The sequence below is a fragment of the Streptomyces sp. R302 genome (genome assembly GCF_012927245.1).
Classification (GTDB): domain Bacteria; phylum Actinomycetota; class Actinomycetes; order Streptomycetales; family Streptomycetaceae; genus Streptomyces.
Genome location: NZ_JABBGE010000010.1, coordinates 223,709 through 269,498, shown reverse-complemented (window position 1 = coordinate 269,498; position 45,790 = coordinate 223,709). Strand labels below are relative to the sequence as shown.

Annotated in this window: 43 protein-coding genes, 1 pseudogene and 1 riboswitch (1 of these 45 only partly in view); of the genes and pseudogenes, 26 read left to right on the top strand and 18 right to left on the bottom strand. The window is 73.0% G+C overall.

Annotation, left to right across the window (positions count from 1 at the left end):
- The 7 genes from HHL19_RS29710 to ehuA form a co-directional block, all read left to right on the top strand.
- Nucleotides 1-395, top strand: a 395-nt coding sequence (locus HHL19_RS29710; RefSeq protein WP_169093449.1) for an aminotransferase class III-fold pyridoxal phosphate-dependent enzyme, incomplete at its 5' end; no start/stop codon positions are given.
- Between the two features lie 26 nt (nt 396-421).
- Nucleotides 422-832 carry an ectoine synthase gene (locus HHL19_RS29705; protein ID WP_169093448.1) on the top strand — a complete coding sequence of 137 codons (411 nt, stop codon included), beginning with the start codon at nt 422-424 and terminating at the stop codon, nt 830-832.
- Nucleotides 833-884: 52 nt separating this feature from the next.
- Complete coding sequence (gene thpD, locus HHL19_RS29700; RefSeq protein ID WP_169093447.1) at nt 885-1,784, top strand: ectoine hydroxylase; 900 nt, start codon at nt 885-887, stop codon at nt 1,782-1,784.
- Between the two features lie 41 nt (nt 1,785-1,825).
- A complete protein-coding gene (gene ehuB / locus HHL19_RS29695) occupies nt 1,826-2,716 on the top strand; it encodes an ectoine/hydroxyectoine ABC transporter substrate-binding protein EhuB (RefSeq protein ID WP_169093446.1) in 891 nt (296 codons plus the stop codon).
- A gap of 11 nt (nt 2,717-2,727) precedes the next feature.
- Nucleotides 2,728-3,405, top strand: a complete 678-nt coding sequence (ehuC, locus tag HHL19_RS29690) for an ectoine/hydroxyectoine ABC transporter permease subunit EhuC (RefSeq protein ID WP_169093472.1) — start codon at nt 2,728-2,730, stop codon at nt 3,403-3,405.
- Nucleotides 3,405-4,049 (top strand): ectoine/hydroxyectoine ABC transporter permease subunit EhuD, encoded by a 645-nt coding sequence (ehuD, locus tag HHL19_RS29685; protein ID WP_169093445.1) that lies wholly within the window; start codon nt 3,405-3,407, stop codon nt 4,047-4,049. The genes ehuC and ehuD overlap by 1 nt, the downstream gene beginning before the upstream one ends.
- Complete coding sequence (ehuA, locus tag HHL19_RS29680; protein ID WP_169093444.1) at nt 4,039-4,833, top strand: ectoine/hydroxyectoine ABC transporter ATP-binding protein EhuA; 795 nt, start codon at nt 4,039-4,041, stop codon at nt 4,831-4,833. Before ehuD ends, ehuA begins: the two co-directional genes overlap by 11 nt.
- On the opposite strand, the gene HHL19_RS29675 is transcribed toward ehuA, so the two are convergent.
- Together HHL19_RS29675 and HHL19_RS29670 are read right to left on the bottom strand one after the other, a co-directional pair.
- Entirely contained in the window at nt 4,826-5,629 is an 804-nt protein-coding gene (locus HHL19_RS29675) for a hypothetical protein (protein WP_169093443.1), read from the bottom strand. The two genes, ehuA and HHL19_RS29675, sit on opposite strands and share 8 nt — an antisense overlap.
- A 161-nt stretch (nt 5,630-5,790) precedes the next feature.
- Nucleotides 5,791-7,368: an NAD(P)/FAD-dependent oxidoreductase gene (locus tag HHL19_RS29670; RefSeq protein WP_169093442.1), complete on the bottom strand. Its 1,578-nt coding sequence runs from the start codon at nt 7,366-7,368 to the stop codon at nt 5,791-5,793.
- Between the two features lie 414 nt (nt 7,369-7,782).
- Here HHL19_RS29670 and HHL19_RS29660 point away from each other — a divergent pair, with 414 nt between their 5' ends.
- Together HHL19_RS29660 and HHL19_RS29655 are read left to right on the top strand one after the other, a co-directional pair.
- Nucleotides 7,783-9,009 (top strand): DUF6777 domain-containing protein, encoded by a 1,227-nt coding sequence (locus tag HHL19_RS29660; protein WP_169093441.1) that lies wholly within the window; start codon nt 7,783-7,785, stop codon nt 9,007-9,009.
- A gap of 112 nt (nt 9,010-9,121) precedes the next feature.
- Nucleotides 9,122-9,625, top strand: coding sequence for an FBP domain-containing protein (locus HHL19_RS29655; RefSeq protein ID WP_169093440.1), 504 nt, complete (start codon nt 9,122-9,124; stop codon nt 9,623-9,625).
- Between the two features lie 48 nt (nt 9,626-9,673).
- Here the strand turns inward: HHL19_RS29655 and HHL19_RS29650 are convergent, their stop codons facing one another.
- Nucleotides 9,674-10,858, bottom strand: coding sequence for an acyl-CoA dehydrogenase family protein (locus HHL19_RS29650; RefSeq protein WP_169093439.1), 1,185 nt, complete (start codon nt 10,856-10,858; stop codon nt 9,674-9,676).
- Nucleotides 10,859-11,073: 215 nt separating this feature from the next.
- On the opposite strand from HHL19_RS29650, the gene HHL19_RS29645 reads away from it, so the two are divergent.
- From HHL19_RS29645 to HHL19_RS37830, 3 genes and pseudogenes are all read left to right on the top strand, one after another.
- Entirely contained in the window at nt 11,074-12,276 is a 1,203-nt protein-coding gene (locus HHL19_RS29645) for a CoA transferase (protein WP_169093438.1), read from the top strand.
- A gap of 54 nt (nt 12,277-12,330) precedes the next feature.
- Nucleotides 12,331-13,002: a GntR family transcriptional regulator gene (locus HHL19_RS29640; protein ID WP_169093437.1), complete on the top strand. Its 672-nt coding sequence runs from the start codon at nt 12,331-12,333 to the stop codon at nt 13,000-13,002.
- 15 nt (nt 13,003-13,017) lie between these two features.
- Nucleotides 13,018-13,439, top strand: a pseudogene (locus HHL19_RS37830) (hypothetical protein).
- On the opposite strand, the gene HHL19_RS29635 reads toward HHL19_RS37830, so the two are convergent.
- Both HHL19_RS29635 and HHL19_RS29630 read right to left on the bottom strand, forming a co-directional pair.
- Nucleotides 13,396-14,433, bottom strand: a complete 1,038-nt coding sequence (locus tag HHL19_RS29635) for a hypothetical protein (protein WP_169093436.1) — start codon at nt 14,431-14,433, stop codon at nt 13,396-13,398. The pseudogene HHL19_RS37830 and the gene HHL19_RS29635 sit on opposite strands and share 44 nt — an antisense overlap.
- Nucleotides 14,434-14,494: 61 nt before the next feature.
- Nucleotides 14,495-15,025 (bottom strand): ATP-binding protein, encoded by a 531-nt coding sequence (locus HHL19_RS29630; RefSeq protein ID WP_240981942.1) that lies wholly within the window; start codon nt 15,023-15,025, stop codon nt 14,495-14,497.
- 161 nt (nt 15,026-15,186) lie between these two features.
- Here HHL19_RS29630 and HHL19_RS29625 point away from each other — a divergent pair, with 161 nt between their 5' ends.
- From HHL19_RS29625 to HHL19_RS29615, 3 genes are all read left to right on the top strand, one after another.
- On the top strand, nt 15,187-16,053 hold the full coding sequence (locus HHL19_RS29625) for a helix-turn-helix transcriptional regulator (protein ID WP_169093435.1): 867 nt from the start codon (nt 15,187-15,189) through the stop codon (nt 16,051-16,053).
- On the top strand, nt 16,050-16,238 hold the full coding sequence (locus tag HHL19_RS29620) for a DUF397 domain-containing protein (RefSeq protein ID WP_169093434.1): 189 nt from the start codon (nt 16,050-16,052) through the stop codon (nt 16,236-16,238). Before HHL19_RS29625 ends, HHL19_RS29620 begins: the two co-directional genes overlap by 4 nt.
- A gap of 86 nt (nt 16,239-16,324) precedes the next feature.
- The gene (locus tag HHL19_RS29615; protein ID WP_169093433.1) at nt 16,325-16,513 is read left to right on the top strand and encodes a DUF397 domain-containing protein; all 189 of its coding nucleotides are present in this window, start codon (nt 16,325-16,327) and stop codon (nt 16,511-16,513) included.
- A gap of 48 nt (nt 16,514-16,561) precedes the next feature.
- Here HHL19_RS29615 and HHL19_RS29610 read toward each other — a convergent pair whose 3' ends face one another.
- Both HHL19_RS29610 and HHL19_RS29605 read right to left on the bottom strand, forming a co-directional pair.
- Complete coding sequence (locus HHL19_RS29610) at nt 16,562-18,208, bottom strand: hypothetical protein (protein WP_240981941.1); 1,647 nt, start codon at nt 18,206-18,208, stop codon at nt 16,562-16,564.
- Nucleotides 18,209-18,227: 19 nt separating this feature from the next.
- Complete coding sequence (locus HHL19_RS29605) at nt 18,228-18,971, bottom strand: DUF4352 domain-containing protein (RefSeq protein WP_169093432.1); 744 nt, start codon at nt 18,969-18,971, stop codon at nt 18,228-18,230.
- A 163-nt stretch (nt 18,972-19,134) separates the two neighbouring features.
- Between HHL19_RS29605 and HHL19_RS29600 the strand changes: the two genes are divergently transcribed.
- Nucleotides 19,135-19,728, top strand: a complete 594-nt coding sequence (locus HHL19_RS29600) for a TetR/AcrR family transcriptional regulator (RefSeq protein ID WP_169093431.1) — start codon at nt 19,135-19,137, stop codon at nt 19,726-19,728.
- 154 nt (nt 19,729-19,882) lie between these two features.
- A complete protein-coding gene (locus HHL19_RS29595; protein WP_240981940.1) occupies nt 19,883-21,958 on the top strand; it encodes a discoidin domain-containing protein in 2,076 nt (691 codons plus the stop codon).
- Nucleotides 21,959-22,057: 99 nt separating this feature from the next.
- Here the strand turns inward: HHL19_RS29595 and HHL19_RS29590 are convergent, their stop codons facing one another.
- Nucleotides 22,058-23,347, bottom strand: a complete 1,290-nt coding sequence (locus HHL19_RS29590) for a YncE family protein (protein WP_169093430.1) — start codon at nt 23,345-23,347, stop codon at nt 22,058-22,060.
- 189 nt (nt 23,348-23,536) lie between these two features.
- Between HHL19_RS29590 and HHL19_RS29585 the strand changes: the two genes are divergently transcribed.
- On the top strand, nt 23,537-24,133 hold the full coding sequence (locus HHL19_RS29585; RefSeq protein ID WP_169093429.1) for a CBS domain-containing protein: 597 nt from the start codon (nt 23,537-23,539) through the stop codon (nt 24,131-24,133).
- 147 nt (nt 24,134-24,280) lie between these two features.
- Here the strand turns inward: HHL19_RS29585 and HHL19_RS29580 are convergent, their stop codons facing one another.
- Nucleotides 24,281-24,580, bottom strand: a complete 300-nt coding sequence (locus HHL19_RS29580; protein ID WP_169093428.1) for a DUF1876 domain-containing protein — start codon at nt 24,578-24,580, stop codon at nt 24,281-24,283.
- 206 nt (nt 24,581-24,786) lie between these two features.
- On the opposite strand from HHL19_RS29580, the gene HHL19_RS29575 reads away from it, so the two are divergent.
- Entirely contained in the window at nt 24,787-25,071 is a 285-nt protein-coding gene (locus HHL19_RS29575; protein ID WP_169093427.1) for a hypothetical protein, read from the top strand.
- A gap of 477 nt (nt 25,072-25,548) precedes the next feature.
- On the opposite strand, the gene HHL19_RS29570 is transcribed toward HHL19_RS29575, so the two are convergent.
- The 3 genes from HHL19_RS29570 to HHL19_RS29560 form a co-directional block, all read right to left on the bottom strand.
- Nucleotides 25,549-26,190 (bottom strand): hypothetical protein, encoded by a 642-nt coding sequence (locus HHL19_RS29570; RefSeq protein WP_169093426.1) that lies wholly within the window; start codon nt 26,188-26,190, stop codon nt 25,549-25,551.
- A gap of 68 nt (nt 26,191-26,258) precedes the next feature.
- On the bottom strand, nt 26,259-26,678 hold the full coding sequence (locus HHL19_RS29565; protein WP_169093425.1) for a (2Fe-2S) ferredoxin domain-containing protein: 420 nt from the start codon (nt 26,676-26,678) through the stop codon (nt 26,259-26,261).
- Complete coding sequence (locus HHL19_RS29560; RefSeq protein WP_169093424.1) at nt 26,678-28,723, bottom strand: heavy metal translocating P-type ATPase; 2,046 nt, start codon at nt 28,721-28,723, stop codon at nt 26,678-26,680. Before HHL19_RS29560 ends, HHL19_RS29565 begins: the two co-directional genes overlap by 1 nt.
- A gap of 95 nt (nt 28,724-28,818) precedes the next feature.
- Here HHL19_RS29560 and HHL19_RS29555 point away from each other — a divergent pair, with 95 nt between their 5' ends.
- The 7 genes from HHL19_RS29555 (at nt 28,819) to HHL19_RS36895 (ending at nt 36,808) form a co-directional block, all read left to right on the top strand.
- Nucleotides 28,819-29,202 carry a metalloregulator ArsR/SmtB family transcription factor gene (locus HHL19_RS29555; protein WP_169093423.1) on the top strand — a complete coding sequence of 128 codons (384 nt, stop codon included), beginning with the start codon at nt 28,819-28,821 and terminating at the stop codon, nt 29,200-29,202.
- 88 nt (nt 29,203-29,290) lie between these two features.
- A riboswitch (cobalamin riboswitch) is annotated at nt 29,291-29,416 on the top strand.
- Between the two features lie 90 nt (nt 29,417-29,506).
- Complete coding sequence (locus tag HHL19_RS29550) at nt 29,507-30,568, top strand: ABC transporter substrate-binding protein (protein WP_169093422.1); 1,062 nt, start codon at nt 29,507-29,509, stop codon at nt 30,566-30,568.
- 92 nt (nt 30,569-30,660) lie between these two features.
- A complete protein-coding gene (locus HHL19_RS29545) occupies nt 30,661-31,662 on the top strand; it encodes an iron chelate uptake ABC transporter family permease subunit (RefSeq protein WP_206325904.1) in 1,002 nt (333 codons plus the stop codon).
- On the top strand, nt 31,659-32,483 hold the full coding sequence (locus tag HHL19_RS29540) for an ABC transporter ATP-binding protein (protein WP_169093420.1): 825 nt from the start codon (nt 31,659-31,661) through the stop codon (nt 32,481-32,483). The genes HHL19_RS29545 and HHL19_RS29540 overlap by 4 nt, the downstream gene beginning before the upstream one ends.
- An 844-nt stretch (nt 32,484-33,327) precedes the next feature.
- Nucleotides 33,328-33,900, top strand: coding sequence for an antibiotic biosynthesis monooxygenase (locus HHL19_RS29535; RefSeq protein ID WP_169093419.1), 573 nt, complete (start codon nt 33,328-33,330; stop codon nt 33,898-33,900).
- A 118-nt stretch (nt 33,901-34,018) separates the two neighbouring features.
- Entirely contained in the window at nt 34,019-35,122 is a 1,104-nt protein-coding gene (locus HHL19_RS29530; protein ID WP_240981965.1) for a BTAD domain-containing putative transcriptional regulator, read from the top strand.
- 129 nt (nt 35,123-35,251) lie between these two features.
- Nucleotides 35,252-36,808 carry a M23 family peptidase gene (locus tag HHL19_RS36895; protein WP_206325909.1) on the top strand — a complete coding sequence of 519 codons (1,557 nt, stop codon included), beginning with the start codon at nt 35,252-35,254 and terminating at the stop codon, nt 36,806-36,808.
- Nucleotides 36,809-36,942: 134 nt separating this feature from the next.
- Here the strand turns inward: HHL19_RS36895 and HHL19_RS29520 are convergent, their stop codons facing one another.
- The 6 genes from HHL19_RS29520 to HHL19_RS29495 form a co-directional block, all read right to left on the bottom strand.
- Nucleotides 36,943-38,019, bottom strand: coding sequence for an alpha/beta hydrolase-fold protein (locus HHL19_RS29520; RefSeq protein ID WP_169093417.1), 1,077 nt, complete (start codon nt 38,017-38,019; stop codon nt 36,943-36,945).
- On the bottom strand, nt 38,016-40,505 hold the full coding sequence (locus HHL19_RS29515; protein ID WP_169093416.1) for a penicillin acylase family protein: 2,490 nt from the start codon (nt 40,503-40,505) through the stop codon (nt 38,016-38,018). The genes HHL19_RS29520 and HHL19_RS29515 overlap by 4 nt, the downstream gene beginning before the upstream one ends.
- A 94-nt stretch (nt 40,506-40,599) precedes the next feature.
- Entirely contained in the window at nt 40,600-42,009 is a 1,410-nt protein-coding gene (locus tag HHL19_RS29510) for a serine/threonine-protein kinase (protein WP_169093415.1), read from the bottom strand.
- Nucleotides 42,006-42,806 (bottom strand): serine/threonine protein kinase, encoded by an 801-nt coding sequence (locus tag HHL19_RS29505; RefSeq protein WP_206325895.1) that lies wholly within the window; start codon nt 42,804-42,806, stop codon nt 42,006-42,008. The genes HHL19_RS29510 and HHL19_RS29505 overlap by 4 nt, the downstream gene beginning before the upstream one ends.
- A 510-nt stretch (nt 42,807-43,316) precedes the next feature.
- The gene (locus HHL19_RS29500; RefSeq protein ID WP_169093414.1) at nt 43,317-45,362 is read right to left on the bottom strand and encodes a family 43 glycosylhydrolase; all 2,046 of its coding nucleotides are present in this window, start codon (nt 45,360-45,362) and stop codon (nt 43,317-43,319) included.
- 1 nt (nt 45,363) lies between these two features.
- Nucleotides 45,364-45,790: the 3' portion of a hypothetical protein gene (locus HHL19_RS29495; protein ID WP_346768581.1), read on the bottom strand. It continues 1,076 nt past the right edge of the window; only the last 427 of its 1,503 coding nucleotides appear in the window; the start codon falls outside the window, past its right edge; it ends in the stop codon at nt 45,364-45,366.

Genomic DNA, 45,790 nt, shown 5'->3' with positions numbered 1-45,790 from the left:
ACGAACTCGACGTATGGCAGCCCGGCGAACACAACGGCACCTTCCGCGGCAACAACCCCGCCTTCGTCACCGCCACCGCCGCCCTCGACACCTACTGGCGCGACTCCACCCTCCGCGACCGCACCCTGCGGCGGGCCGCCACCGTCGAGGCGGCGCTCGGCGAGCTCGGGCCGGTGGCCGTGCCGCGCGGCCGGGGGCTCGTGTGGGGCCTGGAGTTCGAGGACGGGGAGCGGGCCCGCGCGGTGTGCCGGCGCGCCTTCGAACTGGGCCTGCTCATCGAGACGTCGGGTCCGCGCGACGAGGTCGTCAAGCTGCTGCCGCCGCTGACCGTCAGCGACGACGAGCTCGACGAGGGCCTCGGCATCCTCGCCCGCGCCGTCCGCCACACCGCCTGAGACCCCCGAGAGAAGGACAACTCCCCATGATCGTCCGCACCTTCGCCGAGCTGGAGAACACCGAGCGGCACGTGAGGTCCGCCTCCGGCACCTGGGAGAGCAAGCGCATCGTCCTCGCCCGCGAGCGCGTCGGCTTCTCCCTCCACGAGACCGTCCTGTACGCCGGGACCGAGACCGCCATGTGGTACGCGAACCACGTCGAGGCGGTCGTCTGCACCGCCGGCGAGGCCGAACTGACCGACCACGAGACCGGGACGACGTACACGATCACCCCCGGCACGATGTACCTCCTCGACGGCCACGAGCGGCACAGCCTCCGGGTCAAGGAGGACTTCCGCTGCCTGTGCGTCTTCAACCCGCCGGTGACCGGCCGCGAGGACCACGACGAGAACGGCGTCTACCCGCTGCTGACCGAGCCCGAGGCGGGCGACGCCTGACCCCCCGATCGACCGCCCCTCCCCCGTACGTACGAGAAAGGCCCGCACCGCGATGACCACCGCCCCCGCCCGCCCCGTCGACCCGTACCCCACCCGCGGCACCGAGGAAGCCCTCGTCTACCGCAAGGAACCCGTCGTCTGGTCCGAGGAGGGCACGCCCGGCCCGTTCTGGCCGCGCGAACTCGAGGACTACGAGCGCAACGGCTTCTTCGCCGTCGACGCCCTCGTCACCCCCGAAGAGGTCACCGAACTCCGCGCGGAACTCGACCGCCTGGTCACCGACCCCGAACTCCGCAACGACGAACGGGCCATCGTCGAACCCCGCTCCCAGGAAATCCGCTCCGTCTTCGAAGTCCACCGGATCAGCGAGGTCTTCGCCCGCCTCGCCACCGACCCCCGACTCGTCGACCGCGCCCGACAGATCCTCGGCTCCGACGTCTACATCCACCAATCACGGATCAACGTCAAGCCCGGCTTCGGCGCCAGCGGCTTCTACTGGCACTCCGACTTCGAGACCTGGCACGCCGAAGACGGACTCCCCCTGATGCGCACCGTCTCGGTGTCGATCGCACTGACCCCGAACTTCACCACCAACGGCAGCCTCATGATCATGCCCGGCTCCCACCGCACCTTCCTCGGCTGCGCCGGCGAGACCCCCAAGGACAACTACAAGCGATCCCTGCAGATGCAGGACGCCGGCACCCCCTCACGCAAGGCACTCACCACCTTCGCCGAAGCCTGCGGAATCGAACACTTCACCGGCGACGCCGGATCCGCCGTCTGGTTCGACTGCAACGCCATGCACGGCTCCGGCGACAACATCACCCCCTTCCCCCGCAGCAACGTCTTCCTCGTCTTCAACAGCGTCGAAAACGCACCCGAACTGCCCTTCGCCGCCCCCGTCCGCCGACCCTCCTACATCGCCGCCCGGGACACCACGCCGATCGGCTGACCCTCCTTCCTGCCCCGCCCCCCCCCTGCGAAAGGACGCACATGACCACGCACCTCTCCCGCAGACACCTGCTCGGCGCCCTCGCCGTGCCCGGCCTGCTGGCCGCCTGCTCGCGCACGGAGGCCGGCACGGGCGCGCCCGGCGGGGACGCGGACCTGCTGGAGAAGCTGCGGAAGCAGGGCCACGTCCGGGTCGGCTTCGCCGGCGAGGCACCGTACGGCTTCCAGGACGGCGGCGAACTCGCCGGCGAGGCACCCACCCTCCACCGGGAGATCTTCACCGCCCTCGGCATACCCGAACTCAAGCCCACCCTCACCGAGTTCGGCGCCCTCATCCCCGGACTGCTCGCCGGACGATTCGACGTCGTCAGCGCCGGCATGGCCATCACCCCCGAACGCTGCGCCAAAGTCGCCTTCTCCGAGCCGGAGTTCGTCTCCCCCACCGCGCTCATGGTCCGCAAGGGCAACCCGAAGGGCCTGAGCGACCTCGCCTCCTGCGCGGCGAAGAACGCCCGTGTCGGCGTCCTGACGGCCGCCGTGGAGAGCGGGTACGCGAAGGCGGCGGGCGTCGGGGACGGGGCCCTGGTGTCGCTCGCCAAGCAGCAGGACGGCCTCGACGCCCTGCTCGCAGGCCGGATCGACGCCTTCGCCCTCACCGGCATCTCGCTGCGCTGGCTCGCCCGCACCAACGAGGGCAAGGCCGTGGAGGTCCTGGAGCCGTTCGTACCGGTCGTCGACGGGGTGCGGCAGTACAGCCCCGGCGGGGCGGTCTTCCGGCAGGGCGCGGTCTCGCTGCGGGAGGCGTTCGACCGCGAGCTGGCCCGGATCACCGGCGACCCGGCCCGCTACGTGAAGCTGATCGGGAAGTACGGCTTCACCGAGCGCGAAGTACCGCCGAGCACCCTGCGCACCGCGGAGCTGTGCGCGGGATGACCGAATCCGGCATGGCCGTGTTCCTGTCCGAGCTGGGCCGGGCCCTCCCGGCGATCGGACAGGGACTGCTGGTCACCCTGGAGGCCACGGCGCTCGGCGCGGCCCTCGCGCTGCTCGTCGCCTTCGCCCTGGGCCTCGCCTCCCGCTCCCGCTTCCTCGTCGTGCGCGGCGCCACCCGCGTCACCGTCGAGTTCCTGCGCGGCACTTCGCTGTACGTCCAGCTGTTCTGGCTCTTCTTCGCGCTGCCGATGCTCGGCTTCCGGCTGGAGCCGATGGCCTGCGGGGTGCTCGCCTTCGGCCTCAACTACGGGGCGTACGGGGCGGAGGTGGTGCGCGGCGCGATCGCGGCCGTGCCCGCCGCGCAGACCGAGGCGGCGATCGCCCTGGGCATGGGGCCGGGCCTGCGGCTGCGGCGGATCGTGCTGCCGCAGGCGTACCCGCTGATGGTGCCGCCCTTCAAGAACCTCCTGATCCAGCTCCTGAAGGCGACCCCGCTGCTGTCCCTGGTGACGGTCGCCGACCTGACCTTCACGATCGACCAGCTGCGGTCGGCGACGGGCGGCACGGCCGCCGCGTATCTGCTGCTGCTCCTGCTGTACTTCGCGCTCGCCGCGCTCCTGGGGGCCGGGATGGACGCCCTGGAGCGGCGTGCGAAAGCGCGCCTCGGCGTCACGGGCGGTGGTGCCTGATGGGAGGCATGTGGGACATGGAGGCGGCGCGGGCAGCGCTGCCCGTCGTCCTGTCCGGTTTCGGGGTCACCCTGCTGGCGACCGTGCTCGGCTTCGCCGTCGCGGTCGTCGCCGGGCTCGCCATCGCGCTGCTCCAGCGCTCGGGCGGCCGGTGGCTCGCCCTCGCCGTGGGCGCGCCGGCCGCGTTCGTGCGCTCGACGCCGGTGATGGTGCAGCTCTTCGCGGCCTGGGTGCTGGTGCCTGGCCTGGACCCGCTCACGCTGGGCGTCCTGGTCCTGGGCCTGCATTACGCCACGTACCTGTCCGAGGTGTACCGCGCCGGCATCGACGCCGTACCGAAGGGGCAGTGGGAGGCCTGTACGGCGCTGTCGCTGCCGCGCCGGCGGGTGTGGCGGGCGGTGGTGCTGCCTCAGGCCGTACGGAAGGTGCTTCCGGCGCTCGGCAACTACGCGGTCTCCATGTTCAAGGAGACGCCGTTCCTGTCGGTCATCACGGTGAACGAGATGGTGCACGAGGCGAGCACCTTCGGCAGCACCCACTTCGCCTATCTGGAGAGCTTCACCCTGGCCGCCGCCGTCTTCCTGCTGGCGAGCTGGCCGACGTCCCTGCTCGTGCGCCGACTGGAGGCCCGCCTTGCCCCGTGAGTACGCTCCCGCCGGAGCGGAGAAGGTCCGGTTCGACCGGGTGACGAAGCGATTCGGGGACGTCACGGTCCTCGACGGACTGGACCTGACGGTCGCGCCCGGCGAGCGGGTGACCCTGATCGGCCCGAGCGGCTCGGGGAAGACGACCATCCTGCGGCTGCTGATGACGCTGGAACGGGTCACGGAAGGCGTCGTCCACGTCGACGGCGAACCGTTCTCGCACATGCCGTCCGGCCCCGGTGGCGCGCTCGTCCCGGCGGACGAGCGCTACCTCGCCCCGCGCCGCCGCCGCATCGGCATGGTGTTCCAGCAGTTCAACCTCTTCCCGCACATGAGCGTCCTGGCGAACGTCATGGAGGCGCCCCGGCACGTCCTGGGTCTCGACGGCGACGAGGCCGCCGCCCGCGCCCGGGACCTCCTCGGCCTCGTCGGCCTCGCCGACAAGGAGGACGCCCACCCGACCAGGCTCTCCGGCGGCCAGCAGCAGCGCGTCGCCATCGCCCGCGCGCTCGCGATGCGCCCGGAGCTGCTGTTGCTGGACGAGGTGACCTCGGCCCTCGACCCCGAGCTGGTGGCGGAGGTCCTGGACGTCCTGCGGGACGTCGCCGACAGCACCGACATCACCATGCTCTGCGTCACGCACGAGATGGGCTTCGCCCGCGACATCTCGGACCGCGTCCTGATGTTCGACGGCGGTCACGTCGTCGAGTCGGGCCCGCCGGAGGGCCTGTTCGACGCGCCGGAGCACGAGCGGACGCGGGCCTTCCTGCGGTCGATCATGTGACGCGGCCCCGCCTCCGGGTCTGCGGGCGGTCGACCCGGAGGGCGAAGACCGTGGCCTGGACGGCGATCAGCGCCGTGACGCCCGCCGTGACGAGGACCGTCGTCCAGCCGTCCCAGATCTTCCCGACGACGATGCCCAGGAGGAACGGGACGCCCAGGATGCCGCCGAGCTTCGCGAAGCCGAAGCCGACCTTCGCCTGCACGGGCCGGCCGCTCGCGATACCGCGGGCGCGCCGCTCACCGCCGTACGCGCCGGTGAAGGCGACCGCGGCCAGCCAGGCGCAGGCGGCGGCGAGCCCGACGAGGGGCCCCACCTCGCTGTCCGGCCGCGCGTCGACGTCCTCGCTGCGGCCGGCATGGTGGGCGGAGACGCGCAGGTCCCGCCAGAGGGTGACCGTCACCTCGTCCCCGGGCCCGAGGACCTCCGACAGCTCGCCCCTCGTGCTCAGCTCCAGCGGCCGGTCCAGCGGGGCCGCCACCGGGGGACGCAGGCTCACCCGCAGGAACCGGGCCTTCCCGGAGGTCACCTTCTCGACGGACTCCACCGTGCCCCGTACCGTGCGCAGACAGTCCGCGTCGGCGGCCGTCGCCCGCTCCCCGGCCGCGCAGGGCACGGCGTCGAGGTAGGCCCGTTCGGCGTCGATCCGTTCGGGAAGCATCGCGCCGAGGCCCACCGCGCCGCCCAGGGCCAGTAGCCCGAGCAGTACGCAGAGCAGTCCCCACCCACGATGGCCCCGGGCGATCCTGCGCCGGTTCGTCTCCGGGAATCCCGTGTTCTCCGTGGTGTTCGTCGCCATCCGTGTCGCCCTCCCTAGCGACGCCCGGGCCCGCCTCCCGCGGTCCCGGACCGACCATATTGAGCCACGGAACGGCGATCACCTGGCATGTACGGCTCCAGCAGCCTGGCGCCCCCGTGGGTACCGGCCTCCGGCAACGTGGCGCCGTTCGGCACGGCCCGTCAGCGGCCCAGCGCCGCCATCGCCGCGTTGTGGCCGGGGATGCCGCTCACTCCGCCGCCGCGTACCGCGCCCGCGCCGCACAGCAGCACGTTCGGGTGGGCGGTCTCCACGCCCCAGCGTCCCGTCGTGCCGTCCGCGTACGGGAAGGACAGGTCGCGGTGGAAGATGTGGCCGCCCGGGAGGCGGAGGTCGCGCTCCAGGTCCCTCGGGGTCTTGGCCTCGATGCAGGGCCTCCCGTCCTCGTCGACGGCGAGGCAGTCGGCGATCGGCTCGTCCAGGTGGGCGTCGAGTTCGGCGAGGGTGGCCTTGAGGAGGGCGTCGCGGGTGGCGTCGTGGGCGGTGTCGGTGGCTGCGTCGGCGGGGAAGAGCCGGGCGGGGGTGTGGAGGCCGAAGAGGGTCAGGGTCTGGTAGCCCCGGTCGGCGAGCGCGGGGCCGAGGACCGACGGGTCGGTCAGGGAGTGGCAGTAGATCTCGGAGGGCGGCGCCTCGGGCAGCCGGCCGGCCGCGGCCTGGGCGTAGGCGGCCTCCAGCTGGCCGTAGCCCTCGGCGATGTGGAAGGTCCCGGCGAAGGCCTGGAGCGGGTCGACCGTGCGGTCGCGCAGCCGCGGCAGGCGGCGCAGCAGCATGTTGACCTTGAGCTGGGCGCCTTCCGCCGGGGCGGGCGGCGCCTCGCCGAGGAGGCCGGCGAGGGCCTGCGGCGAGGCGTTCACGAGCACCTGGCGGGCGGCGACCGTCCCCTCGCCGTCCCGGGTGCGGAAGGCGACCTCCGCCGTCTCGCCGTCCGTGTCGATCCGGATCGCCTCATGGCCGGTGACGAGCTCCGCGCCCGCGCTGCGGGCCGCGTCGACGAGCGCGTCGGTCAGGGCGCCCATGCCGCCGACGGGGACGTCCCAGTCGCCGGTGCCGCCGCCGATGACGTGGTAGAGGAAGCAGCGGTTCTGCGCCAGCGACGGATCGTGGGCGCCGGCGAAGGTGCCGATGAGGGCGTCGGTCAGGACGACCCCGCGGACCAGGTCGTCGGCGAAGTGCTCCTCGATCGCGGCGCCGATCGGCTCCTCGAACAGCATCCGCCAGGTGGCGTCGTCGTCGACCGCCGCCCGTAGTTCGGCCCGGGTCGGCAGCGGTCCGGTCAGCGTGGGGAAGATCCGCCCGGCCGCCCGTCGGATCCGGCCGTAGAACGCCTCCCACGCCTCGTACTCGCGCTCCGAACCCGTCAGGGCCGAGAAGGAGTCGCGGGTACGGTCCCCGCCGACCAGCAGCCCGGTGGGCCGCCCGCCGCGCACCACCGGCGTGTACGAGGAGACCGTCCGCTTCCGTACGGCGAAGCGCAGCCCGAGCTCGCGGACGATGGTGTCGGGCAGCAGGGACACCAGGTAGGAGTAGCGGGAGAGGCGGGCGTCGACCCCGGCGAACGGGCGGGTGGAGATCGCCGCGCCGCCCGTGCGCCCGAGCCGCTCCAGGACGAGGACGGAGCGGCCCGCGCGGGCGAGATAGGCGGCGGCGACGAGGCCGTTGTGGCCACCGCCGACGACCACGGCGTCGTACACGTCCCGGGAGAACTCCTGAGCTGCGCGCATGCCCCTTCGTAGCACGGGCCCGCGGCGGCGACCAGAGGCCGTGCCCGCAGGTTCGCGCGGGACGGTCCGGGTCCGCGGTCCGGCACGGGTGCGGGTGCGGAGTGGGTGCTCGGCGCTCAGAATGGCGCCGAACGGAAGAAAGGGAAAAACGTGACTTCCCAACCGCCGCCGCCGTCCGGCCCTCCGTCGGCCCCTCCCTCCGGTCCGCCCACGGGCCCGCCCTCGGGGCCGCTCTCCGGCGCGGCCACCCGCCCCGGCGTCGCCGGTCCCCCGGCCCCGCCCGCACCGCCCGGCGACGGCTCCGGTGGCGGCGGGGGCGGTGGCGGTGGCGGCGGGGGTGCAGGCGGTGGGGGCGGGGGTGGCGCCGAGCCGGGTGGTGGGAAGGGCGGCGGGGGTACGCCGTGGTGGCGGTCCGTGCCGAAGGTCGCCTCGCTGACGGCCGTCGTCGTCGCGGCCGCCGCGCTGACCGTGCTGCTCGTCGGCCGGTCGGACGACAAGGGCGACACGGCCGGCTCCGGCGGCGGGGAGGTCTTCCTGCAGAACACCTCCGCCTCCGGCCCCGACCCGTTCACCGCCTCGACCGCCCGCACGGACAGTTCGTCCGGCGCGGCCTCGCTGCCCCCGCGTACCGGCACGGCGGAGAGCGCCACCCCGCAGGTCTCGGGCTCCACGGCCGGCCTGTACGGCGGTACGCAGAAGGTGGCGAGCTGCAACGTGGAGCAGCAGGTGCGCTATCTGGCCGCGGAGCCCGACAAGAACACGGCCTTCGCCTCGGTGCTCGGGCTCCAGGCGAACGAGGTCCCCGGCTACCTGCGTTCCCTGACGCCGCTCCAGCTCCGGGTGGACACCCGGGTGACGAACCACGGCTACAAGGACGGCGCCGCCACCACGTACCAGGCGGTCCTCCAGGCGGGGACCGCGGTCCTCGTCGACAGCCGGGGCGTGCCGAGGGTGCGCTGCGCCTGCGGGAACCCGCTGACCGAGCCGGTGGCCCAGCAGCGGCCGAAGACGACCGGCACGCCGTGGCAGGGGTACAACTCCTCGCAGGTCGTGGTCGTGGCGCCGTCGGTGACGGTGGTGAACGTGTTCGTGGTGTACGACCCCGAGCGGGACTCCTGGTTCGCGCGGAAGCACGGCGACACCGGGCGGCACGACAAGCCGACCCCGCCGCCGCCCAAGCCCACGCCGACGACCACCTCCCCGTCTCCGTCGACGTCGTCCACGTCGCCGACCTCGCCGACGCCGTGCGTGACGGTGACCGGCGACGAGACGCCGACGCCGCAGGACGGCGTGACGCCGTCGCCGTGCCCGTCGACGCTCTCGCCGACGCAGACGACGCCCACCCCGTCGACGCCCGCCCCTTCGACCGACACCACGTCGCCGTCGTCCGAGACGCCGTCGGATTCCCCCTCGGACTCGCCGTCCGACAGTCCCGACACCTCTCCGAACGGCGGTACGACGGACGACACGGCGACCTCGACCACCACGACCACCACGACCACGGGTGGCACCGCCACGACGACGGACGGGACCGACGGGCCGTCGTCGTCCTCGGCCTCCACTGCCTCGTCGGCCTCCTCGGCCTCCTCGGCCTCGCCGCCGGAGGGCCGGTTCGGCAGGCTGCCGGAATGGGTGGCCTGAGCGGTGGATCCAAAATTCTGGATCCACCATTTGGATCCGATAGCCGAGATCCAAGATCCAGCACCCAATATCCAGATGCCGGCCCGACGGGTATCCGTGTACGGTCCAACGAGTGGAACCGTTGACTGAGAAAGAGATCCGTTCGTCGTTCGTGAACGCGACGAAGGGTGACGCCGCGCGGCTGAAGCTGCCGCTGGACTTCGCCGAGACGCCCTGGGAGCACCTGGACTTCCTGGGGTGGGTGGACCCGGGCGCGCCGCTCCGGGCGCACCTGGTGGTGCGCCGTGAGGACGGGCCGCTCGGGGTGTCCCTGCGAGTGCCGGCGGCGGGCCGGACGAGCGCGGTGAAGACGAGCATGTGCCAGATCTGTCTGACCGGGCACGCCTCCTCGGGCGTGACGCTGCTGGCGGCCCCGCTGGCCGGGGCGCGCGGCCGGGAGGGGAACACGGTCGGCATCTACGTCTGCGCCGACCTGGCGTGCTCCCTCTACCTGCGCGGCAAGCGCGCCCCCAAGCTGCGCGGGGTGCGCCACGAGGAGACCCTCACGGTGCCGGAGCGGGTGGCGCGTGCCATGGAGAACCTGGACGGGTTCCTCGCGCGCGTGACCGCGGGCTGAGCCCAGGGGCGGCCCGGCCGGGCCGCCCCTGCCGAACCCTCACTGGGTTCAGCGGAAGGCCTGCTCGCCGGTGAGCGCCTTGCCGATGACGAGGGAGTGGACCTCGCTGGTGCCCTCGTAGGTGAGGACGGACTCCAGGTTGTTGGCGTGGCGCAGCACCGGGTATTCGAGGGTGATGCCGTTGGCGCCGAGGATGGTCCGGCACTCGCGGGCGATGGCGATGGCCTCGCGCACGTTGTTCAGCTTGCCCACGCTGATCTGCTCGGGCGTCAGCTCGCCGGCGTCCTTGAGCCGGCCGAGGTGGAGGGCGAGCAGCATGCCCTTGCCGAGCTCGACGGCCATGTCCGCGAGCTTCTGCTGGGTGAGCTGGTAGGAGGCGAGGGAGCGGGCGAAGACGGTCCGGTCCTGCGCGTAGGAGATCGCGGTCTCCAGGCAGTCTCGGGCGGCGCCGAGGGCGCCGAACACGATGCCGAAGCGGGCCTCGTTGAGGCAGCCGAGCGGGCCGGAGAGGCCGCGGGCCTCGGGCAGCATCGCGTCGGCGGGGAGCCGGACGTCCTCCAGGACGAGCTCGGCGGTGACGCTGGCCCGCAGCGACAGCTTCATCTTGATCTCGGGGGCGCTGAAGCCGGGGGTGCCGGCGGGGACGAGGAAGCCTCGGACGCCTTCCTCGGTGCGGGCCCAGACGACGGCGACGTCCGCGACGGAGCCGTTGGTGATCCACATCTTGGTGCCGTTGAGGATCCAGTCGGAACCGTCCCGCTTGGCGTTGGTCCGCATGGCGCCCGGGTCGGAGCCGGCGTCGGGCTCGGTGAGCCCGAAGCAGCCGATGTACTCACCCGCCGCCATCTTCGGCAGCCACCGCTGCTTCTGCTCCTCGGATCCGAACTTCCAGATCGCGTACATCGCGAGCGAGCCCTGAACGGAGACGAGCGAGCGCAGCCCGGAGTCGACGGCCTCCAGCTCCATACAGGCGAGGCCGTACGCGACGGAGTTCGTCCCCGCGCAGCCGTAACCCTCCAGGTGCATCCCCAGCACACCCAACCCGCCGAGCGTACGCGCCAGTTCACGTGCCGGGATCTCGCCCTTCTCGAACCAGCCGGCGATGTGCGGGCGCAGCTCGCGGTCGGCGGCGGCGCGGACGGTGGCACGGATCTCGCGCTCCTCCGCGCTCAGCAGGCCGTCGACGGCGAGGAGGGCGAGGGGGTGGGTGGCGGTGGACGGCGAGGACTTCACGGGCGGCCTCCTGGCGGCTGTGACGAGGGTCGTGCTCGGCGTGGCGAGCCGAAGCGTAGCGGCAGATTGGATTTTGGATCCAGTATTGAAAATCCGATCTCCGGGTCCTACGGTCCCGATTGGATCCAATCTCCAATGTCCTGGATCCAGGATCCGAAAGCTTGGATCCAGGATCCGAGAGCTTGGATCCGATGTCGCCACGGAGGGAGCGCGGAATGCACAGGGACCATCCCGCCGGGGGCGAGCCCGGGGCCGACGCCCCGGCCGGTGCTCTGTCGGGCGTCGTCGTCGCCGACTTCGGGCGGGTGCTCGCGGGGCCGTACATGACGATGCTCCTCGCGGACCTGGGTGCCGATGTGATCAAGATCGAGCGGCCGGGGAGCGGGGACGACACGCGGGCGTGGGGTCCACCGTTCGCGGACGGGCAGGCGACGTACTTCCTGGGGGTGAACCGCAACAAGCGGTCGGTCGCCCTCGACCTGGCGGACCCGGAGGGCCGGGCGGCGGCGCGGGCGATCGTCGACCGGGCCGACGTGCTGGTGGAGAACTTCCGGCCGGGCACGATGGAGAAGCTGGGCCTGGGGTTCGAGGAGGTACGCCGGACCAATCCGGGTCTCGTGTACTGCTCGGTGACCGGGTTCGGGGCGGACGGCGGTGCCGCGCTGCCCGGGTACGACCTGCTCGTGCAGGCGATGGGCGGTCTGATGAGCGTCACCGGGGAGCCGGGCGGACAGGGGACGAAGGCGGGGGTCGCGCTCGTCGACGTCATCACCGGGCTGCACGCCGGTTTCGGGGTCCTCGCGGCGCTGCGGCACCGGGAGCGGACCGGGGAGGGCCAGCGGGTGGAGGTGTCGCTGCTCGGTTCGCTGCTCTCCGCCCTCACCAACCAGGCCGCCGCGCACCTCGGCGCCGGTGTCGTGCCGCGGGCGATGGGCAACCGGCACCCGAGCATCACCCCGTACGAGGTCTACGAGGCGCAGGACCGGCCGCTGGTCCTGGCCGTGGGCAACGACCGCCAGTTCCGGGCCCTCTGCGAGCGGCTCGGCCGTCGGGAACTGGCCGTGGACCACCGCTTCGCCACGAACACGGCGCGCGTCGCCCACCGCGAGGAGCTGACGGCGGAACTCTCCGCGACGCTGTCCTCGCGTACGGCGGACGCCTGGTTCGAGGAGCTGACCGCGGCCGGCGTGCCCTGCGGCCCGATCAACGACCTGGCCGGGGCCTTCGCTCTCGCCGACCGGCTGGGGCTCGGCGCCCGCGTCCCCGAGGGGGCCGCCGGTCCCGGGCAGGTGGCGCACCCGGTCCGGTTCGGCGCCACCCCGCCCTCGTACCGCTCCGCTCCCCCTCGGCTCGGCGAGCACACCGACGAGATCGTGGCCGGAATCAGGCCTGTGGACAACTCGAACGCGGGTCTGTGATCCGTAGCAAGATGACGACGGTCACACGAGCAACGGCAGGGAAAGGTCGGATCGATGAGCGGAGCGGTGGAGAGGCGACGGCCCCAGACGGCCCAGCAGTTCGTCCTGGAGGAGCTGCGGGGTGCCATCACCAGCGGTGAGCTCCGCCCCGGCGCGCCGATACGGCAGGACGCCCTCGCCGCCCGACTGCAGGTCAGCCGCGTCCCGCTGCGGGAGGCCCTCAAGGCCCTGGAGGCCGAGGGTCTGGTCGTCCATCACGTCCACCGCGGCTACTTCGTCGCCCAGCTGTCCCTCACGGACCTTGAGGAGATCTACCGGATCCGCGCCCTCCTGGAGACGGAGGCGGTCGACCGGGCGCTGACCCTGCGCCCGGACGGCTTCCACGAAGCCCTAGCCGGCATCCAGCGCGAGGTCGAACGCGCGGCGAAGGCGGGGGACGTGGCGGCGATGGCCGAGGCCAACCGCCGCTTCCACTTCGCCCTCATCGAGGGGTGCGGGATGCCCCGACTGGTCCGCATGATCACCACCCTGTGGGACTCCACGGACGCCTACCGCTCCTTGTACTACACCGACCCCGCGCACCGCGCCCAGGCCGTCCACGAACACCGGGCCGTCCTCGACGGCATCCTCCAGGACGACAAGGCCAACGTCCTCCGGTGGCTCGACGACCACCGCGCCCACGCGGTGGCGGCCCTGCGCGCCGTACTGGCCCCGCGGGAGGACTGAGGCGGCACGGCGGAAATCCGGGTGCCTCCGTCCCGCCCGGCCCCGCCAGCCGGGGCGGTCAGCGAGATCATCGAGATCGGGCTGACCCTCACGCAGGCCGAGGTCGACACCGGCGTCGACTTCGCGACCGCCTGCCGGATCCTGGCCCGCGACCACGCCGCCGCTACCCGCCCGTGGGCGAGCTGGGGCGACTACGACCGCAAGCAGTTCGAGCGGCAGTGCGCGACGGCGGACGCCGCGCACCCCTTCGGGCGGCTGCACACCAACGCCAAGGCCGTCTTCACCGAGGCGCACGGCCTGCGCCGCCGCCCCGGCATGGCCCAGGCGCTCGCCCACGTGGGACTCCCCTGGAGAAGCGTCACCATCGGGGCGAGGACGATGCCTGGAACATGGTCAGGCGGAGGGTTGCTGAAGGAGGGCTTGTCGGGCTGCCCTGAAGGCGGCGAAGCCTCGCGGGGACAAGGGGCCGCTGGGCTTCTGTGGGCGGGAAGCGGGTGCTTGGGCGGGTGGTGGCTGGACGCCTGCGCAGATCGCGCAGATGCCGGAGTCCTGGTCGGCGGGGAGAAGTCCGCCGCAGCCGTTGTCGCAGTCGGCGTAGGTCTTCCAGCGGCGTTTCCGGGCGGGGCGCTTGCGGTCGAGGCGGTCGGCGATCACGGCCGCGGCGGAGTAGAGCTTCTGAGGGAGTCCCTGGGTGAGGGCGTCGGTGATCTCGGCGGTCGTGGCACCGCGTTCGAGCCAGTCGGCGACGGGCGGGGCCAGCCGGGCGATCTGGCGGTCCGACAGGCGGAGTCGGGGGTCGATCGCCTCCAGGCGCCGCAGGATGCGGGCGGGTTCGGGGGTGGCGGCGAAGGCGGGGGTGGGCTCGGGCTGCGCGGTCGGCCGCGCCGGATCCGTCGGCTCCGTCGGCTCCTTCGGCTCCGTCGGCCTGATCCCCGGGTCCTTCCTCGGTGCCATGCTCGCCTCCCTCCCTGGCTCGTCTTCCGGCTGCTCAGCGAGCTCCCGCGCGGGAGGGGAGGGAGGGGTCTTTCCCCCGTCCTTTCCCAGGTCCTTCTCCCCGAATGGGGACGTTCCCGGGTCCCCGGTGGCCACGGGGCCGGTGACCGGACGGGTGGGAACCGGCTCCATGTCCCGGAGCGTGGGGAGTTCGTACACGTCGACCGTGGAGAAGATCTGCTGTGTCTCCGGGTCGCGCAGCGTCTCGGTCACCCAGTAGCCGAGCCTGCGCAGCTCCGCGACGGCGGCCGCGACCGAACTCCGGCCCTGCGGGTAGTCGTCGGAGAGGGTGCGCACGTTCTCCTGGATCCCGCTGGGGAGGGAGATGACGAGCGCGAGGATGCCTCGGGCGGTGTGCGACATGCGCCGGTCCTGGATGGCCTTGTTCGCCATCATGAAGAACTCGCGGTCATGGATCGGGATACGATGGATCTGCATCGGGAGTGGTCGCTCCTGGTGTCGTGCCCCCGGATGTTCGCGCATCGCGGGGGTTTTCGTCTCATGGCATGGCGAGGTCATCGGTGTTCGCGCACCGGTGACTCGTCGTAAGTCCAGTCTGACACGCAGTCACCGCCGGATCGGTCGAAACGACGTCACTCTTTCGGGTCTCCGGAGGGGCGAGCACCGCCCAGACCGTCTTGCCGCTGGGCGGGTACGGGACCACTCCCCAGCAGCCTTCGGTGAGAGCCGCCACCAGAGGCAGGCCCCTGCCGCCCTCCCCCTCCCCCGTCACCACGGGCAGGCGGTCGCCGCGCGCGTCGGTCACCTCGATGCGGAGGGTGCCGGCGGCCGTGTCCAGCGCGAGTCCGAGGCGGAAGTCCCGGCCCGGTACCGCTCCGTGGAGCACGGCGTTCGCGGCGAGCTCCGCCACCACCTGCTCGGCACGCTCCGTGATGTCCTGCGGGGCACCCCAGAAGTGAAGCTCCGTCAGCGTCAGGAGCCGGGCCAGGCGGGCGCCGCGCCGAGTCGGCGAGATCTGCTGACTGAACATGCGTACGGGTGGCAGCAGTTGAGGTGTCGTCTGGTTCATGAGGCCACAGTGGCGGGCGCGCGGGGCGACGCGCGAGAGCCGCACCCCGTACGCGTCGTCAGCGTACGGGCACCCAGGGTGGACAGTACGAGCTCCGCGCCGTCACGCTGAGTAGGCCGACCGCGGCAGCAGCCGCGGGTGCACGTGGAGGTGGGCGCCGTATGAGCACCGTCGAGATCGAGGGCGAAGAGCCGGAGCAGACGTCCGACGGGGAGCGCGAGCCCGACCCGTCGGACAGTCTGCGGACGTTCGGCGCGGTCGTCCAGGCCCTGCGCGAGCACTACGGACTCAGCCGGGCCGAGTTCGCGAAGATGGTCCAGTTCTCCACACACACGGTGGAGTCCGTGGAGTTGGGGCGGCGGATGCCGGACGAGACGTTCGTCGACCGGGGCGACACGGCCCTCGGGAACACCGGTGCGCTGCGGAGGGCCGCGCCGTTCCTCTCCCGCGCCGAGGCGGGGTTGGCGGTGTGGTTCCGGCGGTGGGCCCGTCTGGAGAAGGTCGCGGTCAGCCTGTGCACGTACGAGTGCCGGCTCGTACCGGGCCTGTTGCAGTCGGAGACGTACGCCAGGGCCGTGTTCGAGGGCACAATCCCGTTGCTGACGGACCGAAAGCTGGAGACCCAGCTCGTCGCCCGACAGAAGAGGCAGCGGATGCTGACGGAACGGCCGACGGTTCCGTTCAGCTTCATCGTGGAGGAGCACGTCTTCCGGCGCCGGTTCGGCAGCGCGGATGACATGCGGGAGCTCCTGGACCACGTCCTGGAAGCCAGCGCTTCCCGTAACGTGACGCTGCAAGTCGTACCGCTGGACGCGGGACTGCACGCCTGCCTGGACGGGGCGGTACGACTCCTCGAAGTCCCGGACGGAAGGCGGTTCGGCTACTCCGAGGGGCAGCAGAACGGGCGCCTCATCACGGACCCGAAAGAGGTGAGACTGCTCTACCAGCGCTATGACACACTGCGCTCGCAGGCCCTCAACCCCAAGGAATCCCGGGGCCTGCTGGAGCGACTGCGAGGAGAGCTATGACCGTCACGAAGGAACTCGCCTGGTTCAAGTCCAGCTACAGCGGCAGCCAGGGCGACGACTGCGTCGAGGTCGCCGTCGCCGGGCAGGCCGTTCACGTCCGGGACTCCAAGGACGTCCGCCGCCCAGCCCTCGCGGTCGGCCGCGAGGGCTGGGGACGGTTCGTATCCTTCGCCTCGGAGAAGTAGCGGACCCACCCGACCACGCGCCGTATGCTTGCAGGCTCTCAACCCCAGGAATTCCGGGGCCTGCTGGAGCGACTGCGAGGAGAGCTATGACCGCCACCAAGGAACTCGCCTGGTTCAAGTCCAGCTACAGCGGCACCCAGGGCGACAGCTGCGTCGAGGTCGCCGTCGCCGGGCAGGCCGTTCACGTCCGGGACTCCAAGGACGTCCGCCTTCCCTCCCTCGCGGTCGGCCGCGAGGGGTGGGGACAGTTCGTGTCCTTCGCGGCGAACGGCTGAGCGGTGCGCCGCCCGGCGGCGGGCGAGACGTCCGCCGCCGGGCCCGGCTCAGGTCCTGGTGTTCCGGAGGTGCGGGCCGAGATAGCCGACGTACACCAGTCCGGTGCGAGGCGTGTCGTCGTAGAAGTGCAGCCGGGGGGCGACCGTGTTGCCCAGGCCGATCTTCAGGTGGGCCTGCATGAAGACGACCTCGTTCTTGTCCACCTCTTTCGGTACCGGCAGCATCCGCTGCTTGCTCATCTTGTCGTCCTGGGCGACCCGGTCCGACTCCCGCATCGCCACCTTCGCCGCCGGGAACGGATGGGTCCGGGAGTCCTCCCCCTTGCACCAGCTGAGGAAGTCACCGCTGGCCTCCCCCTTGGCCGATGCCCCGGCGAAGTGGTCGAGCGCGAGGAGGCCGTCCCACGCCACCTGGAGCCAGCTGTCCACGGACTGGCTGTCGAGGTCGCGCGTGGTCTTCTCCTTTCCGGTGAAGCGCAGACGCGGAAGCTCACCGAACCGGTCGAGGAGATCGGAGAAGGTCTCGGGGTAGTCGATGTCCGGCGCGGCGGAGGCCGCGTACGCGAGCTCGTACTGTCCCGCCTCCGCCAGCCGCTCCTGGAGGAAGCGCACCTGCCGCTGGGCTGCCTGGAACTGGTCGTACAGCTCCTCGTTCTCCCCACGGAGCTGGTCCGCGGTGAGATCTGCGGTGTCGAGGTCCGTGTTGAGGTCGCTGATCCTCTTCGCCTGGGCGATCTCGGTCTCGCCGGCCTCGTTCAGCATCTCCCGGAGCGTCGCGTTGTCGCTCGTCAACCGCTCGACCTCCGAGCCGGACGTCTGGGGGCGCGGCCGGGTGCGCAGGATGGGCAGCGAGGCGAGGGCCTCCGGGAGCGGGTGGCGCTGGGCCTGGCGCTGCGGCAGCGCGGCGAGGGTCTTCCCGGCCCTGTGCATGTCGGCCTCGATCGTCCTCCTGGACATCACGGGGTGCCGCTGGGCGTCCGGCTTCCACGCGGGGTCGACGCCCGGGAGGTACGTACGGATTCCGCCGCCGAACACCGGGTGGAATCCGAGCACGTCGTTGAACGCCGGCTGGGCCTCGGGGGACAGGACGTACAGCGTGGCGAGGCCGGGGAGGTGCTGGAACGCCTTCTCGACCGTGGCCTCCGCCCAGTCGTCCGCGTCCGTGCCGTAGGGGACGCTGGCCACGACGATCGGCAGCCTGCGCTCGGTGTCGCACAGCTCCTCGATGACCTCCGGTACGTCCTCCGGCTCGATGAAGGTCGGTTTCGCCTTCACCTCGGCCAGGCCGTCCCTGGCGTCGAGCGCGTCCAGGAGCAGACGCGCGATGCCAGGGGTGTTCGCGGCCTTCGGGGGCCGTCCGGGAAGGGAAGGCCGGTTCTCGACGTCGACCTGGATCCAGGTGCGACGCTGGTCGTCCTGGAGGTCCGCGCGGACGACGAGCGTCGACTGCCAGATCCCCATCTGCGGCGAGACGGTCTCGCGCATCCGCCAGCGGGTGTACGCGCCGCGCTGACCGGACGACGAGTCCTGGTCGAGGGTCACGTTCGCGGCGATCTCGTTGCGCCCCTCGTCGAGCGCCGACGTGTCATAGCGTTTGCCTTCGAGCCAGGCGTAGAGCTGTTCCTCGACGTGGGCGGACGTCGTGACGAAGTCCTGTCCCGTCGACACGACCATGCGGTAGCCGCGAGGTTCCATGAACGGTCCTTTCGAGGCGTCAGCCGGACGTGGCGCCGGCTGCGAGCCGCACGGTGGTCAGGTCGCCCTCGGTCATGCCCTGGGAGCCGGAGAACGTCCACTCGGCCGGGCTCGCGTCGGCGGGGATCTTGTAGACGAAGACGGCGTCCCGCTTGAACCCGGGCTGCAGTTCCTCGCCGCAGGCTTCCGCCTTCTGATTGGCCTTGACCAGGAACAACTCCTTGATGGCGTCGAACTTCCGCCCCTCGGCGTCGACGAGACCCTGCGAGATCCCGCCGCCGCACACGGGGTCGAAGGAGTCGGTGCCGTCGTTCTGGACGGTCGTCTCCAGGATCGCGAACTTCGCTCCCGTACCGGCCTTGAGGATCTTGTCCGAGTCGAAGTCGTAGAGCGTCACCGTCGCGGCCTCACCGACCTTCTTGACGACGACCGTCGCGCCGCCGCTCTTCGCCTTCTCCCCCACGGCGAAGTCCTTGGTGGCCGGTGTCGGGCTGGGGACCGTCTCCGGCTCCAGCGGGGGATCGGCCGGGTACGTGCGGGTGTCCTGCCATATCGACGGGCTGACCACGGGCGCGGCGCCGTCCTCGACGTCGCCGCTGCCGCCTCCGACCAAGGCGGCGGTGATGCCGGAGGACACGCCGGCGACGAGGACGGTCCAGACGGCGACCAGGACGGCGGTGCGGCGGGAGGGGCCGGGTCTGGCGGGTACGGGGACGGGCGGGGTGGGAAGGGTGGGTTCGTCGGTGGGTCTGGGCGGGATCATGACAGAAGGCTCCTCGGATGCGGGCCCGTCCGGAAGGGGGCGGGACTGGTTGGGGGGCATCATCGCGATCGGGTGCGCGGCAGGATCTGTTTTCCGCCGAAGTCCGCTCGACGCGGCCGGGGGCCGACGTGGATACCCTGACGCCCGGACCCGAGGAGGAAGCATGGCGCGGATGCCGTCGGCGGAGCGACGCCGGCAGCTGGTCGAGGCGGCGATCAGGGCGATGAGCAGGGACGGGGTGGCCAGGACCACCACCCGGTCCATCTCCGCCGAGGCCGGGGTCTCGCTGAGCGTCTTCCACTACTGCTTCGACTCCAAGCAGGCGCTCCTGGAGGCGGCCATCGAGACGATCATCGGCGACTACGTGGCGCGGGTGATGCGGGCGGTCGAGCCCCGGGCGACGCTGCGCGAGACGGTACGGGCGGCGCTGCGCACGTACTGGGAGGACGTCACCGCGCATCCGGAGCACCACCTGCTGACGTACGACCTCACGCAGTACGCGCTGCGCGAGCCGGGGTTCGAGCACCTGGCGCGGGCCCAGTACGAGCAGTACGTACGGTCCGCGACGGCGCTGGTGGAGCAGGTGGGGGCGGTACGCGGGTCCGAGCCGAAGGTCCCGGTGCCGACGCTGGCCCGGCACCTCGCGGCGGCGGTGGACGGGATGACGCTCCAGTACCTGGTACTCGGGGACGAGCAAGCCGCCGAGGAGCAGCTGGAGTTGACTGCCGATCAGCTGGTTCTGCTGATCGAGGGGTGAGCCCGGGGAGTCCCCGCGGAGCTGCCTCAAGGCCGCTCCCGGGAAAACCCGAACTCACCAGTAGGTCGTTTGTCCTGGACTCTTGACTCGGTCCTTCAACACCGCGATCCTCGGGGCGCCCGGTACACCCCCACCGACCGGAGGCTTCCCGACCATGTCCCCACGTACGACCTGGATGTCCCCACGTACGACCCGGACGCGCCGCCTCGGCCTCGTGTCCCTCTTCCTCGCGCTCGCGGCCGTGCTCTTCGGTGCCGCGCCGGTCCCCGCCGCCGGTCCGTCGTGGTGGGAGCCGGCGGCGCGGCCGGCGCCCGATTCGCAGATCAACGCCACGGGCGCGCCGTTCACCGGCACCGACGCCCAGGGGCGGGTGCGCGGCTTCGTCGACGCGCACAACCACGTGATGTCCAACGAGGGCTTCGGCGGCCGGCTGATCTGCGGCAAGCCCTTCTCCACCGCCGGGGCGGCCGACGCCCTGAAGGACTGTCCCGAGCACTATCCGGACGGCTCGGGCGCCCTCTTCGAGAACCTGACGGGCGGGGCGAACGGCAAGCACGACCCGGACGGCTGGCCGACCTTCGCCGACTGGCCGGCGCACAACTCGCTGACGCACCAGCAGAACTACTACGCCTGGCTGGAGCGGGCGTGGCGGGGCGGTCAGCGCGTGCTCGTCAACGACCTGGTCTCCAACGGGCTGTTGTGCTCGATCATGCCCCGGGACCGCGGCTGCGACGAGATGGAGGCCATCCGCCTGGAGGCCCGCAAGACCTATGAGATGCAGGACTACGTCGACTCGATGTTCGGCGGCCCGGGCAAGGGCTGGTTCCGCATCGTCACCAGCGCCGACCAGGCCCGCTCGGTGATCGAGCAGGGCAAGCTCGCCGTCGTCCTCGGCGTGGAGACCTCGGAGCCGTTCGGCTGCAAGCAGATCCTCGACGTCGCCCAGTGCGACAAGGCCGACATCGACCGCGGCCTGGACGAGCTCTACCAGCTCGGCGTGCGCAGCATGTTCCTGTGCCACAAGTTCGACAACGCGCTCTGCGGCGTCCGCTTCGACAGCGGGACGACCGGTGTGGCGGTCAACATCGGCCAGTTCCTTTCCACCGGCACCTTCTGGTCGACCGAGAAGTGCGCCGGACCGCAGCAGGACAACCCGATCGGGCTCGTCGCGCCCGCCGCGATGGCGGAGAAGCTGCCCGCCGGGGTGAGCGTGCCCGGTTACGCCTCCGACGCCCGCTGCAACACCCGCGGACTGACCCGGCTCGGCGAGTACGCGCTGCGGGGCATGATGGACCGGGGCATGATGCTGGAGCTCGACCACATGAGCGTGAAGGCGGCCGGCCGGGCCCTCGACATGCTGGAGGCCGAGGAGTACCCGGGCGTCCTGTCCACGCACAGCTGGATGGACCTCGACTGGACCGAACGGCTCTACAAGCTGGGCGGGTTCACGGCGCCGTACATGCACGCCGCGCAGGGCTTCATCGGCGAGGCGAACGGGAAGGCCGAGCTGCGCGAGAAGTACGGCGTCGGCCTCGGCTACGGCACCGACATGAACGGCGTCGGCGGCTGGCCGGGACCGGTCGGCACGGACGCGCCGAACGCGGTCACGTACCCGTACCGCAGCTTCGACGGCGGCACGGTCCTCGACCGTCAGGTGACCGGCGAGCGGACCTGGGACCTCAACACGGACGGGGCCGCGCACGCCGGTCTCGTCCCGGACTGGATCGAGCAGATCCGGCTCACCCCGGGCGGTCCTGACGTCATCGACGACCTGGCGCTCGGCGCCGAGTCCTACCTGCGGACCTGGCGGGCGACGGAGCGGCACGAGCCGGGGGTCAACCTCGCGGCCGGCGTGCCGACTTCGGCGAGCAGCACCGAGTGGAACCCGTTCGTCAGCTACGCCTCCGGGCGCGCCTTCGACGGCGACACCGGTACGCGCTGGGCCAGCGACTGGTCGGACGACCAGTGGCTCCGGGTGGACCTCGGCGAGGTCCGGCGGGTCGGGCGGGTGACGCTGGACTGGGAGCGGGCGTACGCCCGGCAGTACCGGATCGAGGTCTCCGAGGACGGGGAGAACTGGCGGTCGGTGTGGTCGACGGCCGCCGGGGACGGGGGGTTCGACACGGCCGAGTTCGCGTCGACGCCGGCGCGGTACGTGCGGGTGCACGGGGAGCGGCGGGCCACGCAGTGGGGGTACTCGCTGTATGAGGTCGCGGTTACGCGCTCCTGAGCGGGGCCCGGGCCCGCACCTGCCGTACGGAGCCGTACGGCAGGTGCGGGTTCAGACGCGGAAAACCCTGGCCCGGCAAGGGACGCCGTCGGCAGGGGGTCAGCCCTCGGTCGGGCCCGTCCAGTCTGCCGGTACGTGGGCGAGGCGGACTCGTTGGGGGTGGTCGCCCACCTCCACCGAAGCCACGCGCTCGCCGGTGGTGAAGTCGATGGCGCTGACGCGGTCGGCGCCGCTCTCGGAGACGACGCAGGCCTTGCCGTCGCCGCTCACGGTGGCCCAGTAGGGCTTGCTGGTGGGGACGAGCGGGCCCTGGGCGAGGGTGGCGCGGTCGACGACGGTCGCGTAGTCGTCCATGGTGCCGGCGACGCAGAGCTTGCTGCCGTCGGGGCTGATCGAAAGGCCGTGGTGGCGCGAGTCGTTGACCCAGGTGGTGCGGTCGGGGTCGGTGTCGGGGTTGCCCGGCAGGGCCTTGAGGCGGGTGACGCGGTCGCTCTCGACGTCGTACTCCAGGAAGCCGTTGAGGAAGGAGACCTGGAAGTAGAGCTTCTTCTCGTCCGGGGTGAAGACGAGGGGGCGGACGGCGTCGGAGAGGTCGTCGCGGCCGAAGGCGTCGAGGCGGGAGCGCATGTCGATCACGCGGACCGTCTCGAAGGTCGTCGCGTCCACCACGGTGATCCTCCGGTCGCCCTTGGTCCAGTCGAGCCAGGGCGCGTCGAGGGCGGTGGTGACCTCGCCGATCGACATGTTCCAGAGGCGGCCGTCGGCGGTGAAGACGTTCTCGTGGGGCTTGTCGCCGGTCTTGAAGCTGCCGAGCTGACGGCCGGTGGCGATGTCGAGGACGTGCACGGTGTTCGCCGTGGAGGCGGAGACGGCGACGCGGGTGCCGTCCGGCGAGACCGCCATGTGGTCGGAGCGGTAACCAGCCACGGGGAAGCGCCAGTTGACGCGTCCGGTGCGGAGGTCGATGGAGACGACGTCCGCGAAGCTGGGGCGGGAGACGACCATGGAGCCGCCGTCGGGGGTGGCGTACATGTCGTCGACGAACTGGTCGTGGCCCTCGCCCGGTCCGCTGCGGACGCCGAGGAAGAAGGCGAGCTTGACGGGGTTGAGGTAGATCTCGCGGAGGCGCTCCTCCTTGTCGGGGACGACGTTCACCCGGCCGATGCGGTGGAAGTCGCCGCGGGAGGCGATGACATCGGCGGTGCCGTCCCAGTTGTTGCCGACGAACATGACCTCGCGCAGGGCCGCGTCGGCGGCCTTCGCGGGGGCGGTGTCCGCGAGGGCGGCGGGGGCGGCGACGGCGGGGGCGAGGAGGGTGAGGGAGGCGGTGAGGGAGGCGGCGAGGGCGACCGCGATACGGCGGGTCCGGGTCGTACGAGCCGAGGGCATGGGGCAGCCTTCTTCCGTGTGGGGACAGCGACTTACCGGAGGTAACCCGCAGGTAACCACGGACCCGCGCCGCCCACAAGACGTCTCCCGCACCCCTGTTCCCCCCTCCTTCGGCCACCCCGGCCGTACCGCCTCCCGAGCCGATGCGGGATCATGGAACCATCACCCGCAGAAGGGACGGAACGGACGATGAGGAACCGCAGTGTCGCGGACCTGATGACGCCGACGGCGGTCGCGGTCCAGCGCGGGACACCGTTCAAGGAGATCGCGCGGCTCCTCGACGAGTACGGCATCACGGCCGTCCCGGTCGTCGACGACGAGAACCGGCCCGTGGGCGTGGTCTCGGAGGCGGACCTGCTGCGCCGGCACACCGCCAAGGACGGCCCCAGCACCGCCGAGGCGATGATGTCGAGCCCCGTGCGCACCGCACGCCCGTCCTGGACGGCCGTCGAGGCGGCCCGGCTCATGGAGCGGCACCGCGTCAAGCGGCTGCCGGTCGTGGACGCGGACGGACGGCTCATCGGCGTCCTCAGCCGCAGCGACCTGCTCCAGCTCTTCCTGCGCCGTGACCGGTCGATCCAGGAGGAGATCCGCGAGGACGTCGTGGTCCGCATCCTCGGCCTCTCCCCCGCCGCCGTCCACATCGACGTCGACGAGGGCCGGGTCACGCTCAGCGGCACCCTGGGGCGGAAGGACCTCGGACCGATGCTCGTACGGCTCTGCGAGTCGGTGGACGGGGTGGTCGAGGTCGTCGACCACCTGGTGGTCGAGACGCCCGAAGCGTAACCACGGAAGGGCGGAAGGGCGGAAGGGCGGAAGGCCAGCGCCGAGGGGGAGGCTGTACGGGACGGACCGCGGCCCGGCGGGAGCAGTGCGGCTCGCACGCCGGGCCGTGGCCCGCCTGGCGGCGGGCTCCTCAGGGCGCCACGCTCTTCAGGAGACCGCCTCCGGCCAGCCGTATCCGGGACCCGTGCGCGACGGTACGGTCCCGGCGCCCACCGCCTCCATCTCGCGGTTGGCCTCGCGCATCAGCTTGCCCGCCAGGTCCTTCATGGCCCGGCTCGCGGCCAGCTCGTCGCCGATCACGGGCACGTCGGTGTCCGTCGGGTTGCAACGGGCCGATCCGTGCCCCGTGAAGGTCGCCGTCCCCGTGTCGAGCCGGGCCTCGGCCTCGGTGCGGCCCGCCTCCTCGCTCAGCTCCAGGCCGACCCTCCATTCCAGGTTCCGCGTCATGGTCTGCCTCCTCGCACGCCGGTCGGCACCGCCGGGGCCGCCCTGCGGCGCCCGGGGCGCTGCTCCCCCCGCTCCTTCCAGGATCCGCCCGCCGGGGCCGGGGCGCACGGGGAGCGACGGAGCGCGGAGGCGCGTGTTCCGCACGGGTGGCGCGGGAACCACCCCCCGCACGGAGCACGGACACGTCACGGCGAAGGGGTACCGCTATGGCCGGCCGGTCGGGCGCCCGGAAACGGCTGGAGGTGCTCCAGGTCGTCGTGGCCGGACTCGGGGTCCCCGCGAGCCTGGGCATCGGCGTGATCCTGCACGCGAGCGGGCTGCACCCCGGCATCGGCCTCGCCGCCACCGCCGTCGTCCTCATGGCCACGGCCGCCGCCCTCGCGAAGATCGACGCCCTGCTGTCCCGCTATCCCGCACCGCCGTCCCAGCGCGGCCGCCGTACGGACCGGGACCGGGACGAGGGCGGTGGCGGTGACGGTGGCTTCCTCTGATCTCCGAGTGCCCGCCGCGTATCCCCGGTCCCTCAACACCCCTGCCCGGCAGCCGCTTCGTATCGTGATCACGGGTCGTGACCGGCGCACGTGGCGCACCGCGGGGAAACGGCCCGATCCTCGGACCCGACGTCGACCGCCCGGGCGACCGGGTCCCGCTCGGGCCCGGACCCGCTCACCGCCGCGCCCGTCGGCACGCTCACCGACGGGGCCTGCGGCGGCCGGACCCTCACCTGGTGGCTGCGCCGACACCCGCTCGTCCAGGGACTGGGCTTCCGGCCGGGGTCACCTCCGCCTCCGGCGGTTTGCTGCCCTTCCGCGACGGCGTCACCCAGCCCACCGGCACGGCGTCGCCACGATCGCCGGGCCGGGCGGCTCGGTCCGCTCGGGCGAGGTCGAGGGCCCTGTCGGGAGCTGGGCGTCACCCTCGCCCGGACGGGGGCGCCTCGCGCACGACCGAGGCCCGCCGCCCGCGGCTCAGGCCGGCGGCTCCTGCCGCTCCCCGTCGGGAAGGGCGTGCGCGAGCAGGAACTCGGTCGCCCCGGCGATCGCCTCCGCGTAGGTGCCGTGCACCGGCTGGGACTCCTCCTCCGCCTGGTCCGCGGCGGTGGCGGCGTACCACCAGGCGTCGGCGTCGGGGTCGTGGTGGACGACGGCGGTGCCGCCCGCGTAGTGGAGCGGGATGGACTCGGCGGAGGACTTCCTGACCACGGCGTGCGGCCACTTGACACGGGCGGACTGGCGCTTGATCCCGCCCCAAGCGGCGCCGAGCTGGGCGTAGTTGGCCCCGCTGCGGCCCGCCACGGTGGCGGCGGACTCCGCGAGCCGGTCGACGGACCGCTTGGCCTCGTACAGGGACCGCAGGACGGCCAGCTGCACGTCGGGCGCGGCCATGAGGACCGGATCGTGCGCCTTGCCCTCGGCGCGGTAGGCGAGGAGGCGGGTCGAGATCCGCTCGGCCAGGGCACGGACCGCCTCGTGGACCCGCTCGTCCATGGTGAAGGCGTCGTCCTGGGTGGGCTCGCTCCAAGGAGGCTCGACCAGGTTCGCGAAGGCGGCCCAGAAGTCGTCGTCGGTCTTGTCGGGGGTCGGGATGCCCGCCCCTGTCGCATCGCTCATACGACAACTCTAACTGTCGCAATGTCATTACGACAGTTATTTATGTCGATGCGTCGTTGCTCGTGTCGCTACGCCTCGGCGTCGGGGAGTTCGGCGCGGACGCGGCGGGACGGGCTGAAGGCGTAGAGGTCGAGGACGCCCGGGGGGTCGGCGAGGCCGGGGCCGCCGGCCTCTATCCAGTCGGCGATGTCCTGGGCGGCGTCCGGGTCGTTGACGAGGCCGAGCCAGACCGGGCGGCCGCCCGCCGCCCGTCCGGCGGCGGAGGGCTGGACGACGACGACGTTCGCCCGCTCGCAGGAGTCCAGGCAGCCGGTGACCCGGACCCGGGCGCCGTCCGGCACGGCGCGGCGCAGGGCGGCGAGCTGGGCCGCGTGGTCGACGCCGGGGATCTTGGGCGTGCCGCAGCAGCAGCCGCGGCACACGGTCACCGTGCAGGTGGCGGACGCGCCGGCGACGGCTGTCCTGCGCTTGTCGGTGCGGCGGCTCATCACGTCTCCTGGTGGGGGGTCGGGCGGGAACGGCGCCAGGCGCCGTCGGCGAGCAGGCGCAGGCCGTTGAGGCCGACGAGGACGGTGGAGCCTTCGTGGCCGGCGACGCCCAAGGGCAGGGGCAGCGTACCGACGAGGTCCCAGACGGCCAGCACGGCGATGAACGTTCCCGCGATCACGAGGTTCTGGATCACGAGCGCGCGGGCCCTGCGGGACAGGTTCACCACGGTGGGGATGGCGGCGAGTTCGTCACGTACGACGACGGCGTCGGCGGTCTCCAGGGCGAGGTCCGAGCCCGCCCGGCCCATGGCGACGCCGATGTGGGCGGCGGCGAGGGCGGGGGCGTCGTTGACGCCGTCCCCGACGACCAGGACCTTGGCACCCGCGTCCCGGAGCTCGTGGACGGCGGCGACCTTGTCCTGGGGCAGCAGCCCGGCCCGTACGTCGGTGATGCCGACGTCGGCGGCGAGGCGGGCGGCGGCGCGCGGGTTGTCACCGGTGACCAGGACCGGCGCGCGGCCGGTCAGTCCGGCGAGGGCGCGGGTCGCGGCGGCGGCCCCGGGGCGGAGCCGGTCGGCGATCCCGAGGACACCGGCCGGTCGTCCGTCGACGGTGACCACGACGGCGGTACGCCCCTCCGCCTCCAGTCCGGCGGCGAGGACGGCGGCCGGGTGCGCGGGGTCGCCGAGGAGGCGGGCGGGGCTGCCGACGGCGACGGTCCGGCCGTCGACGGTGGCGGTGACGCCCGTGCCGGGGGTGGAGGCGAAGTCCTCGGCCGCCGGCGGCTCCACTCCCCGCGCGCGGGCCGCTTCCACGACGGCGCGGGCGAGGGGGTGCTCGCTGGGGTACTCGGCCGCGGCGGCGAACCGCAGGAGCGCGTCGGCGTCGAAGTCTTCGGCGTCGAAGGCTTCGACGTCGGCGTCGAGGGCGTCCACGTCGTGACCCCGGGCGGCCAGGGGGTGGACGTCGGTGACGTGCGGAGTGCCCTCGGTGAGGGTGCCGGTCTTGTCGAGGGCCACCGCGTCGATCTGGCCCAGGCGCTCCATGACCACGGCGGACTTCACCAGGACGCCGTGGCGGCCGGCGTTGGCCATGGCGGAGAGGAGCGGGGGCATGGTGGCGAGGACGACGGCGCACGGGGAGGCCACGATCATGAAGGTCATGGCCCGGAGCAGGGTGGACCGGAGGTCGGAGCCCAGGAGCAGCGGGATCGTGAAGATCAGCAGGGTGACGGCGACCATGGCGAGGCTGTAGCGCTGTTCGACCTTCTCGATGAAGAGCTGGGTCGGCGCCTTGGTCCCCGCGGCTTCCTCGACCATCGCGACGATCCGGGCGATCACCGACTCGGAGGGGTCGCGCTCGACCCGTACGCGCAGGGCACCGGAGCCGTTCAGGGTGCCGGCGAAGACCTCGTCGCCCGGCTGTTTGGCCACGGGCAGCGGTTCGCCGGTGATGGTGGCCTGGTCGACGTCGCTCGCGCCGTCGAGCACGCGGCCGTCGCCGCCGATCCGTTCGCCGGGCCGGACGAGGACGACGTCGCCGACGGCGAGGGAGCCGGCCGGGACGACCTCCTCCGTGCCGTCGTCCGCGAGCCGTGTCGCCGTCTCCGGCGCCAGGTCGAGCAGGCCGCGTACGGAGTCGGCGGTCCGGGCGGTGGCGACGGCCTCCAGCGCGCCGGAGGTCGCGAAGATGACGATGAGCAGCGCGCCGTCGAGGACCTGCCCGATGGCGGCGGCGCCGAGCGCGGCGACCACCATCAGGAGGTCCACGTCCAGGGTCCGTTCCCCGAGGGCCTTCAGCCCCTCCCAGCCCGGCTCCCAGCCGCCGGTGGCGTACGTGGCCGCGAACAGCGGGCCCCACAGCCAGGCCGGCGCGTCGAGCAGGTACAGCGGGAGGGCGGCAAGGAACAGCAGCAGGGCCGCGAGCGCCCAGCGGGCCTCGGGCAGCGCCAGGACGCGGGTGCGCCGTCGGGGCGGTACGCGGTCCGGGTGCGACGACGGGGCGACGGGGGTCTGCGGCCCGGGGCTCCGCAGGACTGAGGACATGGCGAAGCAACCCTTCACGGGGGCCGGTGGGACGATGCGCCCACCATACAGGAACACATGAATAGGTCTTCAGGTGTCTTCCGTATCATGGTCACATGGGCCACGGACCGATTGCCACCAGCACCACCCGCGAACGCCTCGACGCGGTCGGCGCCACGGACGTCGCCGCGACGCTCCAGGCCCTCGCCACGCCCTCGCGGCTGTACATCCTGGCGCGCCTGCGCGAAGGGCCCTCCTCGGTCGGCGAGTTGGCGACGGCCGTCGGCATGGAGCCCTCCGCCTGCTCCCACCAACTGCGCCTGCTGCGCAACCTCGGACTGGTGACGGGCGAGCGCCACGGCCGCTCGATCGTCTACGCCCTCTACGACAACCACGTCGCCGAACTCCTCGACCAGGCGCTGCACCACGTCGAGCACCTGCGCCTCGGCGTCCGCGACCTGCCGGCCGAGCTCGGCGCGTCGTCCGGCACCGGCCAGTAGCCCGTAGAAAAGGGGCAAGATCCCGCTGTGGTAATTTGCCGAGGCCAGTCGTACCTCTGCACGTATCCACGCGGTACGCGCACGGGTCAGGGAATCCGGTGGGAATCCGGAGCTGACGCGCAGCGGTGAGGGTGACGGGCGGGACATCGGCCACTGGGCCCCGAGCGGGGTCTGGGAAGGCGTTCCGTCCGGACGACCCCGAGTCCGAAGACCTGCTGGCGGCCCGGGCGGCGGTCGTACGGCGCCCGGGGAGCACCGTACATCAGGCTCCGCGCATGAGCCGTGACGCAGAGGACTCTTCCCCGTGCCCTTCGCACACCCTGCCCCTCGCCCCTTCCGTTCCGCCGCGCTGCTCGTGGCCGGTGCCGTGCTCGTGGCCGGCTGCGGCTCCGGCGGGACGGCGTCGCCGGGCCCGTCCGGAGCGAAGGGGACGGACGCCGCCGGGTATCCCGTCCGCCTCGACAACTGCGGACAGCGGGTCGAGGTCCCCGCAGCGCCCCGCCGGGCCGTCGCCCTCGACCAGGGCTCGGCCGAGATCCTGCTCTCCCTCGGCCTCGCCGACCGGATGGCGGGCACCGCCACCTGGACGGACCCGGTGCTCAAGGGTCTGGAGAAGGCGAACGCGTCCGTGCCCCGGCTCGCCGAGCGCTACCCGTCGTTCGAGAAGGTGCTCGACGCCGAACCCGACTTCGTCAGCGCCTCGTTCCTCTACACCCTCGGCAAGGGCGGTGTGGCGCCCCGCGAGCAGTTCACGAAGCTCGGCGTCCCCACCTACCTCTCCCCCGCCGACTGCGTCGGCAAGGACAACGGCGGCGACGGCGACGGCGTGCGCACCGAGCCGCTCACCATGGACGTCGTGTACGGCGAAGTCCGCGACCTGGCACGGGTCTTCGGGGTGCCGGAGCGCGGCGAGAAACTCGTCGGGGAGCTCCGCGCCCGGGTGGAGAAGGCCAAGGCGGGCGCCGACTTCGGCGACGCGTCCGTCCTGTACTGGTTCTCCGACTCCCAGGGGCCGTACATGGCCGGCTGCTGCGGCGCGCCGGGGATCATGAGCGGCACGCTCGGCGTGAAGAACGTCTTCGACGACACGAAGGAGGAGTGGCCGCAGATCAACTGGGAGACGGTGGTGGACCGCGACCCCGACGTGCTGGTGATCGCCGACCTGACCCGCAGGGCCCAGTCGGCCGAGAGCGCCGCGAAGAAGATCGAGTTCCTGGAGTCGCACCCGGTCACCCGGAACATGACGGCGGTCCGGAAGAAGCGGTACGTGATCCTCAGCGGGCAGGCCATGAACCCCACCATCCGCACCGTGGAGGGCATCGAGCAGCTGGCCGCGGCCCTGCGCGCGCACGGGTTCGCGAAGTGACCTCGGCACGGGTGCGCGACGTGACCTCGGCACGGGCGCGCGAAGCGACCTCCGCGCGCTCTTCCCGCGCGCTCACTCCGCGCACGCCGCTCATGCCGCTCGCCGGGGCCGTCGGGGCCGCTCTCCTCTGCGTCTCGGTCGCGCTCGCCGTCACCATCGGCCCGGCCGACATCCGGGTCGCCGACGCCTGGTCCGTCGTCGCCTCCCACCTCGGCGGGGAGCCGTCGGGACTGAGTGCGATCCGCGAGGGCATCGTCTGGGACCTGCGACTGCCGCGCACCCTCCTCGCCGCCGTGTGCGGGGCCGGGCTCGCCGTCTGCGGCGCGGTGATGCAGTCCCTGCTGCGCAATCCGCTCGCCGACCCCTTCGTCCTCGGCGTCTCCTCCGGCGCGTCGACCGGTGCGGTCGCGGTCGTCGTCCTCGGCGCCGGCGGCGGCCTGGTGTCCGTCACCGGCGGCGCCTTCCTGGGCGCGGTCTGCTCCTTCGCCCTCGTCCTGCTGCTGAGCCACACCCTCGGCGGGTCGACGGACCGCGTCGTCCTCGCGGGGGTCGCGGCGATGCAGCTCTTCTCCGCCCTGACCTCCTTCGTCGTGATGACCGCCGCCGACGCCGAGACCACGCGGGGCGTCCTCTTCTGGCTGCTCGGCTCGCTCAGCGGGGCGGACTGGACCGACGTCGCGGTGTGCGCGGCCGTCCTCGCCGGCGCGCTCCTCGTGTGCGGCGGACACGCCCGTACGCTCGACGCCTTCGCGTTCGGCGAGGACGCGGCGGCGACGCTGGGCGTGTCCGTGGCGCGGACCCGCCTCGTCCTCCTCGCCGTGACCGCCCTGCTGACCGCCGTCCTGGTGTCCTCGGCGGGCGCGATCGGCTTCGTCGGCCTGGTCCTGCCGCACGCGGTCCGCGCCCTCACCGGCCCTGGACACGCCCGGCTGCTGCCGCTGACGGCGCTCGCCGGCGCCGTCTTCCTCGTCTGGGCCGACACCCTCGCCCGTACGGTCCTCGACCCGCAGGAGGTGCCGGTCGGCGTGGTGACGTCGCTGATCGGCGTCCCCGCCTTCGTCGTCGTCCTGTACCGCACCCGGAGCAGCCGATGACCGACACACTGCCGGCCCTCACCCCTCCCGTCGACGCCGGTACGGGGCTCCGCGCCGACAGGGTCTCCCGGACGGCCGGGGGCGCCCTGGTCCTCGACGGCGTGACACTGGCGCCGCGCCCGGGCACGCTCACCGGGCTGCTCGGCCCGAACGGCTCGGGGAAGTCCACCATCCTGCGCGTCCTGGCGGGCGTCCTGGCACCGGACGCCGGGGTCGTGACCCTGGACGGCGCGCCGCTCTCCGCCGTGCCGCGCCGCGCGCTCGCCCGGCGCGTCGCGGTCGTCGAGCAGCACGCCGACACGCAGGTGGACCTGACGGTGGCCGACGCCGTACGCCTCGGCCGCATCCCGCACCGCCGGGCCTGGTCGCCCGCGACGGCCGCCGACGAGGAGGCCGTACGGTCCGCCCTGGCCCGCACCGGACTCACCGACCGGGCCCACCGCACCTGGCGGACCCTCTCCGGCGGCGAGCGCCAGCGCGTCCAGATCGCCCGCGCCCTCGCGCAGGAGCCGCGCGAACTGCTCCTCGACGAGCCGACGAACCACCTCGACATCCAGCACCAGCTGGACCTCCTGGCCCTGGTCTCGGCCCTGCCGCTGACCTGCGTCGTCGCGCTGCACGACCTCAACCTCGCCGCGATGCACTGCGACCACCTGGTGGTGCTGCGCGAGGGGCGGGTGGTGGCGGCCGGGCCGGTCCGCGAGGTCCTCACCGAGCGGCTCGTCGCGGACGTCTACGGGGTCCGCGCCGCCGTCACCCACCCCGACCCGGACGGCCGCCCCCACATCCGGTTCCTGGGCACGGCGCGTCGGGACGACTGACGGACGGTGGCCCGTTCGCGCCCTGTCGGGGCGGGCCGCCGGAGGGTCGACCGTCGCCGTGTCGGGGATCATCGCGGCGGCCATCGCCGTCATCGGAACCTTGCCGGGCGGCGTCGTCGGCCACCGCTACCAGGAGAAGACCGTGCTCGGGTCGGCGGTCCGTGCCGGCCAGGAGCGCGCCCGTACGACCGGTGGACGAGGCACCACGCGGCACCGGACGCGGAGGCGGCCCTCGCGGCGGGGGCGGAGTCGCACCGCCTCTACGTCGAGGTCCGCCTCTACGTCGAGGTCCGCAGCGGTGTCCTCCGGCTGCGGCTCGGCGACTCGCCGAGCGGGCCGCCGAGATCCTGACGCGGACCCGGAAGGCCTTCTTCGCCACCGACCGGGGCGACATGCTCGCCCGGGGCGAGACCGTGGAACGCGCCTGGGGGAGAAGACCTCACGCGGGGGCCGGATCCGGGGCCGGTCCGCCGTACGGCGACGAGGGCCGCGTCGTCGCCGAGGTGGCCGCCCGCGTACGTCCGGAGGTCGGTCGGCAGCCGGGAGGAGCGCCGGCGGGTCGTCCCCGGCGCCGCCCCAGGCCGCGAGGCGTTCCGAGAGGGGGTAGAAGGCGCGGCTGTCGTCGCGGGCCTCCGTCACGCCGTCCGAACGGGACGGCGAGCAGGAACCGCCGCCCGCCGCGCCGTGGCGGCCGGGAATCGGGGTCTCGCCGGAGGGGGCACACGTCAAGGGCATACCTCGGGCGTCGGGGCCTGTCCCGTCCTGTGCGGCCCTTCCCGTGCCTGTCCGGTTCCGGCTCGTCGGTAGAGTGGGCGCGGGCGCGGTGAGATCACGAGGAGTCGAGTTGACCGCGGTCAGCCTTGAGCACGCCACCGTCCCCGCCGACACCGGCGAGGTGACCCTGCTGATAGCCCGCCGGGTGGAGCCCGGCCACGAGGCCTCGTTCCAGTCGTGGGCGCGGGGCATCCTCGACACCGCCGCGACCTTCCCCGGCCACCTCGGGTACGGGCTCTTCCGTTCCTCCGGCGGCGACGCCCCCTGGTTCCTGGTGCACCGGTTCCGGGACGCGGAGGCCTGCCGGACCTGGCAGGAGTCGCCGGAGCGGGCGGCCTGGTTCGCCGACTGCGAGGGGCACCACCACACCGAGATCGCGCGGCGGAAGCTGACCGGTATGGAGACGTGGTTCGCCGAGCCGGGTTCCACCCGGCCCGCGCCGCCGCGCTGGAAGATGGCGGTGAGCGCGACCCTGGCGATCTACCCGATCTCCGTCCTCGGCGGCCTCTTCCTGACGCCCCGTCTCACCGGTCTCCCCCTCCTCCTCGGCAGTCTGGTCACCGCCTGCGTCTTCAACGTGTTCATGACGTACGTGTCGATGCCGGCCGTCAGCAGAGTGCTCCGCCGCTGGCTCACCCCGTAGTCACCCCGTGGCGGACGGCCGTCACTCCGGATCGTTCCGGATGCCGTGGCGTCCGCGCCTCCTCCTACCGTGTCGGCGGAGCCCGCCCGAACGAGCAGCACGGAGCCGGAGGAGCATGTTGCCGACGACCGCCACCGGCCGACCCACCTGCCGGCCGACCGCCGTCGCGCTCGGGCCGCTGGAGCGCCGGGTGCTGACCGCGGTCGGCTGCGGCCTGCGGGACGACGAGATCGCCGCCTCGCTCGCCCTCCCCGAGGAGAGGGTGGCCGAGCACCTCGCGCGGATCCTCGTGAAGCTGGGTCTGCGGGACCGGGCCGCCGCGATCGTCCACGCCTTCGACGCGGGCCTGGTCGCGCCGGGGCACGGCCCCCGGGCGCGGCCCGCGGACCGGTCGGTGCCGCGGGCCCGTACCCGCGGGGACGGCGCGCCGGAGATCCGGATCTCGGTCCTCGGCCCGCTGCGGGCGTGGCGGGACGGACGGCCACTGGGTCTGGGGCATCCGCGCCAGCAGGCCGTCCTGGCCGCGCTGGCGATGGAGGCGGGGCGGACGCTGAGCCGGCAGGAACTCCTCGACGGCATCTGGGGCATGGAGCCGCCGGCCGCCAACGTGGTGCCGGTGTACGTCTACCGGCTGCGCGGGACCCTGCGTACCGACGAAGGACCGGACACCGTCATCGAGCACGACCGGCGCCGCGGCTACCGCCTGGTCCCGGGCAGGGTCGACGTGGACCTGGCCCGGTTGGAGAAGCTGGTGGCCGCCGTCGGGGCGGCGGACCGGGCGGACGATCCGGCCGAGGTGGTACGCCTCTGCTCGCGGGCGCTCGGGCTGTTCCGGGGCGAGCCGCTGGACGGGCTGCCCGGGCCGCTCGCCGAGCTGGAGCGGGTGCGGCTCGGCGAGCGCAGGATCGCCCTCGCGCGGTGGAAGGCGGAGTGCCAACTGCGGCTCGGCCGGTGCGCGGACGCCGTGGCCGAGCTGTTCGCGCTGTCCGCGGAGCAGCCGTGGAACGAGCCGGTCGCGGCGCTGCTGATGCGCGCCCTGTACCGCACCGGCCGGCAGGCGGAGGCGCTCGCCGTGTTCGACCGCACCTGCCGGCGGCTCGCCGACGACCTGGGGGTCACCCCGAGCATGCTGCTGCGCCGGACCCGCCGGATGATCCTGTGCGGGGACGAGACCGGGCTCGGCCGGCCGGTGGGTGCGGACGCGTCGATGCCGTTCGCCTGACCTCGCGCGTGGAGCGCCGTCCCCGGCTCCCGGACCGGGAGCCCCGCCGTCCCTCCTCCCCCCCGGCCATTCCATCCGTATTTCATCGCCCCTTCCTAAGGTCGGCCGCCGACGACCTGGGAGGTCCGAGTGAAGAAGTCACGATCATGGTGGGGCGGGTTCCTCCTTCCCCTGCTGGCCGGCGCGCTGCTGCTGGCCGGCGTCGCGCCGCCCGCCGCGGCGCGCGTCACGGCCGCGGCCGCCTCCGACCGCGGCGGCCCGATCACCCGGAGCGAGGTGATCCAGCGTGCGCAGATCTGGGTGGACCAGGCGCCGCCGTACAGCCAGAGGGCCTACTGGCCGGGCCCCGGAGGCGACTACGACTACCGCACCGACTGCTCCGGGTTCGTGGCCATGGCCTGGCACCTCGACGCCAACCCCAGCACGCAGGGCCTGCCGAACTTCTCGTACGAGATCGCGCGCGGCGAGCTGCGGGCCGGTGACATCCTCAACTCGTTCTACAACCACGTGATCGTCTTCCACGAGTGGGTGGACGACCAGGGCGGCTTCTCCTACTACAGCTTCGGCGGCGGCTCCAGCGGCGTCGAACCGCCGGGGCACTTCTACGGGAACATCGGCGCCGCCACGATCGACGGCCATCCGAACGGCGACTACAAGGCCCGGCGATACCACAACATCGTCGACGAGGCCGAGACGCGCAGGGCGCACCCCAACGGCTCGGGCCGGGTGGTGTCCGCGCGGTCCGCCGACGGACGCCTCGAAGCCTTCGCCGCCGGTGCCGACGGCGTGTACCACTCCTGGCAGACCGAGGTGAACGGCGGCTGGTCGCCGTGGCAGTTCAAGGGCGGCCCGCGCAATGCGCAGCTGGCCCTCGCGGCCAACGCGGACGGCCGGCTCGAACTGTTCGCGCTCTCGGACGCCACCTTCGACCACATGTGGCAGACCGCGCCCAGCGCGGGCTGGTCCGGCTGGGCGAACTTCGGCACCGGCGGATACCGGCTGGCCGCGGGCGCCAACGCCGACGGCCGCGTCGAGGTGTTCGCGTCCAACGCCGACGGCGTGTTCCACCGCTGGCAGACGGCGCCCAGCGGCGGCTGGTCGTCCTGGGAGGGCGTCGCCGGCGGCCCGGCGCTCTCGCGGCTCGCCATGGAGTCCGCGCCCGACGGGCGCCTGGAGGTCTTCGCCCTGTCGGACTCGACCTTCGGCCACCTGTACCAGACCGCCGTCGACGGCGGCTGGTCCGGCTGGGAGAACTTCGGCGGCGGCGGGCACGACCTCGCCGTCAGCCACAACCAGGACGGCCGTCTGGAGGTGTTCGCCTCGAACGCCGACGGCGTCTTCCACAAGTGGCAGACCGGTCCCGCCTCGTGGTCGGAGTGGACGGGCACCGGCGGGATCCCCGACGCCGAGCTGACCACCGCGCGGACGGTCGACGACCGCGTCGAGGTGTTCGCGATCAACGCGACGACGGCGAGCCACTCCTGGCAGACGGGGCGGAACGCGCCGTTCTCGGCCTGGGAGACCTTCGGCGGCGGCGGCACCGAGATCGCCGCGTCCGCCAACGCCGACGGACGCATCGAGGTCTTCGGCACCAGCCACGCCGGCGTCTACCACCGCTGGCAGACGAGCTTCGCCGACTGGTCGGAATGGGCCTGGCTGAACGGCTCCGGGCCCGCGATGCCCTGACCCTGACCGGTCCCACCGGCCCCACCGGCCCCACCGGTCCCACCGGTCGGTCGGACGCCGTGGCGGGAAGCCCGTCGCCGCCCCGCTCCCCTGCGGTCGGGAGCGGGGCGGCGACGGGCGCCCGTACCGTACGGTCAGGAGGCGAAGGCCCGTTCCAGCCTGGGGATCAGGTCGAGCAGGGACTGCGTCCAGCAACCGGAGTTGTGGCCGCCGTCGCACTGGGTGCCCCAGCCGGAGCCGTCACCGTAGTTCACGAAGTAGTACGGCATGCCCAGGGCGTCCAGGCGGGCCTTGACGTTCTTGGACGCGCCCGAGACCCAGAACTCCGGGTTCAGGGGCGAACCGCCGCCGTCGCCGGTGTAGATCGAGATGCCGATGCCCCGGAGCCGGTCCATGTGCTGCGACGGGTCGACCTGGTTCCACCGCCAGTCGACGTTGAACACCGGGTAGGGCGAGCCGAACAGGGCGTCGCTGTCCACGCCGGGCTTGTACGCCGAGTTCTCCGGGTCGCAGTAGCCGGACGAGGAGGCGCACACCGCGCCCATGGCGTCGGTGACGGAGGCGACGACGGCCATGCGCAGGTCCATGGAGTTGGCCGACAGGTCGATGTCTCCCGAGAGGGAAGCGGTCTGGCCGAAGAGGTCGGGGCGGGCCTGGGCGTAGTGGAAGGCCCCGAAGCCGCCCATGGAGATGCCGGCGACCGCCCGGGACTTCTTGGTCGCGAGGGTCCGCAGGTTCGCGTCGACGAACGGGATCACCTGCTCCAGGTGGAAGGTCTCCCAGTTCTGGGCGCCGAGGACGGTCTTCTGGTTGAGCCAGTTCGCGTACCAGCTCCGCGCGCCGCCGTCGGGGATGACGGTGATCATCCGGTCCGACATCGACAGGGCCGGGTAGGTCTGGTTGACGGGGTCGTCGGGCGAGCCGTGCAGGAAGTACAGGACCGGGTAGCGCCGTTCCGGGTCGTCGTAGTAGCCGCGCGGGAGAATGATCTTGATGTGCTGTTCGCCCGACACCTGGGGCGTGGTGACCGTGAGGTGGAAGGCGTGGGCGTCGCCCACGGCGGGCGCGACCTGGGTCAGGCCGAAACCGTCCGGCAGGTTCGGCGGGGTGGTGCCGGCGTCGGCGCGGGCCGAGCCGACGGGCGCGATGACGGCCACGGCGGCGACCGCCCACGCCACCGCCGTCCTCCACCAGAGCGTTGTCCTCTTCATCGTGCTGTTCCCTTCGTGTCCAGGACCACGACCTTCAGGTCCGGGGTGGCCGCGATCTGTTCCTCGGTGAACCGTTCGGTCACCCAGCCGCCGGCCGCGAACAACTTCGTCTGGTCGGCGTGGTGCGGCGAGTTCGGGTTCGCCGACTGGGAGTAGGCCAGGACGGAGTACGTCTCCGGCGGCCCCTCGGCGGTGAACCGCACCTGCTGGACGAAGCTGGATCCGAAGACGATGTCGAGCCTGCCGTCCACCTGGCCGGGCTCGATCACGTTCAGCACCCCGAGGACTCCGTACGAGCCGTGGACCGGGATCTGCTCGCCGCCGCGGGTGATCCTCTGCACGTCCGAGAGCGCCCCGTCCAGCGGGATGCCGGCCTTGCGCATGGCGAGCACGGCCCGCGCGAGGGAGTCGCGGACGGCGGAGCTGCCGCCGTCGAGCGAATTGGGCGTGTGCACCGGGTCGTTTGCGTCGAACGGGACCCGCCAGGGCAGCTTCTCCAGGCGCTGTGAACCCTGCAGATGGTGCCAGTAGTTCGCGAACAGCCAGGAACCCCGGCTGTCCGCCGTGTAGTCGTGGCTCTTCCAGCCCGCCAGGACCGGGCAGGCCTCCCTGATGTCGACGAGGTTGCCGTCCACCAGGACGAGCCCGAAGGCGACCGCCCGGCACGCCGCCACCGTGGTGTCGAGCGTGAGGTCCGCCGCCCGGCTGTTGTCCGCGAAGAGCAGCTTCCCCATGGTCTCCGGCGTGAAGCCCCGGCCGGGAAGGCCGTCGGTCCCGTCGATCCGCTTCCGCGCGGTCAGGAGCAGTTCCTGGGTGCGCAGCGAGCGGGGCGCGGCCATGTCGCCCATGACGCGGGGGAAGGTCAGCGGCTGCTCCGGGTTGGGCAGCCAGGGGCTGTCGTTGGCGTTGCCGACGAAGTCGGTGCGGATCAGGCGGGGTTGCTTCGCCGGATCGAGGAGGCCGGGTGCGGCCGCGTTCGGGTCGTCGGGCCAGTCGCAGGCGCTGCGCTTGCCGTCGAGGATGGAGACCGGCGGCACGTTCGACAGCGGCAGCGCCTGGTGGAACAGCAGCTTGCCGGTCTCGGTGAGGCAGGACTGCGCGTGCGCGTCGGTGATGTTCGGGACGGCCTGGATGTCGGCGTAGAGCGCGTTGCCCTTGCGGTCGGTGGCGACCGTGTTGAAGAAGGGGACGCCCTGGGTGGTCTCCAGGACGTCCACCACCTCGTGGACGTCCTTCGCCCGGTCGAGACCGAACCAGGTGTTCAGGGCGCGCAGGTTGTCCCGGTTCACGTCGCGTACCGCGTGGGCGCTGACGACCCAGGGCAGCGGGTAGCCGAGGATCGAGGTGGTGATGGGCCCGTAGCGGGTGGACCACAGGGTCCGGGTGACCGTGCCGGTCGTGCCGTCCGCGTTGCGCACCGCGACGGAGACCTGCTGCGACTTCATCCGTTCCCAGGCGCCGTCGACCAGGTACATGGTCGGGTTCAGCGGGTCGACCTGCACGTCGAAGAGGCCGAACGGCGCGACCGTCGCGACGGTGTGGCTCCAGGCGACGTCGTCGTTGTGCCCGATGTTCACCGCGGGAAGGCCGAGGAGGCTGGCCCCGGAGACGTTCACCTCGCCCGGGATCGTCAGATGGCTCTGCCACATGCGGTTCTTGCCGTGCCACGGGAAGTGCGGGTTGGCGAGGAGCATGCCGGTGCCGCCGGAGACGCCCTGCGAGCCGACCGCGAGCGCGTTGCTGCCCATGCCCTGCCGGCGGCTCTCCGCGAGCGCCTCGCCGATGGCCTTGGCCGTCTTCTTCGCGGTCCGCGCGCGCTCCTCCGCCGAGGGCGCGGGCACCGCCGCCGCCGACGCCCCCGGGGGCGCGGCGGTGACCTGGCCGTCGAGGAGCGGGTCGGCGCTGCCCATCATGATCTCGGCGTGGGCGTGCCGGTAGACGTCGAGTTCGGTGATCGGCCGTACCCAGGCCGCGCCGCGGCAGGCCGGGTCGGAGAGGTTCTCCACGCCCGTCTCCGCCAGGTACCGGTTGTATCCCTGGACGTAGCCGCGGATGGCCTCCTCGACCTGGGGTTCAGGACCGTCGGGCGCCGGCTGGGCCAGCAGTCGCTCCACGACGCCGTCGTCCTTGATCCGCTGGAAGTACAGGTCGCTGTTGAGGTTGGTGGTGGTGTTCTGGTTCTGGCCGGGGCTCGTCCTGCCGTCGGGCCCCAGGTGGCGGGAGCGCTCGGCGTTGACCATCAGATAGGTGTCGGCCAGGGTGCAGATGTTGTCCTTGGCCGCCGCGTATCCGTATCCCGTGCCCAGTCCCTCCCAGTCGGAGGCGATGATGTGCGGGATCCCGTACTCGGTGTAGCGGATCGTCGGCCGCTCCGGTGCCGTCGCGGCGGCACCGGCCGGTGTCCCGCCGGCCGCGATGGTGCTCGCCACCGCCGCCAGGGCCGCGACCGCCACCGGCAGTCTCGCCCTTCGTCTTCTCCGTGCCATCGTTACGCCCCTCCGTGAGGTCCGGGTCTGCGTCCGGACGCGGCCACGCTAGGAAGGGGCGATGAAATACCGATGAGGCACCGGCCGGTGACGGTCAGCGGGAGGCGGGCGGGCGGCATGCCGGCAGGGCGGGACTGTCCCTGGTGCGGACGGCGGGGAGCCAGGCGTCGGGGGGTACGGAGGCGTGGGAGAGGCGGACGCGGAACCAGCGGGTGGACCGCGTGTCCTCCTCGTCGACGATGGGCTGACCGTCGTCGACGCGGCAGTCGACGGTGAGGAGGTCGCCGTGCCAGACCCTGGTCCGTACGACGTTCTCGGCCGTGTAGGGGCGGTGGGGGTCGATCGCCAGGCCGAGGCTGCAGTGCCGGTCGCGGTCGGCCCGTTCCTGACAGCCGCGCTCCGCGTTGAAGACCCGGACGGTGCCGGCCGGCGCGCCGGGGCCGTGCCCGGTCGTGTCGGCGCAGAGGGCGGCGCCGGTGCCGCAGAGGACGGCGGCGAGTACCGCCGCGCGGGTCCCGCGGCGGAACGCGCGCCGGGGGGCTCCGGGTCCGTCGGGCCGCCGGGCGGCGATGCGGGCGAGGAGGCTCTCGGCCGTGTGCGGGGCGCGGGAGGCGTGGGTGGGGGCGAGGCAGTCGGCGACGATGCCGCGCCAGAACGGCGGCACGGCGGGGTCGAGGCGGAGGGGGGCGCGACCCGCCGCGTACTCCTGGGCGGCGGCGCTCCGGGCGATCGGCGTGGCGCCGGGGAACGGCCGGGCGCCGCCGGCGAAGAGCTCGTGGAGGACGATGCCGAGGGCCCAGACGTCGGCGCTGGTGCGGACCTGGATCCCGAGCTCTCCCAGGGGAGCCCGCCGGCGTTCCGGCGGCATGTAGTCGAGCGTGCCGAGGGGCGGTACGTAGGCGTGGGTGCCGGTGAGTTCGGTGGCGAGGCCGAAGTCGGAGAGCTTCACGGAGCCGTCCTCGCCGAGGAGGACGTTCTCCGGTTTGAGGTCGGCGTGGACCCATCCCGCGCCGTGGAGGTGGGCGAGCCCTTCGCAGATGCCCGTGGCGACGCGGTCGAGGTCGGCCTCGGCGGCGCCCGCGTCGAGGAGGTCGCGCAGGCTGCCGGCGGCCCGCTCCATGACGAGCACCATGGCGCCGTCCAGCGAGGGGTGGTCCGGTGCGGAGAGCGCGAAGGAGTCCAGGAGGCCGATCAGCCGGGGGTGTCCGGCCCCGCGGCCGAGGGCGACCTCGCGGCGCGCCGACTCCACGATCCTGCGTGCCTGGAGGGGTGCGAGCCCGGCGGTCGGCATGATCTTGAGGGCGACGGCGGTGGTCTCCGGCGGCCGTGCCGCGGAGCCGGTCCGTGCGTGGCCGGGAGCCGGGCGCGCCGCGTAGACCGTGGACCAGCCGCCGGTGCCGATCTGCTCGACGACCTCCCACTCCCCCACCCGGCGGCCGGGCGGGAGCCCTTCCGGAAGGTCGTCCCGGCCCGGCGTGTCGGCGCGTACGTGGAGGGAGGTCATCGCGCGGCGTTCCGGGCGGGTCCGGCCGCCCGGGGTGCGGGCGGCAGCAGCGCGAGGTGTTCCTCCCGTACGAGTCCGAAGCGGAGCGCGAGCCCGACGATCTCCTCGCGTTTGCCGTTGCGGCGGTCGCCCTGGCCCTGCGCGCGGCCGTCGATGCGCAGCTTCTCCTCGGCGAGGTAGTCGATGTGCGAGCTGACGGCCCGCGCGGAGAGCGGGGCGCGGTCGGCGTGGGCCCGGAGCCGGTCGACGATCTGGGGCGTGGTGGGGACGGCGACGCGGGACTGGTCGCGCAGCCGCGGTTCGCAGAGCGCGACGAGGACGAGGAAGTAGGTGGCGGTCTCGTCGAGGGAGTACGCGGTGACCGTGCGGCTCTCCCAGGGGCCGCCGACGGCCCCGGGGTCGAGGTACACGTGGTCGGGCGCGAACACCTGGAAGGCGACGGGGAGTTCGCCCCGAGTGGGCAGGACGACCCGGGCGAACTCGAAGGGGACGGGTGCGCCGACCCGGCGCGGCGGGACCCTGAGGTACTCGCCCGCCCCCTCCGGGTTCTCCACGAGGTAGGTGTGGGTGTCGCTGTGGTTGGTCAGCTGCCAGTGGTCGTCGGTCACGCGGATCTCCCCGGCGAGCCGGGAGACCGCGGCGTCGGCGAGGCGCAGTTCGACCGGTGTGCCCGGGGAGCCGCGGCCGAAGCGCGCGGCCTCGCCGGGACCGAGCCTCAACGTCACCGCCTCGGCCCGCAGTTCGCCGCCGTCGGCGCCTCCGCCGCCCCGCGGCAGATGTACGACCACGCCGCTCATCGCGCCCCCTTCCGCATCGCCCGCCTGCCGGACGAGCGGAACGATACCCACCCCTTACCGGGGTGTACCGGCACGCTTCGGCCACCCGGCGGCGGCCTCGGACCGGGCCGCTCCGGGGCCGGGTCGGGGTCTGCTCCGGCGACCCGGCGAGGCGGTCCCGGGGGGCGCCGGACGGCGGCCGGGGGCGGGACGCCGTCTGTGACGGGAGACACCTCCTTCCTCGGCGACAGACAGCTTTTAGAACGCTTTTCCAGTTTTCCGGGCGGCGGAAGCAGGTGTTCCGGAGGTCGCCCGCGCGTACGAGGTCTCGGCGGACCGCTCGGGCTCGGCACGGCGTCGCGTCCGGGGCGGGGCCGCCGAACGGCCCCGCTCCCGTCCGCAAGGTGGGAAAGGTCACGACCCCGGGCGGTCGGCCGGGCCTCCCCCGCGGTCCTTCCGGCCTGTTCGGGGGCCTTTCGCCATCCGCCGCGTGGCGCGATCCGTACGCCGGGACCGGCGGCGCCCCCGAACTCAGGGGACGGGGGCGCCCGCGACGACGGGGGCGATCGGACGGTCGCCGAACGCGGTCCACGGCTGCCACTCGCCACTCGGCCGCGCCTGGACACGGGTCCGTACCCCGCCCTCCGGGGTGACGGCGAAGACGTGGATCCGTCCCGTGGCGTCCACGGCGGCGGTGGGCGTGGCGGCGAGGCGGAGGCCCGGTTCGCCGAACTCGCGCCCGGCGTCCCACGTTCCGCCCGGGGAGAGCTGCCAGCGGTGGGCGAGCCGGGCGCCGCCGGGCGTCAGCGAGAAGGCTTCGAGGCGGCCGTCGGCGTTGACGGCGAGGGCGGGGGCGCCCGCGCTCCAGCCGAACAGCGGCAGCCACGCGTCCCAGCCGCCGCTCGGCACGGACTGCCGTCGGGTGAAGGTGCCCACGCCGGAGGGACCGACGGCGGCGACCGTCAGCCGGCCGCTGCCGTCGCGTGCGGCGCGCGGCGCGGTGCCGGCCGGGCCGCCGAACGAGTGCCACGCCGGTGTCCACGCTCCCCCGGGCGCCTCCTGCCACCGGTGGCGTATGCCCGCACCTCCCGGACTCAGCGCGAACACCTCGAGGCGGCCGTCGGCGTTGACGCCGACCACCGGCGGCGCCCCGGCGGCACCGCCGAAGCCGGGCTCCCACGGGTCCCAGACGAGCGAACCCGGCGCCGTCTGCCGACGCCGCGCGAAGGAGGTGCCGCCGGGCGCCAGGGCGAAGACCTCCAGACGGCCCGAGGCGTCACGGGCGACGGCGGGTGCGGCACCGGCGGGGCCGCCGAACTCCTCCCAGTCGTACCAGCCGCCGTCCGGCCGCTGGACCCGGTGGTGCAGGTTCACGCCGCCGGGAGCGAGCGAGAACACCTCAAGGCGTCCGTCCGCACCCCGCCCGAGGGTCGGGACCGCGCCGGCCGGGCCGCCGAACCGCTCCCACCCCGACCACAGGTCGGCGGCCGGGTCGAGCTGGACGCGCCGCAGCATCGAGCGGTCGGCAGCGTCCAGCGCGAAGACGGTCAGGCGGCCGGCGGCGTCGAGGCCGGCCACCGGATTGTCCGGGCTCTGCCAGGTCGGCGGCGTGTCCCGCCACTCCAGCGGCGCCACGTACAGGCCCTGCCGGAACCAGCCCGCGGCCGTGACGTACCAGGTATCGCCGTCGGCGACCGCCTCGACGGCGTGTCCGGGCACATGGCCCGCCCAGCCCGCGAGGTCGAAGCGGAAGGGGTCGCGCGACGCCAGGACGTCGGTCCCCTCGTAGCCGCCCCTCGGGCCGATGAACAGGTAGTACCAGCCGTCCCGTTCCACCACGTACGGCGACTCGGTGACCGAGACGGTGGCGTCCGTGCTCGCGTCGGCGAAGGCGGTGCCCGGGGCGCTCCAGTGGACGAGGTCGTCGGAGCGCCGGTACGCCACGATGTGCCGGCCGCCCGGGCCCGAGAGCTCCGTGTAGTACATGACCCACTCGCCGCCGACCCGCAGCACCATCGGATCGCGGGCGGCGAGCCCCCGGAACAGCGGCCCCGACGGTTCGCGCGTCCAGGTGGACAGGTCGGTGGACGTGGCGAGGTTGACCGCCGCGCCGCCCTGCCCGCCCTGTCCGCCCGCCGCGTAGAACATCCAGAACCTGCCGCCCGCCTCGACGACGTGCGGCGCCCACAGGTGTTCCTCGCCGTGGTAGGCGGGGTCGACGGTGAGGGCGTCGGCGTGGGTGGTCCACGGGCCGTACGGCGTGGGCGCGGAGGCGTGCGCGAAGGCGGTCTCGGCGCCGCTGTCCGGGGACTCGCCGGGCGGTGCGCTGTTCCCCACGATGCTGAACAGGTGCCAGCGGTCCTGGGACTTGATGAGCGTGTGGTCGTTAAGGTAGCGCCGCGCCGTGGAGGTGGAGGCGTCGTACACGTGGGTGAAGGGACCCGAGCCGATCCAACGGGCGGGCGGGAAGGGCATGGTGGGGGCGGGAGCGGCAGGGGCAGGGGTCGCGCCCAGGAGAGGAAGGGCCCCCGCCGCTGCGGCGCCCCGCAGCAGGTTCCGTCTGCTGACCGGCCGCATGTCAGTCGAGTCCCGGACCCGCGGAGTCGTTGACCCAGCCCCAGGCCGACCAGGTGGAGAAGCCGGTCTGCCACCGGTGGAAGGTGCCGGTGGGGTTGGCTCCGAAGACCTCGATCCGGCCGTCGGCGTTCGTGGCGGCCGCGACCTCCGTGCCGCCGGTGCCGAAGGTCTCCCAGGCGCTGTACGGGGCGTTGACCCCGGTCTGCCAGGTGTGCGCGGCGGTGGTGCCGTTGATCGCGAAGACCTCGACCCGCCCGTCCGGGCTGCGCTCACTCGTGAGGCGCGCGTCCGCGGGCCCTCCCGTCGACTCCCATTCGGACCAACTCGTGGGGCTGGTCTGGTACTTGTGGAAGACGCCGACCGGTCCGGAGGCGAAGACCTCAAGGCGTCCGTCGGCGTTGTGGTCCACGGTCAGGTCGTGCCCGCCG

What these genes read in the sequence shown, in the direction of transcription:
- HHL19_RS29705 (WP_169093448.1), top strand. Translation starts at nt 422, where the DNA reads ATGATCGTCCGCACCTTCGCCGAGCTGGAGAACACCGAGCGGCACGTG.
- thpD (WP_169093447.1), top strand. Translation starts at nt 885, where the DNA reads ATGACCACCGCCCCCGCCCGCCCCGTCGACCCGTACCCCACCCGCGGC.
- ehuB (WP_169093446.1), top strand. Translation starts at nt 1,826, where the DNA reads ATGACCACGCACCTCTCCCGCAGACACCTGCTCGGCGCCCTCGCCGTG.
- ehuC (WP_169093472.1), top strand. Translation starts at nt 2,728, where the DNA reads ATGGCCGTGTTCCTGTCCGAGCTGGGCCGGGCCCTCCCGGCGATCGGA.
- ehuD (WP_169093445.1), top strand. Translation starts at nt 3,405, where the DNA reads ATGGGAGGCATGTGGGACATGGAGGCGGCGCGGGCAGCGCTGCCCGTC.
- HHL19_RS29675 (WP_169093443.1), bottom strand. Translation starts at nt 5,629, where the DNA reads ATGGCGACGAACACCACGGAGAACACGGGATTCCCGGAGACGAACCGG.
- HHL19_RS29670 (WP_169093442.1), bottom strand. Translation starts at nt 7,368, where the DNA reads ATGCGCGCAGCTCAGGAGTTCTCCCGGGACGTGTACGACGCCGTGGTC.
- HHL19_RS29645 (WP_169093438.1), top strand. Translation starts at nt 11,074, where the DNA reads ATGCACAGGGACCATCCCGCCGGGGGCGAGCCCGGGGCCGACGCCCCG.
- HHL19_RS29640 (WP_169093437.1), top strand. Translation starts at nt 12,331, where the DNA reads ATGAGCGGAGCGGTGGAGAGGCGACGGCCCCAGACGGCCCAGCAGTTC.
- HHL19_RS29635 (WP_169093436.1), bottom strand. Translation starts at nt 14,433, where the DNA reads ATGCAGATCCATCGTATCCCGATCCATGACCGCGAGTTCTTCATGATG.
- HHL19_RS29630 (WP_240981942.1), bottom strand. Translation starts at nt 15,025, where the DNA reads ATGAACCAGACGACACCTCAACTGCTGCCACCCGTACGCATGTTCAGT.
- HHL19_RS29625 (WP_169093435.1), top strand. Translation starts at nt 15,187, where the DNA reads ATGAGCACCGTCGAGATCGAGGGCGAAGAGCCGGAGCAGACGTCCGAC.
- HHL19_RS29620 (WP_169093434.1), top strand. Translation starts at nt 16,050, where the DNA reads ATGACCGTCACGAAGGAACTCGCCTGGTTCAAGTCCAGCTACAGCGGC.
- HHL19_RS29615 (WP_169093433.1), top strand. Translation starts at nt 16,325, where the DNA reads ATGACCGCCACCAAGGAACTCGCCTGGTTCAAGTCCAGCTACAGCGGC.
- HHL19_RS29610 (WP_240981941.1), bottom strand. Translation starts at nt 18,208, where the DNA reads ATGGAACCTCGCGGCTACCGCATGGTCGTGTCGACGGGACAGGACTTC.
- HHL19_RS29605 (WP_169093432.1), bottom strand. Translation starts at nt 18,971, where the DNA reads ATGATCCCGCCCAGACCCACCGACGAACCCACCCTTCCCACCCCGCCC.
- HHL19_RS29600 (WP_169093431.1), top strand. Translation starts at nt 19,135, where the DNA reads ATGGCGCGGATGCCGTCGGCGGAGCGACGCCGGCAGCTGGTCGAGGCG.
- HHL19_RS29595 (WP_240981940.1), top strand. Translation starts at nt 19,883, where the DNA reads ATGTCCCCACGTACGACCTGGATGTCCCCACGTACGACCCGGACGCGC.
- HHL19_RS29590 (WP_169093430.1), bottom strand. Translation starts at nt 23,347, where the DNA reads ATGCCCTCGGCTCGTACGACCCGGACCCGCCGTATCGCGGTCGCCCTC.
- HHL19_RS29585 (WP_169093429.1), top strand. Translation starts at nt 23,537, where the DNA reads ATGAGGAACCGCAGTGTCGCGGACCTGATGACGCCGACGGCGGTCGCG.
- HHL19_RS29580 (WP_169093428.1), bottom strand. Translation starts at nt 24,580, where the DNA reads ATGACGCGGAACCTGGAATGGAGGGTCGGCCTGGAGCTGAGCGAGGAG.
- HHL19_RS29575 (WP_169093427.1), top strand. Translation starts at nt 24,787, where the DNA reads ATGGCCGGCCGGTCGGGCGCCCGGAAACGGCTGGAGGTGCTCCAGGTC.
- HHL19_RS29570 (WP_169093426.1), bottom strand. Translation starts at nt 26,190, where the DNA reads ATGAGCGATGCGACAGGGGCGGGCATCCCGACCCCCGACAAGACCGAC.
- HHL19_RS29565 (WP_169093425.1), bottom strand. Translation starts at nt 26,678, where the DNA reads ATGAGCCGCCGCACCGACAAGCGCAGGACAGCCGTCGCCGGCGCGTCC.
- HHL19_RS29560 (WP_169093424.1), bottom strand. Translation starts at nt 28,723, where the DNA reads ATGTCCTCAGTCCTGCGGAGCCCCGGGCCGCAGACCCCCGTCGCCCCG.
- HHL19_RS29555 (WP_169093423.1), top strand. Translation starts at nt 28,819, where the DNA reads ATGGGCCACGGACCGATTGCCACCAGCACCACCCGCGAACGCCTCGAC.
- HHL19_RS29545 (WP_206325904.1), top strand. Translation starts at nt 30,661, where the DNA reads ATGCCGCTCGCCGGGGCCGTCGGGGCCGCTCTCCTCTGCGTCTCGGTC.
- HHL19_RS29540 (WP_169093420.1), top strand. Translation starts at nt 31,659, where the DNA reads ATGACCGACACACTGCCGGCCCTCACCCCTCCCGTCGACGCCGGTACG.
- HHL19_RS29520 (WP_169093417.1), bottom strand. Translation starts at nt 38,019, where the DNA reads ATGAAGAGGACAACGCTCTGGTGGAGGACGGCGGTGGCGTGGGCGGTC.
- HHL19_RS29515 (WP_169093416.1), bottom strand. Translation starts at nt 40,505, where the DNA reads ATGGCACGGAGAAGACGAAGGGCGAGACTGCCGGTGGCGGTCGCGGCC.
- HHL19_RS29510 (WP_169093415.1), bottom strand. Translation starts at nt 42,009, where the DNA reads ATGACCTCCCTCCACGTACGCGCCGACACGCCGGGCCGGGACGACCTT.
- HHL19_RS29505 (WP_206325895.1), bottom strand. Translation starts at nt 42,806, where the DNA reads ATGAGCGGCGTGGTCGTACATCTGCCGCGGGGCGGCGGAGGCGCCGAC.
- HHL19_RS29500 (WP_169093414.1), bottom strand. Translation starts at nt 45,362, where the DNA reads ATGCGGCCGGTCAGCAGACGGAACCTGCTGCGGGGCGCCGCAGCGGCG.